A 56,884-nucleotide genomic window follows, 5' to 3' on the forward strand; every position below is an offset into this window, starting at 1 on the left:
AGACCGGGTGGTGCGCGAGACATTGGGGTCGATCAAGCGGGCGGGGGCGGATTTGATCTTTACCTACTTTGCGATGGATTTGGCGTTGGCGGGGATCTAAAGGAGCCGAGTACACCTGTGGTGAGTGAGCTTGCTTGCGTGGGGCTGCCTAGCAGCCCCGTATCTCGGCCAGAAAATTATTTAATGGCGTTCTTTAATGCTATGGCAACATGGTTTAACCACGTTTCCCCATCATTCCATTCATTAGGGTAATAGTAATAACAGCCGATATCAGAGAGTAAAAAGTCTTGAAGCTCTTTCTCTGTTTTTTTGGCTGATACCAGGTTTTCTAGCTCTAATAGCACTATTGCTATCGTATCTTCAGACGATTCCGAAATAAAAAAATCAATTACGTCGTTTGCGCTTTTGTGATCATCAACCCAATCTTGATTGAAGTACCCAGCAAGAAATTGCTGTAGCTCGGGGTAGTCTTTGTTCATGGGTTTGGAAAGCCTGTGTGAATTCGATATCCAGTATGCATTTTTTGGTCTCTGCGAATAATTAAGTAAATTTCTTTTCCGGGTACAGATGTCGTAGTGTTCTTTCTGAAACTTGTGCCTATTGGCTCTTGGGATGGTTGAGTGATGACTATCTGCTGGTTGTTTCCTTGTAGGAAGTCTTTGATTTTGTCTTGATTGTTATCCAATACCTTTGAAACGGCGAGTTCAGCTGTTGCGCGATCATGAAAAGTAGAGGCTGCCGGGATATGTGGTTCCCGCCTCAAGCGGTCAAGCAATTGTTGATCCGTTCTACCGATATGCTTTTCCATAAGATGTCCTCCTGCCGCCTCATGTGCGGCTAAACCTCCTCCTGGAACGATTACGCTATAAGGCCCTTCAGGGCAGCTTGTTTTTTTACAGCTTAGTCCCAGCGGATCCACCCACCCTGTGGGATTGGGCACGTACTGGTACGCGTTGATCCCGCCCGCCAACTTCACCGGGTCCGGCGTCAGATAACGACCGATATCCGGATTGTAGTAGCGATGGTGGTTGTAATGCAGGCCGCTTTCCGCGTCGAAATACTGACCTTGAAAACGCAGCGGATTGTCGATTTTGCTTACGTCGAACCGGGCGATCTGGCCGTAGGCGCGGTAGTGGGCGGACCAGACGATTTCGCCCTCGGGGCTGGTCAGTTCCTGCGGTGTGCCGAGGTGGTCGAGTTGGTAGTTGTAGGGCGTTGTGGCTTGTGGTCCGTAGCCTTCCAGCAGTGCCAGCGGGCGGAAGCTGTTGGGCTCGTAGATATAACTGTGATGACAGTCCGCATGGTGCTCGGCAATCAGCTTGTCGCCTTGCCAGAAAAACTCCGTGGTTATGTCATCCACGGTCTTGCTGACACGCCGGCCAAACGGGTCATAGCGATAACTAGCGGTTTCGCCGTTCGGTTTTGTGATGCTGATTAACCGATGCTGGCAGTCGTAGCGGTATTCGGTGACGAGTTGATGGCCTTTGCCGCGCCGTTCGCGGATCAGGTTGCCGAAGGCGTCGTAGTCGTAATGGCGGTCGCCCTGGATCATCAGGCGGTTGCCGGCAACGATGTCCGGGCCGGGGCGGTCTTGCATCAGCAGGTTGCCCGCTGGGTCGTGGGCGAAGCGTTCCTGGACGTCTTGGGAGTGATCGGCGCGGGTCAGACGATTCAGTGGGTCGTAGCGGTAAAGGTGTTCGCCTTTACGGGTGTCGAGCAGGCGGGTGAGGTTGCCGGATTTGTCGTAGTCGTACTGGCGCTGGTAAAGGTAATTTTCCTGCTGTGTGACGGCGTGGGCGTGCAGGCGGTTTTGGTCGTCGTAGTGGTAGTGGCTGAGCAGTTGACCTTGTTGGCGTTGGTGTTCGCGGCCGCTCTTGAATAAATGTGCAGTGAGCACCTCACCATTGAGCTCGACCGTAGCGAGATGGCCTCCCTTGTCATGGTTGAAGGTGAGGCGGTTGTTGTCGGGCAGGCGCAGTTTTTGTAGTTGGCCGCAGGCGTCGTAGCCGTAGCGCAAGGTGCCCCAGCCTTGGTGTTCGGCGGTCAGGCGGTTTTGGCGGTCGTATTCGTAGGCCAACGCCCAGTGACCGTCTTCGACGCTGAGGAGGTTGCCTTGGCGGTCGTAGGCATAGTCGACAACGCTGGCATCAGGCAGGGTTTTTCGTACGAGGCGACCGGCGTGGTCGCGCTCGTAACGGGTCACTAGCTGACTGCCGTCGTCGCCGTGTTCGGTCTTTTCCAGCAGGTTGCCGTTGAGGTCGTAGACGTAGGCGGTGCGTTGGCCGTCGAAGCCGGTTTCCTGTTGGATCAGGCCGTTGGGGTGGTAGTCGAGTTGATAGGTTTCGCCGACTTCGTTTTCGATTTCGGTCAGCAGTAACCGAACATTGTCGTAGCGATACTTGACCTGGGTGCCGTCGGCGTTGATGCGGCGGCTGATCAGGTGCAGGCCATTGGCATATTCGTAGCGGGTGACGTGGCCGAGCTCATCGCGTTCGGCGATGATTTTTCCGTAGGGGTTGTAGCTGAACTCTCGTGTGGCGCCGCCTGGCAAGGCGAGGCGAATCAACCTACCGACGCTGTCCCATTCATAGACTGTCTGGGCGCCGTGTTCATCCTCACAGCCAATCTGGCGTCCTAAATCGTCATAGCGATAACGCTTGATCCCGCCATTGGGCAATTGCTCTTCCAGCAACTGCCCACGCTCATTCCACACCAGCCGATGGCAACTGTGATCCGGGTACCAAACTCCCGTCAGTTGCCCGTATTTGTTGTAGCTGTAGTCAGTCGAATTATCATCCGGATCAGTTTTGCGGATGACATCGCCTTGCTCATTACGCTCGTATTTCCAGACCGCCTCCCCACGCCTCACAACCCGAACAAAACCGTTGTCATGCTCGTAAGACGTCGGCTCATCATCCCCCGGAAACAAAGCCACCAGGCGCCCAGCTTCGTCGTACTGATAGGCCGTCACCGCGCCCAGCGGATCCTGTTCGACGGTCAGCCGCCCCTTGGCATCGTAGGATTTGAAATGCTGCGCGCCGTCCGGATCGATGCGCTGCACCAACCGCGCCCGGTCGTCGTGGACATAGACTTCCTGGCTACCATCGGCGTTATGCACCGTGACACGGCCGTCATCCCCCCAGGCATAACGCGTGTCCATCTGCGAAAAACTCGCCCAATGCCGGACGCAACGTGCCGCCTTGCCGGAGCCTTCCCACGCCCAGAAGAAACTCGCCCCACCGGCCAACTGCCGCTCAACAATGACGTGCTGATCGTCGTACCGATAACGCTCGCTTTCACCGACGGCATTGGTCGCGCAAACCAGTCGTCCGTCTTCGTCATAGGCGTAGGAAACAACGTTCTGCTCGGTTTCCCAGACGTAGGGCTCACGCCCTTTGGCGCGATGCACCTGGTAGTCCACCGCCACGATTCGATCCAGCTCATAACGCAGCAGCAGCGAGCGACCAGCACCGTTATCCAGCCGCTCGATCCGCCCGGAAGGATCACGGCAAATGCGCAGGCGGTTGTCATACGCATCGCTGATCGCAGTCAGTACACCGTCGCGAAAGTGATAGAACCGCGACGCCTGGGCCAGCACTAACTCATCAGGAGCCGAGCCCAAGTAGATCGCCGCTTCCGCCAGGCTGTTGGTAATCGCAGGCCGAGCAGAAGTCGGCAAGGGCAGGGTAGTCGAGCGGTTCTCATGATCGGTCCACACCACCGAATCGCCCGACACACAAAGCCTGTGCGCCAGCGCATGACTCCAGCCAAACCCCAACCCGCAATCCAGTTCCACCGCACTGGTGCGATACAGCCGCGTCCACTCAAACGGCAAAATCCCGTCCAGCGCGCCATCGGTAAGGGTCAGCAATTCCTCGCCGGTGACCATCGACACCGGGCAACCATGAGTGACCGTCTTATCTGCTGGAGCCGCCGCATCTCCCTTCGGATTCGACGCCACGGCAGGCGCATCATCCACCGATTCCTGGCGGACCAACGTGGTGCGTTGGGTCTTGCTGCGCACCATCGACACCGGGTTCGAAACCAGCGTATCGCCTGCCTTCAACGGCACCACCGGCACGGCCTTGACCGGTGTCGCGGCACTGCTCAGTAACACCGGCTTGGCGACCTCGACATGCGGCCCCAACCCTGGCCCCACTACTTGCTTGGCCAGCAATTCCAACAACGCTCGTGCGCGCCCGGATTTGACGTGACTGAGCACACCAGCCCCCAATCGCACCACTACGCCCATCGCACCCAAGACGCGAATCAGCAGCAGATTGATCAGGACCTCACCGGTAATTTCGCCCCACAGTTCAGCCATCTCCGGCGGCGGGAGCATGCGCATCCAGCTGACCAGCGCCGATAGATAGATAAACAACAGCGGCTCATCACTGAGCACCAGCAAGCCCTGGGCGATCGCGTCACTGCTCAGTGTCAGCAGTTCATCGAGCTCAGTTTGAGAAAGGTATTGCAGCAGTTTTTCGCTGTTGGGCTTGAGGTCCGCCAGCAGCGCCGACAGCTCGCCAATGTTGTCCCACAGGCTGTAAAGCGCCTTGACCATGCCGCTGGCAAAGGCCGCCTCCAGCAGGCGGCGCCGCTCAAGCGGGCGAGCGTCTGCGTAACTTTTCCACTGGGCTTGGAAAGTGTCGGTCCACTCTTTGCGCAGCCGGGCTTCCAGCGCTGCGATCACCGACTGGTAGGAGGCATACAGCGCCTTGAGGTGATCCTGGGAAACGTTGGGGTAAAAGCTCACCCGATATTGCTGGTTGCGATCACACTCGGTGATCTCAAGGATGCCGCTCGGGCCGATGGTCTTGTGGATGGGCTCGCCCAGCGGACCGCCGTTTGGATCAACGCGTTGCAGCATCACCGCTGTGTCGCCGATCGGCACGAACCGCGTGCTCTGGAACATATGCACCAGGGTCAACGTACCGTTGGCCCGGCAGGTGGCGACGGTGCTGCTGGGAAACAGGGAGCGATTGATCGGGGCAACGAGCGTTACCTCATCGCCGACCTTGAACACCTGCTCAAGCTCCAGCGCCGAGAAGCTCCAGAAGCTATTGGCCCAATCGTCAAAGGTGTTCAAGCAATCGCGAAAGTCACGGAAGACGCCTTCAACGTCGACCGTTTTCACGTTCATTGGGGTCAGGGCCAGCCTGCCAATGACCGGGTTCAAGCGCCAACCCCATCAACCGGGGGCGTAACGAAAACAACCATCTGCAATCCCTCGCACTGTTCAATCAGGCGAGGGACTTTGCAGCGGTTCACAGGGCAGGGGAGTAGCGCTTATCCGGCAGTTATGTGGGATGTTTCAGCTAAGGCTAGGCATCCGCTTCGGCTCACCGACGAACCCCGGTTAGACTTACCTGTCGATATCAGCACTGCCCGGCCTGTCGTTAACCAAGGAAGCCTCATGTATCCAAGTCGTCTGTTCTTTTGCCTCATGCCTTTGCTGGTGCTGGCCGGCTGTTCCACCTCCCGTGGCCCGCAGCAACCCGAGCGCAGTGAGGCCGAGGTGAAGGCGCAGATCGTGCGCCTGCTGCCGGCCAAGGTGTCGGACCGCAACGGTTGGGCCCAGGACATCTACACCGCCTTCGACACCCAGAAAATCTACCCCAGCACCGAAAACATCTGCGCCGTGCTGGCGGTGACCGAGCAGGAGTCTACCTATCAGGTCGACCCGCCTGTGCCGGGCATGGGCAAGATCGCCCAGGATGAAATCCTGCGTCGCGCCGGCAAGGTGCATGTGCCCGCGTTCGTGGTACGCAGCGCCCTGCAATTGCGTTCGCCCACCGGCAAAACCTACGCCGACCGCTTGAATGCCGCACGCACGGAGAAGGACTTGAGCGCGATCTTCGATGACTTCATCAGCATGGTGCCCCTGGGTAATACCTTGTTTGGCGGCTTCAACCCGGTGCACACCGCAGGCCCGATGCAGGTCAGTATCGACTTTGCACAAAAACAGGCGCGGGGTTATCCCTACACGGTGGACGGTACGATTCGCCGTGAAGTGTTCACCCGTCGCGGCGGTATGTACTTCGGCATCGCCCATTTGCTCGGCTACCCGGTGAGCTACGACCAGCCGCTGTACCGCTTTGCCGATTTCAATGCCGGTTGGTACGCCAGCCGCAATGCTGCGTTCCAGGCCGCGGTCAGCCGCGTGACGGGCAAAGAGCTGGCGCTGGATGGGGACTTGATCCGCTATGGCTCCCTGCTGCCCGGCACCACCGAACTGGCAGTGCGCTCACTGGGGGCGAAGCTGGACATGCGCAACCCGAGCATCCGCAGCCAGTTGGAGCAGGGCGATCAGTTGGATTTCGAGGACACTACGTTATACAAGCGCGTCTTCAGCCTGGCCGACCAGGCGGCCGGCAAACCGCTGCCACGGGCGATCCTGCCGGGCATTGTGCTCAAGAGCCCGAAGATCACCCGCAACCTGACCACGGCCTGGTTTGCCAAGCGTGTGGATGAGCGCTATCAGCGCTGTATCAAGCGCTGATCAGCTGCGACGCTTGACGAACCGGCGCCACAACCCAACCCACAGCCACACCACCGGGAACGCCAGGATCACAAACGGCAGCACATAGCTGGCACGCTCCAGGGCGTCTGCCGTGCCGTTCACCAGGTTGTCTCCCAGGTGGCTGAACATCCGGCTGAAACGTGACGCTTGGTTCGCACCGTCAGAAGAGCGGAAATTCAGGGTCACGCGATTGGTATCGAGGCGGCGTTGCTGGCCGGCGGCAACCTGGGCCAATGCCTGCAACTCATTTTCAATACTTGCTTGCTCCTTGCTCAGAACGATCAAGTCACTGACGTTGATATCCTTGCGCTTGGCCAGTTCGTCGAGGCGTTGCTGCTGGGCTTGCAGGCGCTGCTGGCGGCGGCGCACATCGTCGACCGCATCGGCCAGGTCTTCGGCGGTAGTGATGCGCTGGCCGAGTTTGCCGCCTTCAGCCGCGAGGGCGACCATCGGTTCCACACCCGTGGGTGCGATCCGCAGGATGATCTGGCCGCCGTTGCTGTCTTCGGTAATGCCAAGGATATTGCAGGCACCAAAGCGTGCCGTTTCACACGCCTCGCGGGTGGCCTGCATACGCGGCGCGAGCAGGGCGCCGGGCAGGGCCAGGGTCAGTTCATGCTCATAGGCCAGTTGCGCCCCGGCCTTGCCCTGTTCGCCATTGATGACCGTGGCGCGAGAGTGGTCCTTGGGTGAGCAACCGGCCAAGGCCAGGCCAGCGAGCAAAATCAACAGCGGCGCGCGAAGCGGGTGGGAATTGCCGTCCAGGTGGCGCATTACGTTTCCTTGAAATGTGCAGGAGAAATTGATCGCGATTAAAGCCGGTCTGGTCCATTAACGCAAAGCATTGCCGGGGATTTGCCTGGCCGATATTGGAATGGGATACGCCATGGCGTTTTCCAGTGAGCCACCGCTGCCGTTGATTACTGCCAGCATGACCTTGGACTACCTGGGCGCCGTGCAGGTGGGGGAGTGGATGGTGGTACGTTTGGAAAGCCACAAGCGCGGGCGGCAGATGGCGTTTGCGACGCTGAGTTTGCAAGTGCAGGAGCGCATTTTGCTGCGTGCGAGTGCGGTGTTTGCGGTGCCACAGGGTGACAGGCAATGAGATCAAATGTGGGAGCTGGCTTGCCTGCGATAGCGGTGTATCAGTCAGCAATAATTTGACTGACACACCGCTATCGCAGGCAAGCCAGCTCCCACCGTCTGACCGAGTGCTTACAGGTAGGGAATCGATAAAAGAAAAGGCCTGGCTTTTCGTGGAACCGGGCCTTTTCTGTGTTGCTCTTATTGGCATGGGGCTACTACGCAGCCCAACGGGAGCAAGCTCCCTCGCCACAATAGCGATCCGATTCAGTTGCGTTCGAGTGCCAGGGCCACGCCTTGGCCGCCGCCGATGCACAGCGTCGCCAAACCTTTTTTGGCGTCGCGCTTGATCATTTCATGCAGCAGGGTCACCAGCACGCGGCAGCCTGAGGCGCCAATCGGGTGGCCGATGGCGATAGCGCCGCCGTTGACGTTGACTTTATCGGCGTCCCATTCCAGCTCTTTGCCCACTGCCAAAGATTGCGCAGCGAAGGCTTCGTTGGCTTCGATCAGGTCCAGGTCTGCCAACTGCCAGCCGGCTTTGTCCAGGCAGCGGCGAGTGGCCGATACCGGACCGATGCCCATGATGGCCGGGTCCACGCCCGCATTGGCGTAGCTGGCGATACGCGCAAGTACTGGCAAGCCGAGGGCGCGGGCTTTGTCGGCGCTCATCAGCAGCACGGCGGCGGCGCCGTCGTTGAGGCTGGAGGCGTTGCCGGCGGTGACGCTGCCGTCTTTCTTGAACGCCGGCTTGAGCTTGGCCAGGGACTCGGCCGTGGTACCGGCGCGGGGTTGTTCGTCCACCGCGAAAGCCACCGGGTCGCCTTTGCGCTGGGGAATCAGGATCGGGGTGATCTCGTCGGCAAAACGTCCGGCCTCAATGGCAGCGGCGGCTTTTTGCTGGGAGGCGGCGGCGAACGCATCCTGGGCTTCACGGCTGATGCCGTACTTGTCTACCAGGTTCTCGGCGGTGATGCCCATGTGGTAGTCGTTGAATGCGTCCCACAGGCCGTCGGTGATCATGCTGTCGATCATCTTCGCGTGGCCCATGCGCAAACCGGTGCGCGCGGCGGGTAGTACGTAGGGTGCCAGGCTCATGTTTTCCATGCCGCCGGCAATGATCACCTCGGCGTCGCCGCAACGAATGGCCTGTGCGCCCAGGTGCAGGGCCTTGAGGCCCGAGCCGCAAACCTTGTTCAGGGTCAGGCTCGGCACGGCGTGGGGCAGGCCGGCGAGGATCGAAGCCTGGCGCGCCGGGTTCTGGCCGCTGCCTGCAGTGAGCACCTGGCCGAGGATCACTTCATCGACTTGGGCCGGGTCCAGGCCGGTCTGCTCCAGCAGGCGACGGATCACGGCGGCACCCAGTTCCGGGGCCGGGATGTTCGCCAGCGAACCTTGGAAGCTGCCCACGGCGGTGCGGGTGGCAGCAACAATCACGACGTCTTGCATGGAATCTGTCCTCACTGGAAGTGCATTTCTGGAACGTGGTCCGGGACGATCAGTTTACCGGCGGTCTTGCTCACAATCTCTTCAACACTGACGCCAGGTGCGCGTTCCTTGAGGACAAAAGCGCCATTTTCGATTTCCAGGTACGCCAGGTCCGTGAGCACACGCTTGATGCAGTTGGCGCCGGTCAGCGGCAGGCTGCATTGGCTGAGCAACTTGGACTCACCGTCTTTGGACGCGTGGGTCATGATCACGATGATATTTTCCGCACCGGCCACCAGGTCCATCGCACCGCCCATGCCCTTGACCAGCTTGCCGGGGATCATCCACGAGGCAATGTTGCCTTGTACGTCCACTTCAAACGCGCCGAGTACCGTGAGGTCGACATGCCCGCCGCGAATCATCGCGAAGGATTCGGCGGAGGAGAAGATCGAAGCACCGATGCGCGCGGTCACGGTTTGCTTGCCGGCGTTGATCATGTCGGCATCAATGGTTTCTTCGGTAGGAAACGGTCCCATGCCGAGCAGGCCGTTTTCCGATTGCAGCATCACTTCCATGCCGTCGGGGATGTAATTGGCCACCAGGGTCGGAATGCCGATGCCCAGGTTCACGTAGTAACCGTCCTGCATTTCGCGGGCGACGCGTTGAGCCATTTGTTCGCGGGTAAGAGCCATGGTTGTTTCCTCTTATTGTTCTGGACGGGGATTATTTGCGGACGGTGCGCTGTTCGATGCGCTTCTCGAAGGTGCCGCAGATGATCCGGTCGACGTAGATGCCAGGGGTGTGGATCTGCGCCGGGTCCAGCTCGCCCGGTTCGACGATTTCCTCGACTTCGACCACGGTGATCTTGCCCGCGGTGGCCGCCAGCGGGTTGAAGTTCTGGGCGGTGTGGCGGTAGATGACGTTGCCGAAGTGGTCGGCTTTCCAGCCTTTGACGATGGCGAAATCGCCGGTGATGGACTCTTCCATCAAATACGGGCGGCCGTTGAATTCGCGGGTCTCCTTGCCTTCGGCAACTGGGGTGCCGACGCCGGTGGCGGTGAAGAAGGCCGGGATGCCGGCGCCGCCTGCGCGCATTTTTTCCGCCAGGGTGCCCTGGGGGGTGAGGACTACTTCGATTTCGCCGCTGAGCAGCTGCTTCTCGAACAAGGCGTTTTCACCCACATAAGAGGCGATCACCTTGCTGATCTGTTTTTCTTCGAGCAGCACGCCCAGGCCGAAGCCATCGACGCCGCAGTTGTTGGAAACCACCGTCAGGTCGCGGGTGCCTTTGCGCTTGATCTCGGCAATGAGGTTTTCCGGAATGCCACACAGGCCAAAACCGCCGGAGAGCACGGTCATGCCGTCTTCCAGGCCTGCCAGTGCTTCTTCATAGGACGCCACGCGTTTATCGAAACCTGCCATATGCACCTCTTTTATTGTTTGTGGTCCAGCCAGTGCGTTGAGTGTTGCGCCAGTGGATTGATTTGTTAAGTTGTTTTTTAAGGTTGATTGATTTAGAAAACAGCATAGTCCAACTGCTGTCTGGAGCTGCCTCATGACCGTCAAACAGATGCGTGCCTTTCTCGCCGTTGCTCAGAGTCTGAGTTTTGCTGCTGCCTGCGAGCGCCTGCACCTTTCTCAGTCGGCACTGAGCTTGACCATCAAGGGGTTGGAAGAAGGGTTGGGCGGGCGCCTGTTCAGCCGCAATACCCGTAACGTCGCGTTGACCCCGGAAGGCGAATCGCTGTTGCCCCTGGCGCGACGGTTGATTGCCGACTGGGACAACGCCGAGGACGAACTGCGCCAGCGTTTTACCCTGCAACGCGGGCGCGTGACGGTGGCGGCCATGCCGTCGTTTGCCGGTAACCTGTTGCCGCCGATCCTGAAGATATTCCGCGCACGTTACCCTCAGGTGAACGTGACGGTGCATGACCTGATCAACGAGCAAGTGCTGGAGATGGTGCGCGACCGCCAGGTGGAGTTGGGCGTGGCATTCGAGCCGTCCGAAGGGTCATCGTTGGCATTTACGCCGTTATATCTGGATCGCTTTATCGCCGTGGTGCCAGGGGATTCGCCGTTGGCTCAGCGTGCCGAGATCGATTGGAAAACCTTGCTGGAGCAACCGTTTATCACGTTGCAACGCCCCTCCACGGTACGGGTGATGTTGGAAGAGCACCTTGGCGCCTTGCAGATGAAATTGCCCGTAGCGTTGGAAAGCCATCAACTGGCGACCGTGGGGAAGATGGTCGCCAGCGGGCTGGGCGTCAGCGCCGTGCCAGCGTTATGTGCCCGGCAGATGGAGGAGGCGGGTGCTCATTGCATTACCTTGACCGGCCCGGTGATCGAGCGGCCAATTGGCGTGTTGACCAAACCGGGCCATGAGTTGTCGGCGGCGGCGCAAGTGTTGTTCGATATTTTTCGGGATGAGGCGGGGAAGGGCAGGTTTCCAACTTTCTAACGTTATAAAAAATGCGGGAGCTGGCAAGCCAGCTCCCGCATTGATTGAGTAATACTTAGTAGTAGCGGTCGATCACTTTAACTTGCGAGCTGTCTTTGAAAGATGCCCAGGCATTGTTGAGTGTATCGAACACCTGCTCGATAAAGTTTCGATCAGCCGCAGCCTTCTTTCCGACATAGCCCTGGCCACGGCGGTACATCTTCAGGCGCGCCGCCAGTTCACGGTTATTGCGGTCGAACTCGGCTTCTTCGGTATGGGGCGCCAGGCAGTCAATTTGCACTTCGCCCGATTTGCCAATCCACAGGATATGGTCGTCGAGTGTGTCTTTCTGCGCTGCGAACATCTCAGCCAATTCATCGATAGTTGGTTGGTTGTTCAGATTCATGTGTAAGCCCCTTGACCAGTTGGCGATCTATCAATTGATTCGTTAAAACTGCGTAGTTGTCTCCGGTTCCGAAAACCGGGCGTCAGTGACGGTCTGCCGAATACGGGCAGGGTCTTGAACCTGATGCATGTAGTCTTGCTGATGAACTGCTACGCAACGCTTTCATAACGAAGACAAGCAGCGTTTTAGCTCCTTGTACCGGACCCTTTCGGGGCTGGTCAGCTTCATCAATCTGCCTTGTGGGCAGTGCACATCCGGAAAAACAGCTCGGCGGTCAGACGAGCCTGTTCAAAACGCTTGTTACCAACGCTCCCGATCCGGGAGACGTCTAGATCATGCAAGGACAAAAAGGTTACGTCAACGATTATGTAGTGATTATTTTTGATCACTACATAATTTGTTGTGGGGGCGGGGGAATGCGGGAAAACGTGACTTGGGCGTCATTTTTTGGAGGTGCAGGTCGGGCGTTTCAACCCTCCTGTAGGAGCCGGTCGACGAGCAACGGCAGTAGCTGCTCGCAGGAGGCCTGGATTTTAACCTGCAGCAGCTCATCCCCGCGTGTCTTGCCCAGATTGATCGCAATCACCGGCTTACGCTGCTCGACCATGGCCTTGCACAATCGGAACGCCGAATAGGCCATCAGTGACGACCCCACCACCAGCAGGCCCTCAGCGTGTTCTACCGCCGCCATCGCCTTCAGCGCCGTCGCCGGTGCGACATTCTCGCCAAAGAACACCACGTCAGGTTTGAGCCGCTCGCCGTTGCAATGGGGGCAGTGGGGCACCTGGAAGTGTTGTTCAAATGCCGGATCGAGCAAGGTGTCGCCATCCGGCGCTTGCACGGCGTGAACCTGCGCCATATGCGGGTTATCAACTTCCATTTGCCGCTGGATCACATCGCGCTCGCTGCGCAGTTGGCAATCCAGGCACAGCACCCGATGCAAGCTGCCGTGCAACTCGATCACGTCATGGCTGCCGGCCTGGTCATGCAGGGTGTCGACGTTCTGCGTGATCAGCCCGCTGATATGGCCATGGTGTTGCAGTGTCGCCAGTGCCAGGTGAGCCTTGTTCGGCTGCGCAATGCGCACACGCGGCCAACCCAGCATCGCCCGCGCCCAGTAACGGCGTCGCGCATCCGGGGTGGCAAGAAATTCCTGGTACATCATCGGTGCTTTGCCCCGGCGTACACCTTCACTGTCGCGGTAATCCGGGATGCCCGACGAGGTGCTGATGCCTGCGCCGGTCAAGGCTAAAAAGCGTCGTTCAGCCATAGCCCGGTGCAGGATTTCGAGGTGGTCTGCCTGATGTTCCAGCGTGTCGAGCATGGGGTCTCCTATTCGCCGCGGATGTATTGCTCCAGCTGTTTGATCAGATCAGCCTGTTCGGCGATGGCTTCCTTCACCAAGTCACCGATGGACAGCAGGCCCAACAGTTTGCCGTCTTCGACCACCGGCAGGTGGCGCAGGTGACTGTCGGTCATGATGTTCATGCATTCCTCGACACTTTTATGGGTGTCGACGGTGATGACGGGAGAGCTCATAACATCGTCGACCCGAGTGGTCACCGACGACAGGCCTTTGAGAATGAGTTTACGTGCGTAATCACGCTCGCTGATGATCCCTACGACTACACCTTCCTTGACGACTGGCAAGGCTCCGACGTTTTTCTCCGACATCCGCACCAGCGCTTCGAACACCGTGTGGTCCCATTGAATGGTGTGGACGTCCTGGTTTTTCTGATCCTTGGCTTTGAGCAATTGTGCGACGGTTTTCATGGCGGCCACTCCGGTGTTGTTCTTAGGTAGTCAGGGTCCCCTAAAGAATCCTAGACGGCCTGCGGCAGGGCAAGACCCAAAGCGGCGTTAAACCTGTCGAAAAACGTCATTTGCCGGATTTTTACGCGTTCTAGCCCGCCGTTGTCGGTTTCTTTGTGCGCTTTGGACTGGTCGCAGCCTTGCGTGGAGCGCTCTTGCGTTTCTTCTTCCAGGGCGTGGCACCTCGACCTGCCGGGCTGGCGGGGCCGGTGATGGTCATGCGCATACCGTTACAGCGCGCCACCTGCTTGCTCATCCACGCCGCCTGCTTGGCAACGAATTCTTCCAGGCTCATTTCGCCGCTTTGCACCATGTCCAGCGCTTGTTCCCAGATGGCGGTGGTGCCTGGGTCGGCAATGGCGCGGGGCACCGCGTCAATCAGGCTGAACGCGGCTGGGGTTGCCGACAGGGCTTTGCCGTTTTTCACCAGGTAACCGCGGTCCAGCAAGCCCTGGATGATCCCGGCGCGAGTGGCTTCGGTGCCGATGCCGGTGGTGTCCTTGAGCTTTTGCTTGAGCAGCGGGTCTTGCACCAGTTTGGCGACGTTTTTCATCGCCTTGATCAGGTCGCCTTCGGTAAAGGGCTTGGGTGGTTGGGTCCACAGGTCCTTGAGGTTGACCTTGGCCACGGCGTAGTCCTGGCCCTGCACCAGCGTCGGAAAGGCCTGGGGCGCAGGCGCTTCACGGCCTTTGGCGGGCGCCAGTGCCTCGGGCAATGCGCGTTTCCAGCCGGCTTCGATGATGACCTTGCCCACCGCACGCAACGCCTGGCCGGCACAGTCGAAATCTGCCTGGGTGCGGTCGTATTCATGGTTGGGCAGGAACTGCGCCAGGTAGCGCGCGCGTATCAAGGTGTAGACCGCACGGTGCTTGCCGGTCAGTTGGCTTAAATCCTTGCCCGCCCCAGTGGGGATGATGCCGTGGTGGGCGCTGACCTTGGCGTCATTCCAGGCCCGCGAGCGGCGTTGAGGGTCGATGTGCGGCATCAATTCGTTGACCGCCGCATCCGCACGGCCCAGCGCCGAGAGGATCTTTGGCGCCTCACTGTGCTGGCTCAACGGCAGGTAGCCGCAATCGCTGCGCGGGTAGGTGATGACCTTATGAGTTTCGTAGAGGGATTGGGCAATATCCAGGGTTTCCTGGGCGCCCAGGCCGAGCTTTTTGGAACAGATTTCCTGCAGTGTGCCGAGGTCAAAGGGCAGGGGGGCGACTTCGCGCATGCGTTCGGTGCGCAGCTTTACCAGCCGCGCCGCGTTCGCGTTGCCCATGGCGTCGGCAGCGTCCCGCGCCAGTTGCGGGTTGAGGCAACGGCCCTGATCATCGCAGGCATCTTCATTGGCGCGCCACTGGGCGGTGAAGGTCATGCTTTCGTGACGCAGGTCGACATCAATGGCCCAATACGCCACCGGTACGAAATCGGCGATGCTGCGATCACGGTCCACCACCAGGCGCAGGGTCGGGGTTTGCACCCGGCCTACTGGCAATACGCCCTGATAGCCGGATTGGCGCCCCAGTAGGGTAAACAGGCGGCTCATGTTCATACCGATCAGCCAGTCGGCGCGGGAGCGGCCCAGGGCCGAGTGATACAGGCTGAAGGTTTCGGCGCCCGGCTTGAGCGCCGCCAGGGCCTTGCGAATGGAGGCCTCGTCCAGTGCCGACAGCCATAGCCGCTGGATCGGCCCACGGTAGCGGCAATGCTCCACCAGTTCACGGGCGATCATCTCGCCCTCACGGTCAGCATCGGTGGCGATCACCAGCTCCTGGGCTTCCCCCAGCAAGCGCTTGACCGCCTTGTACTGGCTGGCGGTCTTGGGCTTGACCAGCATCTTCCATTTTTCCGGAACGATCGGCAGGTCTGCCAGCACCCAGCGTTTGTATTTGGCGTCGTAGGCGTCGGGCGGGGCGGTTTCCAACAGGTGCCCGATGCACCAGGTGACAGTAACCCCATTGCCCAGCCAGCAGCCGTCGCCGCGGCGTGTGGCGCCGAGCACGGCCGCGATATCCTTGGCCTGGGAGGGTTTTTCACAGAGGTACAGCCGCATGGTCATCACATCAGATCGGGTTGATGCCTTGCAGGATGCTTAGTCAGAAGGATTTGAGCAACCATTATCTGTATGGATGTACAGCAATTTGTGTGAGCAACAACAACCAAAATGTGGGAGGGGGGGCTTGCTCCCTCCCACAAGGGATCTTCGGTGTTCAAACGAACTCAGTTGTTATCGATATCCACATGCCGGGTTTCTTTGAGGCAGAACAAACCGACGATCAAGCTCACCCCAGTCACCACCACCGGGTACCACAGGCCATAGAAGATATCGCCGGTGTACACCACCAGGGCAAAGGATACGGTCGGCAGGAACCCGCCAAACCAGCCGTTGCCGATATGGTAGGGCAGGGACATCGACGTGTAGCGGATACGCGTCGGAAACAGCTCCACCATCAGCGCCGCCAATGGCCCGTAGCACATGGCCGCGATCAGGATCAGCACGACGATCAGCACCACCACCATCACCTTGTTGACCTGGGCCACGTCCGCCGAAGACGGGTAGCCGGCCAGGGTCACGGCGCCACGCAGTGCCGCCTCGTCAAAGCCGTCGATGCGCACATCGCCCACGCTCACCTGCACCGGGCTGCCTGCCGGAGCGGCGGCACTGCTGTAGGGCAGGCCCTGCTTGACCAGGAAGGTCTTGACCTTGTCGCATGGGCTGTCAAAACGCGCCTTGCCCACCGGGTCGAACTGGAAAGTACAGGTGGCCGGGTCGGCCAGCACGGTAATCGGCGCCTGTCGGCTGGCCTGGTCCATCGCTGGGTTGGTGTAGTGCGCCAGGCCCTTGAAGATCGGGAAGTACAGCGCGGTCGCCAGCAGCAGGCCGAGCATCAGCACCGGCTTGCGCCCGACCTTGTCCGACAGCCAGCCAAACAGGATAAAGAACGGCGCGCCAATCACCACGCTGATGATCAGCAACATATTGGCCAGGGCCGGGTCCATGCGCAGGAACTGGGTCAGGAAGAACAGCACATAGAACTGCGCCGCGTAAAAGGTCACGGCCTGCCCGCCGTTGATACTGAACAGCGCGATCAATACGACCTTGAGGTTTTCCCATTTACCGAACGATTCGCGGATCGGCGCCTTGCTGGCCTTGCCTTCTTCTTTCATTTTCAGGAAGGCCGGCGACTCGTGCAGGCTCATGCGGATCCAGGTCGAGATGCCCAGCAGCACGATGGAAAACAGGAACGGAATGCGCCAGCCCCACACTTCGAACTGATCGCCAGTGAAGTAACGGCAGGCCAGCACCACCAGCAACGACAGCAGCAGGCCGAGGGTGGCGGTGGATTGAATCCAGCTGGTATGCAGGCCGCGCTTGCCGGGTGGCGCATGTTCGGCCACATAGGTGGCCGCGCCGCCGTACTCGCCGCCCAGCGCCAGGCCCTGCAACATACGCAGTACGATCAGGATGATCGGTGCGGCGATGCCGATGCTGGCGTAGGTCGGCAGCAGCCCGACGCAGAAGGTTGCCACGCCCATCAAAATGATGGTGACCAGGAAGGTGTACTTGCGCCCGATCATGTCGCCCAGGCGGCCGAACACCAATGCTCCGAACGGGCGCACCACGAAGCCTGCGGCGAAGGCCATCAAGGCAAAGATAAACGCAGTGGTGTCGTTGACCCCGGCAAAGAACTGCTTGCTGATCACCGCCGCCAGGGCGCCGTAGAGGAAAAAGTCATACCACTCGAACACCGTCCCCAGGGACGAGGCGAAGATGACTTTTCTTGATTCGCTGGCAGTGCCTGCACTGGCCGCCGAGCCCAGGGGTTGAGCATGTTCTGACATTGGGTGTCCCTCACAGTGATTATTTATTGTTGTCCCACTGTCGGCGCCAACTTCGGCGCCGCTGTTTTTCTTCATATATCGTCAACGATTACGCGGGGTGCCCTGCGGTGCGCGGTGCGGGTGGGTTTTTCGCGAGCAAGCTCGCGCCTACAGTGTTCGGTGAAAGGATCAACTGCGCAGCCTTCTCTGCGATCATCAGCGTCGGTGAGCAGGTATTGCCGGAGGTGATGCGCGGCATGATCGACGCATCGGCAATGCGCAGCCCGGGAATGCCATGCACACGCAGTTGGCTGTCGACCACGGCGTCCTTGTCATCGCCCATGCGGCAGGTGCCCACCGGGTGGAAAATGGTGGTGCCGATGCGTGCCGCGGCTTCGTGCAGTTGTGCTTCGGTTTGCAGCGCATCGCCAGGCAGGTATTCCACCGGTTTGAACTGGCTCAAGGCGGGCGCGGCGACGATGCGCCGGGTCAGGCGGATGGCGTCGGCGGCCACGCGCAAGTCCTCGGGGTGGCTGAGGTAGTTGGGTTGTATGAGCGGGGCATCCGCCGGGTTGGCCGAGCGAATATCCACGCGGCCGCGGCTTTGCGGGCGCAGGTCGCAGACCGACGCGGTAAACGCCGGGAAGCCGTGCAACGGTTCGCCAAAGCGCTCCAGGGACAGCGGCTGCACATGGTATTCAAGGTTGGCCGACGTCTGCTCCGGCCCGGAGCGGGCAAATGCGCCAAGCTGGCTGGGCGCCATCGACAGCGGACCGCTGCGGTCGTACAGGTAGCGCAGGCCCATGCCCATCTTGCCCCACAGCGTGCCGGCGATCTGGTTCAGGGTACGTGCATTTTCCAGTTTGTAGATCAGGCGCAGTTGCAGGTGATCTTGCAGGTTGCCGCCCACGCCCGGCAGTTCATGCACCACATCAATGCCCAACGGTTTGAGCACGTTGGTGGGGCCGATCCCGGAACGCTGCAGAATGCCCGGCGAGCCCACGGCACCGGCGCACAATATGATCTCCTTGCGCGCTTTCCAGCTGAGCTGTCGGCCGTGTTGGCGCCCGCCAACCTGGGAGGCTCGGCCGTTTTCCAGCAGCACACGGTCGACCTCCACCTCCGTCAACACAGTCAGGTTGGGGCGTTGGCGGATCGGCTTGAGAAACGCCTTCGCCGCATTCCAGCGCACCCCGGCCTTCTGGTTGACCTGGAAGTAGCCGCAGCCTTCGTTGTCGCCCTGGTTGAAATCATTGATGTTGGCGATGCCGCTCTGGGCTGCCGCCTCACGAAACGCATCGAGGATTGGCCACGACAGGCGCTGCTGCTCGACGCGCCACTCGCCACCATCGCTGTGGAATTCCGAGCCACCGGCAAAGTGGTTTTCGCTGTGTTTGAACAGCGGCAACACATCGTTCCAGGCCCAGCCCGGGTTGCCTGCTGCCGCCCAGCCGTCGTAGTCCTGGGCTTGGCCGCGCATGTAGATCATGCCGTTGATGGACGAGCAGCCGCCGAGCACTTTGCCCCGTGGGTAGCTCAGGGCGCGACCTTGCAGGCCGGCTTGCGCCTCGGTTTTGAAGCACCAGTCGGTGCGCGGGTTGCCGATGCAGAACAGGTAGCCGACGGGGATATGGATCCAGGGGTAATTGTCGCGGCCACCGGCTTCGAGCAGCAGGACGCGGTGGGCCGGGTTGGCGGACAAACGATTGGCCAGCAGGCAACCGGCGGGGCCGGCGCCGACCACGATGTAATCGTATTCAGCAGTTGCAATGGGCATCTGGGGGCTCGCTTGTTTTTCTTGTTGGCCCCATCCTAGTTGTTAGTTTTCGTCTTAAAAATGTTAGTTTTTACCCAGCTGCTGTGCGTTTTTAAACAGCGCGGTCCGGGCTCAGGCAATGGAGGCGATATGTTCGACTGGAATGACCTGCGGTTTTTTCTCGAGTTGCAGCGCAGTGGCCGCCTGCTCACCGCCGCGCAACGCTTGAAAACCACGCATGCCACCGTGGCCCGGCATATCGAGGCCATCGAGAAAAGCCTCGGCACCGCGCTGTTTGTGCAACACGCCCAAGGCTACGAATTGACACCCGCGGGCGAGGCGCTGCTCAAACATGCCGAAGTCATGGAGAACGTGGCGCTGCTGGCCGAAGACGAACTCACCCACTCAGCCGCGCCCTTGGGCAAGATACGTCTGGGGGTGGCCGAAGGTCTGGGCGTGATGTTCCTCGCCGGGCGCATGGGCGGGTTGTTCGAGCGTTACCCAGGTCTGGAAGTGGAGCTGGTGGCCGTACCGCGTTTTGTCAGCATCCTCAATCGCGAAGCGGAGATCAGCATCCACCTGGAACGCCCCAGCGTCGATCAATTGGTGACACGCAAACTCACCGACTACCGTCTGGCGCTGTATGCCAGCCGCGCTTATCTTGCGCGCAACCCGCCGATCGAAAAGCGCGAAGACCTCGCCGCCCATGCCTGGATCGATTACGTCGATGACCTGCTGTTCAGCCAGGAACTGAAGTTCCTCAACAGCTTCTGTCGCAACCCCAAGGTGGTGTTCCACAGCACCAGCGTGATCGCCCAGCACCAGGCGGCGCGTTCGGGGTTGGGCATTGCCGTGTTGCCATGCTTTATGGCGGCGGGCGACAAGGATTTGGTGCCGTTGCTGCCGGCAGAGAGCATCCAGCGCAGCTACTGGATCAGCTCGCGCCGAGAGCTGCACAAGTCTGTGCGGTTGCGGGTGTTGTGGGATTATGTGGTGGAGTTGTGCGCGCGCGAGCAGAGTTTGCTACTCGGCGAATCCCGCTGACACACACGGACTAAAAGGTGGGAGCAGGCAAGCCAGCTCCCACATTTGGGCTGTGGTGTGTCAGGGACGGTCTAGAACTTTACTACCTGATGCACCTGCTCGGCACACGCCCGAGCCTCGTCAATCATCTTGCCGAACGCATCACTGGCCACTTCAGCATGGGTCAGCCAGCGTTTCTTCTGGCTCAGGCGATAGTGGTAGCGCAGCGAGCCATCCTGCAGTTTTCCGTCCAGGTCCAGGTCGTACCAGGGCGAGCGCACTGTGCAGCCGGGGATGGCTTTTTCCATCTTCCCGCCTGTCAGGGTGTAGGTGTAGTCGTAGGTTTCCGGGTTGCCCAGGTAAAGGTCGGCCTGTTGCCCCTGGCGGCGATAGTTGATGTAGCCCTCCCACCGGTCTTTCAACGACGGGTCGGTGTAGACATAGTCATTGGCCAGTTTTTCCAGGGCGCGCTGATCATTCATGCGCGCGGTGACGCTATAACCGTCATGCACCACAAAGCCGGTAGGTTCACGGGTGATCTGGCAGTCGCTGATGTCGTTGCCGAAGTTGGCGCAGATATTCTGGTCGGTGGCGGTGGTGCCTTGCTGGCGGTCGGCGACGCTCATTTGCATCAGCGGCAGGCGGCTGAAGGTGATAGTAGCTTTCACCGCGCCATCTCCTTCTTTGCCGTACTGCACCTGTTTGTCCAGGCGGATCGAGACTTCGGGCCGTTCCAATGGAATGTGTTCTTCGCGCACGTGGCCCAGGGCGTCGTTGACCAGCACCCAGCGGTCCTGAATGTCGGGCATGATCTGGCCCGGGGCGAAGACCGGATTGGTCGGGTCAAGCCACCACACCTGGTCATTCACTTCGGCACGCACGATGGCGTGGTTAGGCGCCTGGGTACCCGGAATCAGCAAGGAGTCGACCACATCGCCACGGCTCACCCACGCGGTCTCGGCCTTGATGCCACTGGCCTTGAGCATGGCCGTCAGCAGCGTCGCCAGGTCCTTGCAGTCGCCGTAGCCATGCTGCTCGATTTCCGCCAGGCTGAATGGCACATAACCACGCTCGCTGGCCCGCCAGTCACCCAGGTAGCGGTAGTGATCATTGATGTGCTGCATCAGCGCAGCCACTTGCTCGGCCGGTGCCAGGCTGCGTGCGGCGGCCACGGCGGCGGAGGCTTGCGCCGGCAGGTTGGCGCCGAGAATCTGGTTGTAACGCTGGGCGAAATCACCGAAGTAAGCCTGGCGTTCCACGGCGCTACCGACTTCCAGGCGTGGGATGCGCAGCAGGGCGGCAGCGGAGGATTCATTGATGTAGTTGAGGTAGATCGGGGCTTTAAGCGCCACGTCCAGGGTCTTGCCGTTGCTCGAAGGGGTCACGTTGAACGCGTCGAACATTTCACTGCGCCACTGGATCGGGCGTTCGGCGGTAAAGCGCGCCTTGAAGCGATCACGGCGGGCCGCGCCGGGGCCGAACTTGAGCACGTAATGGAACTGGGTCATCAGCGGTTTGGCCGGGTAGTGCTGGCGTACGGTGTAGCGGATCTTTGTGCCCACGCGCAAGTTGGGGAAGGCCAGGGAGGTTTGTTTGTCGCGGCTGAAGCCCTGGTCCGGGTTGGGCGCGCTGCGCGTGTCGATTTGAGTGGCCGCCAGGGGGACCGGCTTGGCGCCAGGCTGGGTGGACTGTGCGCTGATCACCTCAAAGGTATCGCCTTCGGAGTAATCGAAGTCGATGCGCGAAAGCATTTCGCGGCCGTTGGGCTTGAGGATCGTGTAGCGGTAAGTGGTGGTGCAGTCGGTACTGGCGTCGCGGTTGAAGTGGCAGTGCAATTCGGTGTCGTTGGCCAGCGGCGCTTCGGCTATAGGTTGCAGGGCAGCGCTGACGGAATGGGAAACAAGCCCCAGACTGATGGCAATCAAAGGGCGGTGAAACGAAAAACGGTACATGGGCGCCTCGGGTGACACATTGAAACAGCTACCCGGCGGGTAGCGAGAAGGCGCCGGATGATAATGGGTCTCAACGGCAAAAGCCAGGATTGTTCGACAATTTATCCGTCTGAAAGGCCCGTGCTAGAGCCTTTCTTTGATTTAAGTCAGGTTTTGGGCAAGTCAGTTTCGGTAGATTTTAAAGAAACCAGCGATATTCCCGCGCATGAATCTCTTGCTGAAAAGCCAAGTGATCCTGGCGCTTATTCTCGCAATATACATCGACAAATTCCGCGCCCAGCTTGTCGCGCACTACCGGTTGCTGCTGCATGGCGCGCACGGCGTCGAGCATCTCCACCGGGAAATCGGTACCGCTGTTACGGTCTTCGTTCAGCGATGTGATCGGCTCGCGCTTGGCCTCAAGCCCATGCTCCAGGCCCATCAGGATCGCCGCCAGCACCAGGTAGGGGTTGGCGTCGGCGCTGGCCAGGCGGTGCTCGATCCGCAGGTTGCGCGGGTCGGACTCGGGGATGCGCACGCACGCGTCACGGTCTTCAAAGCCCCAACTGGCGCGGGTGGCGGCGTTGACGGTGCCACCCAGGCGGCGCAAGGCATTGTGGTTGGGCGCGAAGATCGGCATGCAATGCGGCAGCAGCTCCAGGCAACCGGCCACGGCGTGGCGCAGCGGTTGCTGTTGATGAGCGGCAAGCAGGTTATTGCCCGCCGCGTCGTAGAGGCTGACATGCACATGCATGCCGCTGCCGGGAAATTGCAGGTAGGGCTTGGCCATGAAACTGGCGCGGTAACCGTGCTTGAGTGCCACGCCCCGGGTGCTGCGGCAGAACAGTGCGGCCCAGTCGGCGGCGCGCAAGCCGTCGTCGCAGTGGCCAAAGTTGATCTCGAACTGGCCGGGACCAATCTCGGCCGTGATCACGGTGATGTCGATACCCTGTTCCTGGGCGGTTTGCGCCATGTCGTCGAGCACTTCGCTGAAGCGCGAGAGCCGCTCGATATGCAGGTTGGGCTGGTCGTCGGCGTCACCACTGAGCGGGTCTCGGGCAAATTGCGGCAGGCCGTTGTCGAGCTTTTTATCGAACAGGTAGAACTCCAGCTCAAACGCAACCACCGGGTGGATGCCCTTGTGCTGCAAGCGTTCCAGCACCTTGGTCAATACTTCGCGGGGCTCGAACTCGATCGGCGCTGCGGTGCCGTCCGAGGTGATGAGCATTTGCCCCAAGGGCTGCGATTCCCAGCTAACCGGCTTCAATGTGCCCGGCACCAGGCGGCGATTGGCATCCGGGTCACCGTCGTTGAAGCAGTAGTCGCCAATCTTGAACAACCCGCCCTGAGCCCCCAGCAATACCGCGTTCTGCGGCAACTTCAACGGGCTGCCGGCGGCGACTTTTTCAAGCATCTCCACCGGGTAGCGCTTGCCGTAGAAATGCCCGGGAATGTCCAGGGCGATCAGGTCGACATAACGCACGTCGGGGTGGTTCTGGCGAAAGGTCCGTACTTCGGCCAGCAACGTTGCAGATGGGCTTTTCACGGGTGCAGCTCCTAGTTGTAAACCCACAGGACGCGGGCGGGCAGGTCGGTCAGGTTGGCGTAGCGGCAGTGGGCGAAACTGGCCAAGTGGAAACTGTCGCCTTCGTAGAGGGTGACTGCATCGGGCTCACCCTCAACCCACAGGGTCAGCTCGCCCTCCAGCACAAAGCCAGCCTGCTCGGCGCGATCGCTCATGCTCTGCTCGCCGCTGTTGGCACCGGGGGCCAACAAGCTGTCGAGCATCGAGAAAGCACCGTTCATGCTCGGCGACACCAGGATGTCGGTGATGCCATTGGCGTAATACACCGTGCGCCGCTCGTTGGGGCGTGTCACCCAGTCCACCGCCTTGGGTTTGGGCAGGCTGTAGAAATAGGTGGTGGGCACATCGAGGGCGTGGCTGATGGCGGTCAGGTCGGCGACGGTGGGTTGCGACAACCCGCGTTCCACTTGGGACACAAACCCCACCGAGCGCTCGATCTTTTGCGCCAATTGCGCCAGGGTGAGTTTCTTGTGCTTGCGCAGGTCGTGGATCAGGGTCGCGAGAGTGGCGAGTTCTTGTTGCTGGTTCATGAAATTTAGTTCGAATAATTTCATGAAAAATTACATGATTAATTTCATGGAGGCAATCGGGAGGGAGTTTGAAGCGTATTTATTCTTGCTGGAACAGGAGCTGCAGGGGTGTAGCACGCGATCGGATGCGGATCGATTGGGACAATTGTTGGCCGGACTGTATGGGTAAGCAAGGCCGAGCTGGCCACAGGGGAAACTGAGCGGGCTGAATGATTCTGCGCCGCCGCGGTCGGAACCTGGGTACGCACCATTAATTGAAGGAGCACCCATGAAGTCGAAAACCTTAGCCGCTTGCCTGCTGGTCGCTGCCAGCTTTTCCACCGCCAGCGCTGTAGTGCAAGCCGGCGATACCCCTCAGGAAACCGTGCAACCTTCAAACATCAACGCCCGTGATTTGAAAGAAGGTGATCGCGCCCCGGACATGTTGATGCGCGAGGAATCAGCGATTAAAGACTGGAAAAAGCGCGGCCTCAAACAGCCTGAGGATGAGAGCCAATGGGCGCGTGTAGGCGACAAGTACGTCCTGCTCAAAACCACCAACGGCACCATCCTTGAGATTACGCCGGTCAAGAAATAATTCTGCCGGGCCACCTGCTCGTTTCGTGGTTCATGCGTTAAGGTAACCGACCGCAATGGTCGCGTTACCTTCACAGGAAAGAAGCAGGATGCTTGCCACAATAAGAACCTACCCCCGCACGGTGAACCTGCTGCTGTGCGCCACCTTGCTGCTGACGTTGGCCAAGGCCATCACCTTTCCCTACCTGGTGATCTACCTCACCAGCCACTTCGCCCTGGACATTACCCAGGTTGGCCTGGTGATCGGCAGTTCGCTGATCGTCGGCTCGCTGCTCAGCGTATACGGCGGCTTCCTGGTCGACCGCATCAACAGCTATCGGCTGTTGCTCGCATTGAGCCTGGTGTTTGTACTGGGGTTTATCGGCACGCTGTTGGCGCAGGATATCTGGGCGTTCTATGGCTGCCTGATCCTGATCAACCTGGCCTACGCGGTCATCGACATTGCGGTGAAAGCCGGCTTCGCCAGCCTGCTGCCCGAAGACGCACGCAGTGAAGTGTTTTCCATCAAATACACCCTCACCAATATCGGTTATGCCGTGGGGCCGGCCTTCGGGGCGATGGTGGCCAAGCTGGATATCAGCCTGCCGTTTATCCTGTCGGCACTGCTGGGGCTCGGTTTTTTCCTGCTGTATTGGCGGTGGGGCGACCGCACCTTGGCCACTGTGGATGCCACGCAAAAACCGGTGCCGTTTCTGGCCGTCGCCCGTGTGCTGCTGCAAGATCGTCGCCTGGTGTGTTTCACCCTCGGCGGTTTGCTCAGTGCGGTGGTGTTCGGCCAGTTCACGGCCTACCTGTCTCAATACCTGGTAACCACCACCACCGCCGAATACACCTACACCGTGATCAGCGCAGTGCTGACCACCAACGCCGTGCTGGTGATTGCCTTGCAGTACCTGATTGGTCGGCGCATTTCGCATCGCTATCTCAGCCAATGGCTGATCGCGGGCTTGAGCATGTTCATGCTGGGGTTGATCGGTTTCGCGCTGTCCACCAGCGTGTTGTGGTGGGTATTGGCAATGGCGGTGTTTACCGTAGGGGAAATCATCGTGTTCCCGGCCGAGTACATGTTTATCGACCGAATCGCCCCGGACCACCTGCGGGGCATGTATTACGGGGCGCAGAACCTGTCCAATCTCGGTGCCGCGCTGGGGCCGGTGCTTTGTGGGCTGGTGCTGGCCAGCCTGCCGGCCCACTACATGTTCTATATGCTGGGGGCGTTTATCATTGGCGGCGGGGTGTTCTATTTCATGGGGGCGGCGATGAAGGCAAATCATCCAGCGTGAGCTTGCCGACGTTGTTGCTTTGCAGTTCGTAGCGCAACTCATCCACCATCTTCGCCACTTCCTGCGGGGTTTGCAGGCGATTGGTGCTGATGCCGGTAACCACCATGTCGACACGGCCGGTTTCTGCGTCGTAGACCTTGAGGGTCAAGGACGCATCCCGGCACAGGGTGAATTCGCACGTCAGCGGTGACAGGCCTTCTTCGATGCAGTTGCGCAGTTGAGAGAGGGTAAACATGCAGATTCCTTCAAGGCATAAATACGATCCCTTGAAGGTTATGGCGTGCACCCGCGCGCCATAAGGCGAATTCGCACTAGGTGGACTAGTGCATTTGCAAGGGTCAGGGTTTGTTTTTAAGGCGCAATTCACCGGCGAACAGCCCGCGTTCACGGGCCCAAACGATGGCCGCGCTGCGGCTGTGCACCCCCAGCTTGGAATACACCGTGGCCACGTGGTTGCGTACGGTATTGGGCGCCAGTTTCAGGCGCGAGGCGATTTCCTTGTCTGCCAGGCCCTCGCAGATCAGGCCCAGCACATCACGCTCACGGGCGGTCAGGTCGGTGAATGAGACGTTCGGCAGGTTGGGGCTGTTGACGCTCTTGGCGTTGGCCAGTTTCTCGATCAGGGTCTGGCTGAACCAGGACGCGTCCTGCATGACTTCCTCGATGGCCGCCACCAGTTCCAGCTCCGAACGTTTGCGTTCGGTGATGTTCATCAGCACCATCAGGTAGCAGGGCACGTCCTGGATGATCACCGTGTCGGCTGACACCACGCAGTCGATCACCTCGTTGCCTTTCTTGCGCACCTTGAGGTCCTGGCCGTCCAGGTTGCCGGCTTTTTCCAGGGTGGCGAACAACTGCGCGCCGGCCTGGGGGCTGTCGATAAAGTTGATGTCTTCGATGGATTTGCCGATCAACTCCTCGCTGATGTAGCCGGTGATGGTCATGAAGGCTTCGTTGACATCCACCACCTGGCGGTTGTCGGCGCTGCACACCAGGGTCGGCACCGGCGTCAGGCGGAAGGATTTGGCGAAGCGCTCTTCACTCTGGCGCAGGGCAATTTCCGCTTTGCGTCGCGGCTCAAGGTCAGTGAAGGAAAACAACATGCAGTCTTCCTCGTTCATGTCCAACGGTTGGCCGGCGACGATCACCAGTTTGCTGCCACCTTCGGGCAATCTCAGTTCGGCCTGCATCTGCGGAATAGTTGCGCCTTCGCCCAGGCGCTGGATCGCCAGGTCCTTGCGCTCGGCCTGTTCCAGCACGTCCAGTTCATACACGGATTTGCCGATGACCTGGTCACGGTTGTAGCCGGTCATCTCCAGAAAACCCTGGTTGACCTTGATGTAGCGCAGGTCGCTGAGGCGGCAGATCACGGCGGGTGCGGGGTTGGCGTTGAAGGTTTTTTCAAAGCGTTGCTCGGCGCTCGCCCATTCGGTGGCGTCGCTGAGGATCAGCACCAGCAACTCCGGCTCACCCTGCGCGTCGGACAGTATCAGGCTGCGCAAGCGGTGCACCCAGTAGCGACTCTCGTCGGCGGCAGGGGTGACTTCCACCACCACATCGCTGAACTCTTCACCAGCGGCCACGCGGCTTAACGGGTAGCTGTCCAGCTGTAAAGGATGGTTATTGCGATAGCGCAAGGCGAAACGCTCGGCGTAGGCCTCGGTATTGGCGCCCAGGTCCTCGACGGCGCTGACCCCGTGCATGGTCAAGGCAGCGTCATTGGCCCAGAGGATGGTCTGGTCGACCTCGGCCAGAATCACACCGTCGGACAACCCGGAAATGATCTGCTGCAACTGGCGGCGATTGGTTTCTTTGGCGAGAACATCGTGGGTCATAACGTCTCCGAAGGGGCGAGGCTTGAGTGCATTCGAGTACGACATCCCGGCTTCAGGATAGTGCAGAGAATTTGCCTTGGGAGGAGTGCGAATGCACCACCCGGCCTGGTGCATATGAGCCAGGACTGAACGTATGTCGTTTCGCCACACTCACACTCAACAAGGCGCATTGCCTTGCTTCTAAATTTGAAAAGGACCTTTGTATGACCACTGTCTATGAAACCAATCGATCGCTATTTCGTGTGTCATGGAGCTCGGTATTGGCCGGTAGTGCAATCGCACTGGTGACCTACCTGGTGTTGAGTGTGTTGGGTACGGCTATCGGCGCCAGCGCCGTTGACCCGATGGAAGCAGGTAACCCGTTGAGCGGCTTCGGCACGGGTGCGGGTATCTGGTTGTTTGTCTCGACCTTGGTCGCCATTGCGTTGGGTGCGTTTGTGGCTGGACGCACGGCGCCGGATCGCGGCGGCCTGCACGGGGTGCTGACCTGGACCCTGACCACCTTGCTGACCACCTGGCTGTTGGCAGGCTTGGCTTCCAGCGTCGTCGGCACCGCCGGCAACGTCGTGGGTAAAGGCTTGTCTGCTGCCGGAAGTGGCATTGCGGCCGCAGCGCCGGGGATCGGCAGCAGCATCAAGCAGCAGTTGAACGAGCAGGGGATCGAGCTGGACTGGAACAGCCTGCAAGGCCAACTCGATACCTTGCTCAAGCAAAGCGGCAAGGCGGAATTGGACCCGGCCAACGTTGAGCAAAAAGCCGACCAGGCGGCTGCCGATGGCAAACAATCGGCCACCGATGCAGCGACCAACCCTGCCCAGGCCGGTGACGAGCTCAAGCAGTGGTTTGAACGCGTGAAAGCGTCCGGCGAGCCAGCCTTGAATGCAGCGGATAAAGAAGCCCTGGTCAACATCGTCGCGGCCCGTACCGGCAAGAGCAAAGAAGAAGCCACCCAGATTGTCGACAACTATGCCCAGGCTTATCAGCAAGCCATGCAGAAGGTCGATGAGCTGAAAAAACAGGCTGAACAAAAAGCCCGTGAAGCCGGTGAAGTGGCCGCCAAGCAATTGTCCCGCGCTGCATGGAGCACCTTGGCCATGCTGCTGTTGGGCGCGGCTTTGAGCTTCTTTATTGGTCGTATCGCGTTGACTACCCGTCGCGTGCCTTTGGCGTAAAACTGTCTGCGGCAAGGACGCCGCCTGTGGGAACGGGTAAAATGCTGGCCTTTTACCCGTATCCCGCAAAGGTGTCCCTTGAGCGCAGGCAAAGCCGTTGGACTGTTATTACTCACTTCTCTGTTGGCGGCGTGTGGCACCTCGCCGCCACGCACGCCCAATGACCTGTGCGGCATCTTTCGCGAAAAAGATGACTGGTACGACGCCGCCAAGGTCACGCAAAAGCGCTGGGGCGTGCCGATCCAGGTGCCGTTTGCGATCATGTATCAGGAGTCGGGCTTTCGCTACGACGCCAAGACCCCGCGTAAATACCTGTTGTGGATCATCCCCTGGGGCCGAGTGTCCACCGCTGCGGGCTACGCCCAAGCCAAGGATGAAGTGTGGAACGACTACCGCAAAGCCACCGGCCGCAGCGGCGCTGATCGCGAAGACTTCGACGACGCCATCGATTTTATCGGCTGGTACATGGACAAGACTTACACCATCAATGGCGTCTACAAATACGACGCCTATGGTCAATACCTGAACTACCACGAAGGTTGGGGCGGCTACCGCCAGCGCACCTACGCCAGCAAAGCCTGGTTGCTACCGGTGGCGAGCAAGGTGCAGGCGCGTTCGCAGATGTATGCGCGGCAATATGCCGGGTGCAAGGATGAGTTGGGGCGAGGCTTCTGGAGCCGGTTCTGGCATTGGTTGTAGAAACCGGGGCTGCACGCAAATCAATATGTGGGAGGGGGCTTGCTCCCGATAGCAGGGTGTCAGTCAATGATGCAGGGGCTGATGCACCGCCATCGGGGGCAAGCCCCCTCCCACAGTAGATTGGGGTACGGCGCTGGTTCTGTGGCGAGGCTGTTGGCAGCCTGACAGCGGACGGCTATCTAATTGGCAGTGACCAACGAAGACTAGCCACGTGATTCGAACGGCGCAAGCGGTTGGGATTCTCTCGGAAGCGTCCTTCAAGTTAAAGGGAAATGTCATTGTTCCGACTGTTCCTACACTTGCCAAACCCAGCCGAATCTGGGAAAAGCCCAGCCTTTCACCCCTCAATGAGACCCCCATGAGCAACGACAAACTGCAGGTCACCGACATCCGCCTGGGCACCGGCAAAACCGTGGTCAAGGGCGCGCTGATCACCACCCAATACACCGGTACCCTGGAAGATGGCACGGTGTTCGATTCGTCTTGGGAGCGGGGCAAACCGTTCCAGTGTGTTATCGGTACCGGTCGCGTGATCAAGGGTTGGGACCAGGGCTTGATGGGCATGCAGGTTGGCGGCCTGCGCACCTTGTACGTACCGGCGCACCTGGCCTATGGCGAACGCTCGATGGGCGTGCATATCAAGCCAAACAGCAACCTGCGTTTCGAGATTGAATTGCTGGAAGTGCTGACGCGGGATGATTGAAGAGATTGAACATGGACGTTGACCCACAGGTGTTGCCTGGCTGCTCCCTCAAAAACATTCGGGTGGTTGAACTGCTTGGCTGCGATGAGGCTGAGCTGCAGCAGTTTTTTGAACAGGCACCGGATTACTTCATCGCGGTGAATGGCGAGCCGGCTACCCCGAGCGAAGCACGGGAAGAATTACACGGTCAGTTACCCGCTGGCTGGCAGTGCAGCCGCATGTACTGGCTGGGCTACCGCGATACGCAGGACCAACTGGTCGCCGTGGTGAATATCGCCGCAGATTTGCTCGCCGCGGGGGTGTGGCATATCGGCTTGCTGCTGGTGCATTCGCGCTGGCACGGCAGCGGGCTGGCGCAGCGCTTGCACTCGGACCTTGAGGCATGGGCGGCGGCGAAGGGTGCCCAATGGCTGCGGCTGACGGTGGTGATGGGCAATACCAGGGCCGAGCATTTTTGGCCCAGGCTTGGGTATGTACAGGTGCGAACTCGCGAGGGCATCACCATGGGGCGCCAGGTGAATAGGGTGTCGATCCAGGTCAAGCCTCTCGGCAAGTCGACCATTGACGGCTACTTGGCGTTGGTCGAGCGGGACCGGCCCAGTACGCCGTAGCCTGTACCTGTCTTAAGTGGGAGCGGTGCCTGATTTCTCCAGCTCCTTGCTTTCAACCGTGATTCCAAATCTGCCGTACAGCTCCTTTCGCCCCTTGGGCGTCAAGGCCAATGCTCGACTATCAAGGTCCTGGATCACCCATTTGCGGCTTATAACGGCTTGTAGAACAGCGGCCCCCAGTGCGCCGGCGAGGTGAGGGCGGCGCATGCTCCAATCCAGGCATGAGCAAGCGAAACGACGTCGCTGCGCCCTTACGGTTTCTATCTCGACACCGAGCCCCGTCATCGCTTTTTCGCCCTCCACGCTAAGCTGATAAGTACCGTCACCAGCGACCGGCATGCTCAACCAGCCGGCGTCGATGAAATAGTCGTGCAGTTGTACAGCCAGGGATCCTGCCATGTGGTCATAACAGGTCCGCGCCAACTGCAATCGACTGGGGGCCGTCGAAACGAACTGGGTCTGCGCGTTTCGGCTGATCACCATGAGGGCTTCAATAGCTTGGGCCACGTGCGCGTCTGCCAGGCTGAAGTAGCGGTGCCTGCCCTGCGTGTGCAGTTTTATCAAACCGTCCTCTTTGAGCCTTGCCAAGTGCGCGCTCGCCGTGGATGCACTGACGTCGGCAATGACAGCCATTTCGGTGCTGGTACGGGCGTGGCCGTCCATCAGCGAACAAAGCATTTTCGTCCTCGCGGGCTCCGCGATGGCGCCTGCGACACGGGAAATAGCAGTGTCATTGCTTTGGGAATCCATATTTCGTTCCTGAGCGAATTGTGGGGGGGACGATTGCTCGATAGTAGCCGTTCTTTGTGAAAAGGACTGCCAAAATGACGCCGTTTGAAGCCGCTACTCATGTCGATCCCTACGTTTATTACTCATGCCTCAGGCAGCAAAGGGAACTGTTGTTCGATGCAGATCTTGGTGTATGGATTGCCAGTGGCGCCGGCGTTGTCGAGGCCATTCTGGAACATCCCGACTGCCTTGTACGTCCACTGCACGAGCCGATTCCAACTGCCCTTGCGCAAGGCGCCGCAGGCCATGTTTTCGGTCGTTTGATGCGCATGAACGAGGGGACGCAACATCAGTGCCCGCGCAGGGTTATCGAGCCCATCCTGGCCTCGATGGGCACGCAAAACATCGCAGGCCTCGTGGCGCAGGTCGTCGAGACATTTGATATCTCGGGCGATAACCCGAATGAGTGGATGTTCACGTTGCCGGTTTCGGTCATTGCATCCTTGATAGGTTTCACATCCAGCCAGCTAAAGGAAGTCGTGCAGCTGACACGGGATTTTGTTGCCTGTCTGTCGCCGTTAAGTGACGAGGCTCAACTCGGTAAAGCCCATTGCGCGGCGGCACGGCTGAGCCAAATGTTCCAAACGCTGCTGAGTAACGATGATAAAGGTAGTGGTGTGTTGGGCCGTCTTTATAGCGATTACGACGCTTCAGCCTGGGAAGACGATGATGCATTGATCGCGAATCTGATCGGGCTATTGTCACAGACCTGCGAAGCCACCGCCGGGCTGATCGGCAACACCCTTATAGCGCTCCAACGTAAGCCTGAGCTGTTTGAAGGCATGCAAGCCACACCGACGCTTGTCGCTGAGTGGGTGGCAGAGGTCGCGCGCCACGATTCACCGGTACAAAACACTCGGCGGTTTGTTGCCAGGCGATGCAAGATTGGCGACAGCGTTTTAGAGGCGGGCGATACCATTTTATTATTGCTCGCTGCTGCCAACCGAGACCCCTGCGCCAACCCAGACCCCGACAGCTTCTTGCTCAAGCGGGCGCGACGACGAACCTTCAGCTTCGGCTCAGGCAGACATCAATGTCCAGGCCAACCCTTGGCATTGGCTATTGCCTCAGAAGTGATTTCGGCATTCTTGCATCGACAGCCCAACGCTTCTGCCCGTGATTATCGCTGGCGTTATTTGCCTTCCCTGAATGGCCGTATCCCACAGTTCTGCCGTGATGAGGAGACTCAACAATGATCGCTGTTATTTTTGAAGCCTGGCCGCACGAGGAGCACTACCAGCGTTATCTCGACCTCGCTGCCGAACTCAAGCCCCTGCTGGCTCAAATCGATGGTTTCATTTCAGTTGAGCGTTTCCAGAGCCTGAGTGAACCTGGAAAACTGCTGTCGCTATCATTCTGGCGTGACGAGGAAGCAATCCAGCAGTGGCGCAGCCTTGAGCTACATCGAGCAGCTCAATCAGCAGGCCGTCGGCAGGTTTTTGCTGACTACCACCTGCGTATTGCTCAGGTAGTGCGCGATTACAGTCTCGAAGATCGTGTCCAAGCGCCGGCCGATAGCAGGCAAGCTCATGAATGAAAGCACAGCACCTGGCCCATAGCTGGGGCGTATCTGCGAATTCAGTGTGTCAGGCAGTGAATGCGTAGCTGACACACCTCTTCGGGAGCAAGCCCCCTCCCACATTTGCTGGCAGATGGGGTTGAGAAAGGCATTCCTGAACCCATCCTGAAGAATTTTCGTGTTCTCCATGTGGGCACCTTCCTACGGTTTACTCGGCCACCATCGGGGCGTAAGCTTCGCGCGTTTTCATTAATAGCGGAGACCCTCAGTGGGTACTTGTTCGAGTGACAGTCGTCGGCCGGTTTCGGTAACCGGCATCTACTTGGCAAGGTAACGCGCATTTTCCAGATGCCGTTGTCTCGCCTCACAAAGCGAGAAGCGGTATCCCGGCAGTGGCCCGTCCTGGCGCCTGCCTGAATCCCTCTCATCGACGCTGACCAGCACCGGGGTAACGCCTGGATGCTACGGACGCGCCTGCCTTTTACGGCCGGCGGGCCATTTTCTCCGCCTGGAGATGCTTGAGACTGTGACTGACGCCAGTGTCAGCCGCGAAGTACCGCCCAGCCTGGCGCACATGGGGCCGCTGGCACACTACTTCAAATTGCAGGCGCTGGCGTCGCTGTACTTCGTATTTTTGCCAGTGATTTCGCTGGCGTACATGGCGCTGATCCAAGCGGTGAAGGGCTACTACATCCGCAAGTTTGGCTGGCAGTAATACGTTTTATGCAACACCGCAAAAACTGTGGGAGCCGGGCTTGCCCGCGATGACGGTGTATCAGTCGCCTGATTCATTGGCTGACGCGCCGCTATCGCAGGCAAGCCAGCTCCCACAGGGACCTGCGGTGCTTCCAATTTGCCACTGCATTCATGGAGATTTTTTTATGCAGGCAATCAACAACATCAACCTCAACTCCCTGATCGATACCGTGGTCAGCCTCAGCGCGGCGTTTATTCTGGGTGGTTTGATCGGCTTCGAGCGCCAGTACCGCCAGCGCACCGCGGGCTTGCGTACCAATGTGCTGGTGGCGGTGGGCGCGGCGATTTTTGTCGACATGGCCAACCGCCTCGGTGGTGCGGAAGGCGCTGTGCGTGTAGTCGCTTACGTGGTGTCGGGCATCGGCTTCCTGGGGGCCGGTGTGATCATGCGTGAAGAAGGCAACGTGCGCGGCCTCAATACGGCGGCCACCCTGTGGGCTTCGGCGGCGGTGGGCGCCTGTGCCGGTGCCGACCTGATCCTTGAGGCATTGCTGGGCACGCTGTTTGTGCTGGCGGCCAATACCTTGCTGCGACCGATCGTCAACAACATCAACCGTCAGCCACTGGACGTGGTATCGGCAGAGGTCACCAACATCCTTTACGTGATTGCGCGGCGCAGCCAGCAACAGGCAGTGATGGTCCTGTTGGAAGCCGAGCTGGCACGCTGTAACTACCCGGCCAGCGATGTCGACGTGCGACCATTCGGCAGTGAAGAAGTGGAAATCGAGGCCACTCTGGCCGCAACGTCGGTCGATGGCGATGAGCTGGATGCACTGGTGACGCGCATCTCCACGTCAACCCTGGTGGTACAGGCCTTCTGGAGCCCGAGTACCACCGACTGATCCCTCTGGGCACGCCAGGATTGGCTAAGCTTAGTTGTGGAAAAATCCTACATATAGTCAGGAATATCCCTTCAATTGAAACATCTTGGCGTTGGTAAGGTTGGGCACTTGCGGCTGTTGGGTCGTTGTGGTCCGGCGTCCGTGGTTATGCTGAGTTAATTGAAGGGGCCAGACATCGCCTGGTTATCGCCATGAGGGTATGCAGTGCCGCTCGTCGGAACTGTCATTTCTCACAGGTATCCAGTCCCGGTGTTATGTGTAAGGGTATTTTGTCCACATAGGGAAGTTTTATGAGCAAAGCATTAATTGTGGATGACCATCCATTTATCTGCGCGACGGTCAAACACCTTCTGAAATCGGAAGGGTTTACTGAAATCTACCAAGCAGGGGATGGGGCAGATGCAATGCAGTTGGCCAGGGAGCAACGTCCCGAGCTGATCATTCTCGACCTTGCGCTGCCGAAACTGGGTGGGTTGGAGGTTATCAGCCGGGTCAAGGCACTGGCCCTGCCGTGCAAGATTCTGGTGCTCACCTCTTACATGGCGGTGTTCTTTTCTACCCGCTGTATGCGTGCCGGAGCGATGGGGTTCGTGGCCAAGACCGGGGAGTTGGACGAGTTGATCAAAGCCATCAGGGCGATCAGGTCGGGCTACAGCTGCTTCCCCAGTTTGCCGACCAGTTCGGTACGCCGTGATGACCTGCAGGAAACGGAACGACAAATGATCGAGTCATTGTCGGACCGTGAATTGACCGTATTGCAGATGCTGGCCCTGGGGCTGGGCAATAAGGAAGTGGCCGCGAAAATGCTGCTGAGCCACAAGACCATCAGCACCTACAAGACTCGACTCAAGGAGAAGTTACGTATGTCCTCGGTGGTGCATTTGTCCAAGTTTGCCCAGCGCAACCATCTGATCTGAGCTGCAAATGATCACCACCGCGTTGACCAGGTTCGTCGCGATCCTTTGGATGAGCCTATTACCCCTGATCGCGGTGGCCTTTGAAGAGCCCCAGGCTTTGCAACTGTTGGGGCACTCCCACCTCGAAATCCCCAAAGTAGAGATGACCGAGGCTGATTGGCGCTGGCTACGCGAGCGGCGCACATTGGTCATGGGGATTTCTGCCCCCGATTACGTGCCTTTTGACCTGACCAATAACAACGACGAACTCGAAGGTATCACGGCCGACTTTGCCGCGCTGATTGGCCAGGCCCTGCATATCTCCATCGAGGTTCGGCGTTACGAAACCCGTGATGATGTGGTCCAGGCCCTGAAGCAGGGTGACGTGGATTTTCTCGGTTCCGCCAATGGCTATGAGGCTGCCGACAAGCAATTGCAGTTGTCTCGTTCCTACGCCAACGATCAACCGACCCTGGTGACTCGCAGCGGTGACAGCCAAGCGTTGAGTGACGACCTGGCAGGCAAGCGGGTGGCAATGCTGTATCACTATATGCAGCCCGACGCTGTCCGGGCATTTTACCCCCGTGCACAGTTGGAGCTTTTTGCCTCGACCTTCGAGGCCATTGGCGCCGTGGCGTTTGGTCGCGCCGATGTATACCTGGGCGATGCCATCAGCAGCAATTACCTGATCAATCGCAACCACCTGAACAATGTACGCATGGCTGATTTTTCCACCCTGGAGGTCAACCCGTTTGCGTTTGCCGTCACCCGGGACAATACGCGGCTGCTGCAGATCATCAATGCGGCGCTGGAGGCCATTCCCGCCAGTGAGCACATGGAAATCCTGCGCCGCTGGAGCGGTGGCAACCTGGGCATCGTGGGCATCGACCGGCTGCACTTGAGTGCCAATGAACAACGCTGGGTGCAGAAAAATCCACGGGTCAGAGTCGCGGTGCTAAACGACTTTCTGCCATTGTCTTTTATCGGTGAAAAGGGGCAATTCGAAGGGCTGAGTGCGGAGGTGCTGTCGCGCATCAGCTTGCGCACCGGTTTGAAGTTCGATGTGGTCCCGGGCAGTTCGTTGCCGCGCCAGGTCAATATTGTCAGTGCGGGCACGGCGGATATGCTGGCGGTGGTTACCCCCAGTACGGAACGTGCCGACAAAGTGCGCTTTACCCGGCCCTACCTGACCAGCCCGTTTGTGCTGGTGACCCGCGACAGCCCTGATAGCCCGCTCACGCTGGAGGATATGGTTGGCAAACGCCTGGCCATGGTGACCGGCAATGGCCTGCATGATGAGATAGCGCAAAACTTTCCAGGGGTTGCGTTTATCGACGTTGAAAACCCGCTGCAAGCCATGGCGCTGGTGGCCAATGGCGACGCCGAGGGCGCCGTGAACTCGCTGATCAGTGCGCGCTATCTGATCACCCGGCATTACCGTGACCGCTTGCGTATCACCAGTACGGTCGGCACTGAACCGGCGCGCGTGACCTTCGGGGTCAACCGCAGTCATTTGGAGCTGTATTCGATCCTGGACAAGGCACTGCTGAGCATCACACCGCAGGAAATGGATGAATTGATTGGCCAATGGCGCAGCGAAGTCATCATCGAGGACAGCTACTGGCTGCGTTATCGCAACGTGATCATTCAGGGCTTCGGGTTGGCCGCACTGTTGTTGGTGGTCACGCTGGGTTGGATCATCTACTTGCGCAGCCTGATTCGTAAGCGCGTGCAGGCCGAGCGGGCGCTCAGCGATCAGATGCGGTTCATGAGCGTATTGATCGACGGCACCCCGCATCCGATTTATGTACGCGACCGCCAGGGTCGGTTGATGGCCTGTAACAATGCGTACCTCGATGTGTTTGGTTACAAGCTTGAAGACGTGATCGGCAAGACGGTGATGGAAACCGACGTCAACAATCCTCCACAGGCCCAGTCGTTTCATGAGGATTACCTGCGCTTGATGGCCGCCGGTGAACCGCAGATTCATGACCGGATACTCAAGGTGCCCAACGGCGACGTGCTGACCATTTACCAATGGATGCTGCCGTATCGCGACGGCGACGAGAAGGTGGTGGGCATGATTGCCGGTTGGGTGGATGTCAGCGAGCGTCATCGCTTGCTGGGCCAATTGCAGGAAGCCAAGGACGATGCCGACGCCGCTAACCGCGCCAAGACTACCTTCCTGGCGACCATGAGCCACGAAATCCGCACGCCAATGAACGCCGTGATCGGCATGATCGAGTTGGCCTTGAAAAATGCCGAACAGGGGCGGGCCGACCGTGATGCCTTGGAAGTGGCATCCGTGGCATCGCGCGGCATGCTGGAGTTGATTGGCGACATTCTCGATATCGCGCGGATCGAGTCCGGGCATTTGTCGCTGACCCTGGAGCCGGCCAATCTGCGTGAGCTGCTGGCATCGGTGGCGCGCGTGTTCGAGGGATTGGCGCGAGCCAAGGGGGTGGCGCTGCAAGTCCAGCTGGAGTCCTTGGTTGAGCGGACGGTGCTGGTCGACCCGCTACGCTTCAAACAGGTGGTGTCGAACCTGTTGAGCAATGCCATCAAGTTTACCGCCAGCGGCCAGGTAAGCCTCGGGGCGCGGGCGGTAGTCGAGGGCGACCGGTTGAATGTGCAGCTATGGGTGCAAGACACCGGCATTGGGATCAGCGTCAAAGATCAGCAGCGATTGTTCAGCCTGTTTATCCAGGGCAGCAATAACCAGCAGTCGGCCCGCAGCGGTTCTGGCCTGGGGTTGGTGATCAGCCGCAGCTTGTGCGAAATGATGGGCGGCCAGTTGCACTTGAGCAGCGTGTTGGGGCAGGGCACCCGGGTGGATGTGACACTGGCGCTGGCCCTGACGGACAGCTTGCCGACCCATGCCGCACACACTGCTGATGCCGTGCCAGAGGGCCGCGCACTGCGCATCCTGGTGGTGGATGACTACCCGGCCAACCGCTTGCTGCTGGCGCGCCAGTTGACCTTCCTGGGCCACCAGATCACTACGGCCGAAGATGGCGTCCAAGGGTTTGAGCAGTGGCGGGCGGGACAATTCGACGGTGTGATCACCGATTGCAATATGCCGTTCAAGAATGGCTACCAGTTGGCGTGCGAGATTCGTGCGCAAGAACGTGAACGGGGTCAGGCACCTTGCCTGCTGTTGGGGTTCACCGCCAACGCCCAGCCGGAGGAAACCGAGCGCTGTCGGCAAGCCGGCATGGACGGCTGCCTGTTCAAACCCACCGGGCTGGACGACTTGCGCTCGGCATTGGCTTCGCGTTCAGCCGAGTTGGGCCCGCCACAAATGCAGGCGTTTGACTTGAGCACCCTGGTCGCATTGACGGGGGACGATCGCCCCGCGCTTATCGAGTTGCTGGTGCCGTTGCTCGACAGCCTGGAAACGGACCGTGCCTTGCTCTCACAGCTGTCAAGCCAGGCCGACTTTGCCAAGCTGCACGACCTGGCCCATCGCGCCAAGGGTGGCGCACGGATGGTCAAGGCGCAGGGGTTGGTCGCGTGTTGTGAAACATTGGAGGCGGTGTGTGAACAGCGGGACCGCCTGGCATTGGGCCCTGCGGTTGATGGCGTCAGTGAAGCGATTGGTATTTTGCAGCAAGGCTTGAACGCGTATTGCAATCGGCCTTGACCGCGGTTGATCACCATTCAGGCGATTTGGGAAAACTCTTACGTGAACGGGGAAAATGCCTGATTTTGTCGTCGGCATATGTCTGGAAAATGGGCGACGCTCACTGCCGAGCACTGCCTGCCCCAGGGGTTTGCCATGCCAAACAAAGCACTGACTGTCCTGATTGCCGATGAACAGCATCTGCGACGCCTGTACATCGAGAAAATGCTCAACCAGTTGGGGTATTACCGGATCGTGCCGGTGCAAACGCTCGAAGAAGTCCAGATTCTGACCTCCATTCCAGCCGAACCCTTCGATGCGCTCATCATCAATGCCGGGTTGCTGGACCATGCCATTGGGCTCCAGCAGTCAGTGCACCACGTGTTGGTATACGAGCACATCGACCTGGGCGAGCCTGCCGGTGCAGCGTCAGCGGTGCGGGTGCGTCTGCCGGGCGTGCCGGACAACGTCAGCCTCGAACACTTCATGGACATCGTCGACCCATCCGAGGCTGCCCATGGCCTGCGGGTACTGCCGTGGCTACGGGAGTTGTCCCGGGCGCGGGTGGCCCGGGCCTAGCTTCGCTTCAACGCTGCTGCCGCATGTTGATCCACACCCGTCAGTTGGTTTTGTGAGAGGCGCGCAGACGTTCGGCCGCACTGCGCAGCAACTGCTCGGTTCCGTCCCAACCCAGGCAACCATCGGTTACCGACACGCCGTATTGCATTGACGCGCTCAGCGGCTGACAGCCTTCGAACAAGTGGCTCTCAAGCATCATGCCGATCAGCGACGTATCACCCTGCAAGCGCTGCTCCAGTACGTCATTGAACACTGCCGGTTGGCGCAGTGGGTCCTTGCCGCTGTTGGCGTGGCTGCAATCGACCATGATCCGCGCCGCCACTTTGGCCTTGGCCAGGTCATGTTTCACCTGGGCCACGCTCTGTGCATCGTAGTTTGGCCCACGGTGACCGCCGCGCAGTACCAGGTGTGTGTCGGGGTTGCCTGGCGTCTGGATGATGGCGGGATGGCCTTGGCTGTCGACACCGAAATGGCGATGCGGGTGGGACGCTGAGCGCATTGCATCACAGGCAATCGCGACGCCGCCGTCGGTGCCGTTCTTGAAACCTACGGGCATGCCCAGGCCGCTGGCCATCTCGCGGTGGATCTGCGACTCGGTGGTGCGTGCGCCGATGGCGACCCAACTGAGCAGGTCATCGAAGTAGCCGGCAGCCATGGGTTGCAACAGCTCGGTGGCGACCGGCAGGCCCAGGCGCAGCATTTCACGCATCAGTTCGCGGGACAGGGTCAAGCCGGCGGCCATGTCATCGCTGCCGTCCAGGTGCGGGTCGTAGGCCAGGCCTTTCCAGCCGATGGTGGTACGCGGTTTTTCGACGTAGGCGCGGATCACCAGCAGCATCTGGTCGCTGACTTCAAGCGCGAGTTTCTTCAGGTTGCGTGCGTATTCCATGGCCGATTGCGGATCGTGGATCGAACACGGGCCGACAATCACCAGTAAGCGCGAGTCTTCGCCATTGAGGATGGCACGCACGGCCTGGCGATGGGCGTGGATCTGTTCATGGAGGAACGGGCTGAGGGGCAGCTGGTGTTTCAGCTCAAGGGAGCTGGGCAGGCGCTGGGTCAGGGCTTCATTGGCGCTGTTGAGGGTGCAGACGGGCAAAGCGGCGACGGAGGAGTTCATATTCAAGGCTTCCTGGGCAAGCGGCGGGTTGTTCCCGCGCGCTTGGCCTACTGGGGTGTTCGACAATTGGCCGTACTGGCGACGTGTGTTGGTTTGCCACCAATAGGTGACCGATCGGAGGCGGCAGGCTGTCCCGAACGGAGCTGGCTAAATCGCCATGCAGTGCAAGTGTCGAAGCGGTAATAAGTGGCGTAGTTCATGGCGTGATTCCTTTAAGTGTTCTTGAACAAACAAAATGGTTAGCGGCTGAAAAACAAAACCCCCGGTCGGGGAGCCGACCGGGGGTTTAGATTTCTCTGGTAGGCGACCCCTTGAGTAGTGGGCGCCGATTTCAGGTATCAGGTGCGCCAGTGGCTAAACCAATACCCAAAATAAAAGCCGGCCAGTGCGCTCGAACCGTTCACGCGGGTAGCCGACACCGAGCGCAAGGCGCTGGCAGCAGGGCAAACCTGAGTGTGGGTGAGTTGCAACATGATGGCTCTCCAAATGATGGGGGGAGCTTACTAGAGGCGCACGGGTGGATTCAATCAGTAATTTCTATTGCTTGAGGGTACTTACGGCTATGGGGTGAGTGTCGCTATGCTGGTGGCTCATAAACGACGATTGCCAGGACGCGACCATGACTGCCTTGACCCTTGCTGCGGCGCAAACCCTTTCCATTGCCGGCGACGTTGAAGCCAATATCGCACGGCACCGGGTGTTCATGCAGGCTGCGGCAGAGCAGGGTGTGCAATTGCTGGTGTTTCCGGAGCTGTCTTTGACCGGTTATGAACCCACGCTGGCCGCTGACTTGGCCATCGCTCCCGATGCGCCAGTGTTGGCGCCCCTGCGCGAGATGGCGCGCGAGTTGCAGCTGACGGCAGTGGTGGGTATGCCGATCCGACTGGCCCCGCAAGCGGATGTTTTGATTGGCGCCCTGGTGCTGGGGGCCGACGGCTCACTGGCGGTGTACACCAAGCAGCATCTGCATCCAGGCGAAGACGTGGCGTTTGCGGCCGGGCAGGGTGGTGAGGCACTCCAATGGGGCAATGACCGTATTGCCCTAGCGGTTTGCGCCGACTTCTCCCACGCCAGTCATCCACGTCATGCGGCGCAAGCGGGCGCCAATGTCTACGCAGCAGGCGTACTGATCAGCGAAGGCGGCTACGCAAAAGACAGCGCGCTGCTGCAGGGCTATGCCGCGGAGCATCGTCTGCTGGTGCTGATGGCTAACCACGGTGGCCCATCGGGTGGCTGGACCTGTGCAGGTCGCAGCGCGATCTGGGCCGCGGACGGCCGTTTGCTTGCAGCGGTACCCGGTGTCGGCGAAGCGCTGGTGATTGCCCGTCGCGACGGCGAGCATTGGGTGGGCCAAGTGGTGGCCGTGTAAATGGCTTTTCACCTGCGTGCTGCCACAGAACAGGATCTGCCGTTTGCGCGGGCCCTGACCCACGAGGCGATGAACCGCTACTACGTGCAAAACCAGCTGATTTGGTCCAATGCCGGCTTCGACACGGCCTGGGCCGGTCGGGAAAACTGGCTGATTTGCCGAGATGACCATACGTTGGGATTTATCAGCCTCAGTCGCGACGGTGGCGCTCTATACATCCGTGAGTTGCATTTGATCCAGGCGTATCGCGGGCAGGGCGCAGGCACTTGGGTGCTGGAGCAAATAGCGCTGAAGGCGCAGGCGCTTGGGCTGTTGCGGTTGACCGTTTTCAAGACCAATCCGGCCAGAAGGCTCTATCAACGCATGGGGTTCAGCATTGTTGGCGAGGAGGATGGTTTCTGGCGGATGGAGCGTGTCTGTCGCGTACGCTAAACCCTGTACAAAATCCTAATAAGCGCATACTGATTCAGGAACCGACTTCCCTTGATGCTCCAGCCAGGCCTTGGCTTGTGCAGCGGTGCGGATTCCGGGCATGGTTCAAAACCGTTCAAGTTCGTTCGACGAAGAGATGAGGGCGTCACCTCTTGATGTGTGCAAAATGGGATCATGCATCCAAATGAGTGGAATCGGTTCGCGTTTAAGGCAAGAAAGAGAGCGACTCGGCCTGTCGCAGAAAGTTTTTGGTGAAATCGGAGGCGTTGAAGCCAACGCTCAAGGCAAATATGAAAGCGGCGGGTGTGCGCCCCAGGATTTCTGACCTTTTGCCCAATAAATTCGGTCGTCCACCACCCGTTGGACGACTACCGGGCAGGCAAACTCCATATATATGACGCTTGCGGCTAGGTCTGTGCCCAGCTTTTTTGCTAAGGTGTTCAGCAATCTATAAGACCATATCGCGAGGTGTCTGCTTGATTAGGGTGCTAGTAGTCGATGATCATGATCTCGTTCGTACAGGCATTACACGAATGCTGGCTGACATCGACGGCCTGCAAGTAGTCGGCCAGGCTGAGTCAGGGGAGGAGTCTCTGATCAAGGCTCGGGAATTGAAACCCGATGTGGTGTTGATGGACGTCAAGATGCCTGGGATCGGCGGTCTTGGTGCCACGACCAAGCTGTTGCGCAGCCACCCGGACATCAAGGTCGTGGTGGTGACGGTGTGCGAGGAAGACCCGTTTCCGACGCGGCTCCTGCAGGCCGGTGCTGCGGGCTACCTGACCAAAGGCGCGGGCCTGGCGGAGATGGTGCAGGCCATTCGCCTGGTCTTTGCCGGCCAGCGTTACATCAGCCCGCAGATCGCCCAACAGTTGGCGATCAAATCCTTCCAGCCCACCAGCGATTCGCCGTTTGATACGCTGTCGGAGCGGGAAATCCAGATCGCCTTGATGATCGTCGGTTGCCAGAAAGTGCAGTCGATCTCCGACAAGCTGTGCCTGTCGCCCAAGACCGTCAATACCTACCGCTATCGCATCTTCGAGAAGCTCGCCATCAGCAGTGATGTTGAATTGACCCTGCTCGCGGTGCGCCACGGCATGGTGGACGCCAGCGCCTGACATGACTACGCCGTTTGATCCAAGTGCCTTTCTCTCGACCTGCAGTGGCCGCCCCGGCGTGTACCGCATGTTCGACAGCGAGGCACGCCTGCTGTATGTGGGCAAAGCCAAGAACCTCAAGAACCGGCTGGCGAGTTATTTTCGCAAGTCCGGCCTTGCGCCGAAAACCGCTGCCCTGGTGGCACGTATCGCCCAGGTCGAAACCACCATCACCGCCAATGAAACCGAGGCGCTGCTGCTTGAGCAGACGCTGATCAAGGAATGGCGGCCGCCGTACAACATCCTGCTGCGTGACGATAAATCCTACCCTTACGTGTTTTTATCGGATGGCAACTTCCCGCGCCTGAGCATTCATCGCGGGGCTAAAAAACAAAAGGGCAAGTACTTCGGGCCTTATCCCAGCGCAGGTGCGATCCGTGAAAGCCTGAGCCTGCTGCAAAAAACCTTTTTTGTACGCCAGTGCGAAGACAGCTTCTACAAGAACCGCACGCGGCCGTGCCTGCAATACCAGATCAAGCGCTGCAAGGCGCCCTGTGTGGGCCTGGTTGAGCCGGCAGAGTACGCTGAGGATGTGCGCCACTCGGTGATGTTCCTCGAAGGGCGCAGCAATGCGCTCACCGATGAGCTGTCCGGGGCCATGGAGCAGGCGGCCAGCACCCTGGATTTCGAAAAGGCTGCCGAACTGCGTGACCAGATCTCCCTGCTGCGCCGCGTCCAGGACCAGCAAAGCATGGAAGGCGGCACCGGTGACGTCGACGTGATCGCCGCGTTCGTCAACCCGGGCGGCGCCTGTGTGCACCTGATCAGCGTGCGCGCTGGCCGAGTGCTGGGCAGCAAGAACTTTTTCCCGCAGACCGGTATCGACGAAGAGGTTGCCGAGGTGATGGCCGCATTCCTTGGCCAGTACTACGTGAGCAGCCCTGAGCGCGACCTGCCGTCGGAGCTGATCGTCAATGTGGTGCACGAAGACTTCCCCACTTTGATCGAAGCGATCCACGCCTTGCGCGGCCGCGAGCTGGACATCAGCCACCGCGTACGCGGCACCCGTGCCCGCTGGCAGCAACTGGCCGTGACCAACGCCGAACAGGCCCTGAGCGCGCGCCTGGCCAATCGACAGCACGTTGCCGCACGCTTCGACGCCCTGGCCGAAGTCCTCAACCTGGACGAGCCGCCCCAGCGCCTGGAGTGCTACGACATCAGCCACTCCAGCGGTGAGGCCACGGTGGCCTCCTGCGTGGTGTTCGGGCCGGAAGGGCCGATCAAGTCCGACTACCGGCGCTACAACATTGAAGGTGTTACCGCAGGCGATGACTACGCCGCGATGCACCAGGCGCTCACGCGGCGTTTCAGCAAGTTGAAGGACGGGGAGGGCAAGTTGCCCGATATCCTGCTGGTAGACGGCGGCAAGGGCCAGTTGTCCATGGCGCGAGACGTGCTCAACGAACTGGCGGTGCCCGACCTGATCCTGCTCGGCGTCGCCAAGGGCACCACGCGAAAGGCCGGTTTCGAGACGTTGTACTTGAATGATGCCGCCCATGAGTTCACGTTGAAGGGCGACTCGCCTGCGCTGCACCTGATTCAACAAATCCGTGACGAAGCCCACCGTTTCGCCATTACCGGCCACCGCGCGCGCCGTGGCAAAACCCGGCGAACCTCAACCCTGGAAGGGGTGGCAGGGGTTGGCCCGACGCGGCGTCGCGACTTGCTTAAACATTTTGGTGGCTTGCAGGAGCTCTCCCGTGCCAGCATTGACGAAATAGCCAAAGCACCCGGTATCAGTAAAAAGCTCGCTGAATTGATTTATGCCAATCTGCACAGCGAATAGAATGCCTTCTCACCTCGTAGCCAGTTGTGCCGATGAATATCCCTAATCTGATCACCGTACTACGCGTCCTGCTTATCCCGATTTTCATTTTGTTGTTCTATTTGCCGTATGAATGGAGCTACGTCGCGTCCAGTTCGGTATTTGCATTCGCAGCCGCCACCGACTGGCTCGACGGCTACCTGGCCCGCCGCCTGGAACAGAGCACGCCGTTCGGCGCGTTCCTCGACCCCGTGGCCGACAAACTCATGGTTGCCGTCGCCCTGGTCCTGCTGGTGCAGGAGCACGGCAACCTATGGCTGACCCTGCCGGCCGCCGTCATCATCGGCCGCGAGATCGTCGTCTCGGCCCTACGCGAATGGATGGCCGAAATCGGCGCCCGCGCCCACGTCGCCGTATCGAACATGGGCAAATGGAAAACTGCCGCGCAGATGCTCGCGCTGGTCATCCTGCTGGCCAACCCGTCGGACTTCACATTCTGGGTGCTTACCGGCTACGCCTTGCTGCTCGTCGCCGCAGGCTTGACCCTGTGGTCCATGCTGCAATATCTGCGTGCGGCCTGGCCCCATCTGCGAACCACCGTTGAAAAGAAATAAAACTTTTTTGAATCAAGGGGTTGACGGGTGCTGAGGATTCTATAGAATGCGCATCACCAAGCGGGAATAGCTCAGTTGGTAGAGCACGACCTTGCCAAGGTCGGGGTCGCGAGTTCGAGTCTCGTTTCCCGCTCCAAGCATTAATGAAAAAGCCACTCTAACGAGTGGCTTTTTTTTGCCTGCGATTTGTGGAATAGACGCTTTGGCGTCGTTTTTCGTTTCTTGAGAAAACCACTGAAATCCAGGGTGATCGGTAAATCTAGGTACCGTTCCAGGTGCTGTCTCATGGCCAGGCTCGAACCCGCATTGTTGCTGGATACTCTCAGGTCGTGAGACGAGCTGTTCACCCCATCATTGGTTCGGTCTGGCCTTAAATGACACTGAAATCAATTAAAATTCGATGTGTCCGGGGTGAGTAAAATTCGGTGACTCAATTTTCTGAACCCTCTGCCAACCCCGATAGTTGATCCAGTTCTGTGTAGTCAGATGATGTTTCTACAGCCGTAAAGTCGTGATCATTTGTTTTATGAGCGTGCTCCTGAATCGTTGTGAAATCTTCGTTGTCAGGGTTATGGACAGGTACCATTTCTATTTGAAGGGCAGGGCCGAACGGAGCGCAGCTTGAACTCTTCTTCAGAACCATCGCCCAGGATTTGGGTGAGCTTAAAGCGCTGAGCGTGGGGCAGAGCAGTGATGAGGTGGTCCGTTTACTGCATCGGATTCGGGGCGCGCTGGCGGTCGGCAAAGCCAAGAGCCTGATCCAGTTGTGTCGCGAGCTGGAGATCGCTGTCGCACGGGATGGGCTGGCCCACACCCATGCAGATGTTGCAGCGTTTATCCAGCGCGTCGAATGCGCTATTGAGATTTATAAGCTTGGAATGCCGCCCCGTTCAGGCAGATCCCCACCGCATAAGGCTACAAAGCCGACCCCGAGTCGTTTCTTGGAGAAAGATGCTGCAGATAGCTATAACGTCGGCGATACGTCTGCCTCCTCATGGTCAGTTTCAACTTCTCCTTGACTGATCACTATGACCGTCTGCCATCTGGACGATCACAAAGCTTTTCTGGAGCACTGGCTATTAACCGGTTCCCGCCATCCTCTTAAGCTGGCTTGACTGATTTTCAGCCAGCAACAAGTAGGAAGTGAACATGAAAAGGTTGCATAAGAAAGTCGCGCTGGTGACTGGTGCCTCCAAGGGCATCGGCGCAGCGATTGCCAAGCAATTGGCCCAGGATGGCGCCACTGTGATCGTCAACTATGCCAGCAGTCGCTTAGACGCCGAGCGAGTGGTTGAGCAGATTTTGCAAACCGGCGCCAGGGCCTACGCGGTGCAGGCGGACGTGTCCAACAGCACTGACCTCAAGGCGTTGTTCAAGACCATCGTGCATGAGCATGGCCATCTCGACATTCTGGTCAACAATGCCGGTGTCTATTCGACCAGTCCCCTGGCCGATATCACCGAACAGGAGTTTCACCGTCAATTCAACCTCAACGTTCTAGGGCTGATCCAATGCACACAAGCTGCCGTTGAAGTGTTCAACGTGCTGGGGGCCAGCATCGTCAATGTCAGCTCAAGCGTGACTTCGTTCACGCCGGCCAACTCAACGGTGTACACCGCGTCCAAGGCTGCGGTTGACGCGATCACCCGCACGCTGGCCAATGAACTGGGGCCGAGAAATATCCGGGTCAACTCGGTCAACCCAGGGTTGGTCGTCACCGAGGGCGTGCACGCCAGTGGCTTCTTCGAAGATGCGTTCCGTCAGAAAATCGAAGCGATCACGCCGCTGGGCCGCATCGGTCAGCCCGAAGACATCGCACCCGCCGTCGCCTTCCTGGCGTCGTCCGATGCAAGCTGGATCACCGGTGAAACCCTGATAATCGGCGGTGGCCTGCACTAAGCCTGGGTGGCGTGCTCGCGCACATAGTGGCGGGGCGACTGTGACATCACGCGCTTGAATGCGGTACTGAATGCGCTTTCGGACTCATAACCCAATGAGAACGCGATGGTGGAGACCGAGTCATCGGAGTTTTTCAGTCGGTCGCTTGCCAGCAACATCCGCCAGTACGTCAGGTATTCCATCGGTGCTGCGCCCACCACTTGCTTGAAGCGCAACGCGAACGCCGAGCGCGACATGGTAGCCCGTTGCGCCAACTCCTGGACGCTCCAGCGATGGGAAGGGTCAGCGTGCATGGCACTCAGAGCGACACTGAGGTGACGGTCAGCCAAGCCGTAAAACCAACCAGTGCCGTTGTTCTCCAGCGTTGCCAGGTGGGTGCGTAGTACTTCGACCAGCATCAGGTGCGCCAAGTGCTCATTCATCAGCGAGCGGCCGGGGCGCTTCTGCTGTAGCTCCGACGTGAACCGTTCCAGCGCCCAGCGCAGGAGCGATGCCTGCGGTTCATTGGCCTGCACGTGAACCATTGAGGGCAGGCTGCTGAGTAATAACTGGGTAGGAACACCGCTGAAGTCAAACCGGCCACCGACCAATTGCGTGTCGTTGCCGCCGTAATGCAGGGCCAGTTCGTCCGTTGCGAGGGTTTGAAAGTGACCATCGGAATTCATCAGCGGCTGGGACATATCGCTGTAGAGCGAAAAAGGCATGCCCCGAGTCATCAGAAAGCAATCGCCTTGGTGCAGGCGCTGCGGCTGCTGTTCGCCCTCTACGTGCAGCCAGCAACTGCCCTTGATCACCGCCGTGAACTTGATGCCTTCGCGCTCGGGAAAGGTGAAAGCCCAATCACCGCCCAGGGAAAGCGTGGCGGAGTGGTAATTACGGATTCTCAACAGTGAAAGAACGTCGGACAGAGGATCCATGCATCACCTGGTTGGACGAATAATAAAGTAATCGCGATTTTATATCAGAGCTAATCCAGATTTCATCTTTAAATGTGAGGTTCTCCATGCAAATCAATTTCGATAAGTCTTATGGCCCGCTGATCGATGGCGTGTTTGAAACTGAGGATAAGTCGCGCTCGTTTGCTGCGGTCGACCCTGCCACGGGCAGACACCTAGCTTACATTCATTATTGTGACGCCAAAGATGTTGATCGCGCTGTGAAGGCCGCGCATGCAGCGTTTCCAGCCTGGCGTACCCTGGGTCAGCAGATGCGCGCACGCCTGGTGAACCTCTTGGCGGACGAGATCGAAGAGCACAGCGAACGTCTGGCCATGATCGATGCCCATGACGTGGGGCGCTGCATCAGCGAAGTACGCAAGGACTACCTGACTGCTGTCCGGCACTACCGCTATTTCGCCTCGGTGATCATGGCCCATGAAGACACCGGCCGTGAAATTGAAGGCGGTTATGCCATTGCCAAGCGTGAACCACTTGGCGTTTGCGGGCAGATCATTCCCTGGAACGCGCCGGCGATCATGGCCGCGTTCAAGCTCGCCCCCGCGCTGGTAGCCGGCAATACCGTCGTGCTCAAACCTGATGAAAATGCTTCGGTGTCGACGCTGGAACTGGGCAAGTTGATCAACAAGATCTTTCCCGCCGGGGTGGTGAACATGGTCACTGGGTTGGGAGAGATAGTCGGTGCAGCATTGAGCGAGCATCCTCTGGTCAGGAAACTGTCATTTACCGGCAGTACCGAAGTCGGCCGCACAGTAGCCGGTGTTGCAGCCCGGCGCCTCATGCCTTCAACACTGGAGCTGGGCGGCAAGAGTGCCAATATCGTATTCCCTGACATCGATGACATCGATGCGGTGGTCGACAACGCCACTTTCGCGGCCATTCATAACAATGGGCAGTCGTGCCTGGCTGGCACTCGTTTGTTTGTGCATGCCTCGATCGCAGAGGCGTTTCAGGAAAAGCTGATAGCCGCGTTCAAGCGTGTGAGAGTAGGAGCACCCTTGGCAGAGGATTCACGGGTCAGTTGTGTGGTCAACGCCCAACAAGGTGAGCGCGTGTTGAGTTACATCACCATGGGCCTGGAAGAGGGCGCCGAGTTGCTCGCAGGTGGCGGCCGGGCTGCAGTCCCAGGTTGTGAAAATGGCTACTTCATTCAGCCAACGTTGTTACTTGCACGTAACGACATGAGCATCTGCCAGGAAGAGATTTTTGGCCCGGTGCTATCGCTGATCGTGTGGGACGACTATGAAACGATGATCGCCCAAGCCAATGACACTGAATATGGGTTGGCCTCCGGGATCTACACCAGCAATTTGCAGCACGCTATGGAGACTGCAGCACGGCTGGAGGCAGGTTCGGTGTGGATCAATCGTTACTCGAACATTACCGATGGCACTGCGTTTGGAGGGTATAAGAACAGTGGGATTGGGCGTGAGTTTTGTCGGGAGACGCTCAATGCTTATACACAGATAAAGACGATCACAATGCAGGCGCGTGCACCACTGCCCTGGTTTGCAGGCGTGTAATTCAACGGGGATCTGCGCGCAGCCGTAGGGTGCGCGCATGACTTGCCCCTTCATGATTTCAACGATTGTACGTGGTTAAATTCGCCGCAAACTACCCCTTCACTTGTCCGACCTGCACTGGCATGTACTCGGCGCCGCCTCGGCAGCCATGTTCCAGTTCCTTGCTGCGTCCAGGCACCTATTCATTGCGCATCAATGCCGTGCTGGCCGGCTCAGGATCGGCCACGGGCGTGGCCGATTACCTTGGGAGTTAGGCTTACCCGCGAGGGCCTTGTCCGGTAACCGCATACGAACTGAGCGGCTCCGGCGCACGCCAGCCACCACCCAACGCTTTATAGAGTTGCACCACATTGAGATACGACGCGGTCTCTGCCTGCGTCAGCGCGTCCTGAGCATTCAGTTGCGTACGCTGCGCGTCCAGCTCTACCAGATACGCCGCACTACCTGCTTCATAACGCGCATGTGCCAGTCGAGCCGCACGCTCACTTTGCGCTGCTGCTTCAGCCAGGCTACGTACCCGTTGCTGCGACAAGCTATAGGTCGTCAGCGCGCCCTCGGTTTCCTCAATCGCATTCAGTACCACTTGCTCATAACGCGCCTGACTACCCACCTCTCGCGCCTGCGCCTCGCGCTGCCTTGCCTTGACACTGGCCAGGTGCAGCGCCGGCCAACTGACCGAAGGCATCACGCTGAACGCGCGGCTGCCGCTGTCGCCCAAATCCCCACCGCGCAAGGCCACAAAGCCGAGAAAGCCGCCCAGGTCGATCCGTGGGTAAAGCTCGGCCGTCACCGCGCCAATGTCCGCATTCGACGCCGCCAAAGCGCGTTCGGCGCTGGCGACATCGGGACGCTGGCGCAGCAAGTCACTTATCTGGCCAATCGGCAAGCGTGTGACCAGTGCCGGCAAGGGTTTCAGGTCGGTCAGCGCTTGCAGCTCATTGGGCCGCGAGCCCGTGAGTACGGCGAGCCGATAACGGCTGAGCGCTTGACGGGTTTCCAAACTCGGCAGTGTGGCTTGCACCCGTGCGCGCTCGGCCAGGGCGCTGGCCAGCTCGTCGGCGGTGCCGCGTCCGGCATCCACGCGGCCCTGGACCAGCGCCACGGTTTTTTCCTGATTACTCAGGTTGGCCTGGGCCACCGCTAATTGCCGTTGCGCGCCGCGCAGTTCAAAGTAGTGACGCGCCACGTCAGCGGTCACTACGATACGGGTTTGCGCAAGGTCCGCCGCGACGGCCTCAGCGCGTGCCGAAGACGCCTGCGACAGGCGCTGCAGCCGGCCGAACAGGTCCAGCTCCCACTGCGCATCCAAGCCGGCCTGATAGGTCTTGGCCAGGTTGCGCTCACCGCTCGGGCCGGGGTTGGCCTGGGACAGGCTACGGGAATAAGCCCCGCTGGCGGTCACCGTTGGCAGCTGGTCCAACTGACGCTGATCCAGCACCGCACGAGCCTCCAGCAACCTGGCCTGGGCGATGCGCAGGTCATGGTTACGCGCCAGCGCTTGATCGATCAGCGCATCCAGTTGTGGGTCCTGGAATTGTCGCCACCAATCCTGTTGCACGCGGGTGCTGCTATACAGCGCGGTATCGGGGCTTTGAGTCAGCTCTACTGCGGGCTCGTTACTGGCCCGGTAGTCCGGGCCGACGGTACAGCCCGTCATCCAGGCCGAGCAGACCAGCAGCGCGAGCGGGCGAATCACGAAGGTATTAAAGGGGTGCATATATGTCTCCTTACACCGTCTGGGTCGTGGCGGCGTCGGCTGCATCGGCAGCGGCCAGCGCACGGGCGCGGGGTGTGGTGGCCGCGATACGATGGTCGACGGCAATGAACGAATACATGGTCGGCAAAACCAGCAAAGTGAACAGCGTACCCACCAACATGCCCACCACGATCACCAGGCCAAGGTCATAACGGCTATGGGCACCGGCACCGGAGGCGAACAGCAGGGGAATCAAGCCCGCCACCATCGCCGCCGTGGTCATCAGGATCGGCCGCAGGCGCATCTTCGCCGAGTGCAGAATCGCCTCACGACGATCCAGGCCCTGCTTGACCTGCATCTCATTGGCGAACTCCACCATCAGGATGCCGTGTTTGCTGATCAGGCCGATCAGGGTCACCAGGCCGATCTGTGTGTAGATATTGATGGTCGCCATGCCCAAGGCCAGTGGAATCAATGCACCGCATATCGACATCGGCACGCTGATCAGAATGATCAACGGGTCACGCAGGCTTTCATACTGCGCAGCGAGTACCAGGTAGATCACGATGATTGCGAACAGGAACGCCATGACCAGCGCGCCGCTTTCCTGATGATATTGGCGTGCATCCGAAAGCCAGTCGTAGGTGAAACCCGGCGGCAGCAGTTTGGCTCGCGCCTCGAGGAACTTCACTGCATCGCCCATGGCCACGCCTGGGTTGGGGATCGCCTGGAAGATCGCCGAATTGAGCTGGTCGAACTGGGTCAATTGATTGGGCTCGACCCCGGTCGAGACGCTGACCAGATTAGACAGCGGCACTTGCCCACCGCTGGCGCTGGTCACATAAAAGCGCGACAGTGCTTCGGGCGTCAGCCGTTCACCACGCAGGCTCTGCGGGATCACATCATAGGAGCGACCGTCCATGGCGAAGCGGTTGACGTAGTTTTCGCCCACCAGCACCGCCAGGGTGTCACCCAGGTCCTTCATGGTTACGCCCAGGCTGTTGGCCTTGGTGCGGTCAACTTTGATCTTGATCACCGAGTTGTTGTAGTCCAGGTCGCTGTCCACGACCATGAACAAACCGCTTTCACGTGCGGCGTGTTTGAGCGCTTCCATCGCCTCATAGACCACGCTGTAGTCACCGGCGCTCTTGATCACCATCTGCACCGGCAGGCCACCGGTCGAGCCCGGCAGTGAAGGCAGCTGGAAGGCAAAGACGTTGCTGCCCTCGATGGTGTTGGCGCGGTTCTGCATATCGCCCTGAATCTGGTCGGCGTTGCGCTCGCGTTTTTCCCAATCGACGAAGTTGACCCCGCCGATGCTGTTGGATACGCCGTTGCTGCCGTTGACCAGCCACAGGTTGCTCTGCTCCGGCAATGTCCCCATGGCTTCGTTCCACTGTTTGCCGAACTTCTCGACGTAGTCGATGTTGGCGTTTTGTGGAGACTTGATGGCCGTTAACACCGTGGACTGGTCCTCGGTGGGCGCCAGTTCGGTCTGGGCACGGCTGTATAGCCAGGGCACGCTGATCAGCACGATGACCGCAATCGTAAACGTGACCCAACGGTGGTGCAGCGACAGATCCAGCACCCGGCCATACGCGCTGCCGAGACGGTGAAAGAATCTCTCGGCCTTGCGCGCCATCCAGCCTTCGTTCATCTGGCTGTTGAGCAGCAGTGAGCTCATGACCGGCGACAGCGTAAGCGCGATAATGCCTGAGACCACCACCGAGCCGGCCAAGGTGAAGGCGAACTCCTTGAACAGCGAGCCGGTCAGCCCGCCCATGAGGCCTATGGGCGCATACACGGCCGCCAGCGTCAGGGTCATCGCAATCACCGGCGCTGCCACCTCACGTGCGCCCAGCAGGGCTGCATATGTGGGAGACTTGCCTTCTTCGATATGACGGTGAACGTTCTCCACCACAATGATCGCGTCATCCACCACCAGGCCGATGGCCAATACCATCGCCAGCAAGGTCAGCAAGTTAATGCTGAACCCGAACATCGACATGAATGCGGCCGCACCCAACATCGACAAGGGAATGGTGACCACCGGGATGATCACTGCCCGCGCCGAACCCAGGCTCAAGAAAATCACCAGTACCACGATGGCAATGGCTTCGCCCAGCGTACCGAGTACTTCATCAATCGATGCGCTGATAAAACGTGCCAGCTCAAACGGCACAGCGACTTTCACGTCCGGCGGCAGGTTGGCGCGGATCCCCGGCAGCAATTCATTTACCTTCTTGACGATCACCAGCGGGTTGGCATTGGGCGCGGCATTCAGGCCGAAAAACACTGCTTGAACTCCGTCCATGGTGGCGCTGGTGTCGGTGGACGCGGCGCCCAGTTCCACGGTAGCGATATCATTCAGGTGCACCACACCGGCAGCGCTGGACTTGACCACCAACTGTCGAAACTCGGCGACATCGACCAGGTCGGTGTTGATCTGGATATCCGACACCACATACAAACCCTTGGCCTGGCCGGGCGCAGCCTGCACGTTGTTATTCAACAGGGCCTGGGCCACATCGCTGCCGGAAATGCCATGGGCGGCCATGCGATTGGCATCCAGCCAGATACGCATGGCCATTGTCTGCCCGCCGCTGAGGTTGATGCTGCCGACCCCTTCGATGGAAGACAGTTGCGGTTGCACCACGCGCTGCAAGTAGTCCGAGAGTGCGGCGGTGGACAGGGTCGGGCTGGAAAAACCCACATAGGCCACGGCTGTGGCCTCACCGGAGGACTTCACAATCACCGGATCGTAAGCCTGCTCCGGCAAGCGGTATTTGACCTCGTTGACCTTGGCCATCACCTGGGTCATGGCCTTGTTGGAGTCGGCGTTGAGCTTCATGCGCACGGTGATCACGCTTTTGCCCTGGGTCGACGTCGAGCTCATGTAGTCCACGTCTTCCACGGTGGCGACCGATTGCGCGATGGCCTGGGTGACGAAACCCTGCATCAATTGCGGTGAAGCACCGGGGTACTGGGTGGTGATCGTCAGCGTGGAGCTTTCCGTCAGGGGGTACTGACGAATCGGCAGGTTATTTATGGCCAGCAGCCCCATCAATAAAATCAGGGTGCTGACCACCAGCGCCAACACCGGGCGCCGCACGAACAAGTCGGTGAATTTCATTTTCAGATCCTTGGTGTATCAGCGGCTTGCGGCTTGGTCGAGCCCTACGGTGTCCTTGAGCGCAATGCGTACCAGGGCGTCGCTGCTCAAGCGCAACTGACCGGAGGTGACCACGCGATCACCGGCCTTTACGCCGTCAAGCAGCACGACCCGGCCATCCGAGCGTTCGCCGGTCTTCACGTAGACTTGGCGTACCGTGTTGGTCAGTTGGGTATCAGCGCCCTCGACGACGTAGACAAAGTCACCGTAGGCGCTGTAGCTCACGGCTGTTTCAGGCACGCTGATCACGTCTTTTTTGGCTGGCAGATGGACTTCGCCATTGGCGTACATGCCGGGTGACAGCAGGTTGTCCGGATTCGGAACCGTGGCCTGGACCAGCACCGTGCGGGTGCCGGGGTCGATACGTGGTTCGAGGGTACTGACGTGGCCCATGAACAAGCGCTGGGGGTACGCGTCTACGCTGACGCTCATCTCCTGGCCCGTTTTGAGCTGTGCCAGGGCACGTTCGGGCAGGGTGATGTTGGCGTACAGCGTCTGTGCGTCGGTCAGCGACACCATGGCATCTCCGGCCTGCACGAACTGGCCCAGGTTGACCTTGCGTACACCCAGCACGCCGGTGAAAGGGGCCTTGATGCGTTTCTGATCGATCAGCGCCTTGATCCGCACGATATCGGCCAGCGCCTGGGAGTAGGCGGACTGCACCTGATCCAGTTCCTCTTGCGTCGCCGCCTGTTGGGGCAGCAAGCGTTGGGTTCGTTGCAACTTGGCCTTGGCGTTGGCGGCCTGGGCCTGAAGCCTGGCCAGTTCGCCTTGCTCCGGCGCATCGTTGAGTCGCACCAGAGTTTGCCCGGCTTTCACCCGCTCGCCGGGTTGGAATGCAATGGCACGTACCAGGCCACCGCTTTCGGCGGTGACCATGACTTGGTGGGTGGCTTCCAGTTCACCGATACCCGCCAACGTGTTAGGCATATCGGCTTGCGTGGCGGTGGCGACGGCTACCTGGATGGCCGGCGC

Annotated in this window: 49 protein-coding genes, 1 tRNA gene and 3 pseudogenes (2 of these 53 only partly in view); 28 read left to right on the forward strand and 25 right to left on the reverse strand. The window is 59.4% G+C overall.

Translation table 11 applies throughout. The features are described 5' to 3' along the window. Positions 1-100, forward strand: partial view of a porphobilinogen synthase gene (gene hemB, locus LJX92_RS10000; RefSeq protein ID WP_005786915.1) — the 3' portion only. 875 nt of this gene lie to the left of the window's left edge; 100 of the gene's 975 nt are visible here — the last part of the coding sequence; its start codon lies beyond the left edge, outside the window; it ends in the stop codon at positions 98-100. 76 nt (positions 101-176) lie between these two features. Here hemB and LJX92_RS10005 read toward each other — a convergent pair whose 3' ends face one another. Together LJX92_RS10005 and LJX92_RS10010 are read right to left on the reverse strand one after the other, a co-directional pair. Next, positions 177-479 carry a contact-dependent growth inhibition system immunity protein gene (locus LJX92_RS10005; protein ID WP_032876776.1) on the reverse strand — a complete coding sequence of 101 codons (303 nt, stop codon included), beginning with the start codon at positions 477-479 and terminating at the stop codon, positions 177-179. Further along, positions 476-5,143, reverse strand: a complete 4,668-nt coding sequence (locus tag LJX92_RS10010) for an RNase A-like domain-containing protein (protein ID WP_228309686.1) — start codon at positions 5,141-5,143, stop codon at positions 476-478. Before LJX92_RS10010 ends, LJX92_RS10005 begins: the two co-directional genes overlap by 4 nt. 273 nt (positions 5,144-5,416) lie before the next feature. On the opposite strand from LJX92_RS10010, the gene LJX92_RS10015 reads away from it, so the two are divergent. Then, a complete protein-coding gene (locus LJX92_RS10015) occupies positions 5,417-6,502 on the forward strand; it encodes a DUF1615 domain-containing protein (RefSeq protein WP_078820862.1) in 1,086 nt (361 codons plus the stop codon). Here LJX92_RS10015 and LJX92_RS10020 read toward each other — a convergent pair whose 3' ends face one another. After that, positions 6,503-7,297 (reverse strand): DUF4349 domain-containing protein, encoded by a 795-nt coding sequence (locus tag LJX92_RS10020; RefSeq protein WP_032876770.1) that lies wholly within the window; start codon positions 7,295-7,297, stop codon positions 6,503-6,505. A gap of 85 nt (positions 7,298-7,382) precedes the next feature. On the opposite strand from LJX92_RS10020, the pseudogene LJX92_RS10025 reads away from it, so the two are divergent. Then, positions 7,383-7,628: pseudogene (locus tag LJX92_RS10025) on the forward strand (PaaI family thioesterase); the annotation flags it as partial. Positions 7,629-7,873: 245 nt separating this feature from the next. On the opposite strand, the gene LJX92_RS10030 reads toward LJX92_RS10025, so the two are convergent. From LJX92_RS10030 to LJX92_RS10040, 3 genes are read right to left on the reverse strand one after another with little or no spacing between them, the layout of a single operon-like run. Then, a complete protein-coding gene (locus tag LJX92_RS10030) occupies positions 7,874-9,055 on the reverse strand; it encodes an acetyl-CoA C-acetyltransferase (RefSeq protein WP_148854150.1) in 1,182 nt (393 codons plus the stop codon). 11 nt (positions 9,056-9,066) lie between these two features. Next, positions 9,067-9,726, reverse strand: coding sequence for a CoA transferase subunit B (locus LJX92_RS10035; protein ID WP_005786928.1), 660 nt, complete (start codon positions 9,724-9,726; stop codon positions 9,067-9,069). Positions 9,727-9,757: 31 nt separating this feature from the next. After that, positions 9,758-10,456 (reverse strand): CoA transferase subunit A, encoded by a 699-nt coding sequence (locus LJX92_RS10040; protein WP_010211319.1) that lies wholly within the window; start codon positions 10,454-10,456, stop codon positions 9,758-9,760. A gap of 133 nt (positions 10,457-10,589) precedes the next feature. Here LJX92_RS10040 and LJX92_RS10045 point away from each other — a divergent pair, with 133 nt between their 5' ends. Further along, the gene (locus tag LJX92_RS10045) at positions 10,590-11,492 is read left to right on the forward strand and encodes a LysR family transcriptional regulator (protein WP_032876764.1); all 903 of its coding nucleotides are present in this window, start codon (positions 10,590-10,592) and stop codon (positions 11,490-11,492) included. A 55-nt stretch (positions 11,493-11,547) separates the two neighbouring features. Here LJX92_RS10045 and LJX92_RS10050 read toward each other — a convergent pair whose 3' ends face one another. From LJX92_RS10050 to LJX92_RS10075, 6 genes are all read right to left on the reverse strand, one after another. Then, positions 11,548-11,877: a hypothetical protein gene (locus LJX92_RS10050; RefSeq protein ID WP_003190335.1), complete on the reverse strand. Its 330-nt coding sequence runs from the start codon at positions 11,875-11,877 to the stop codon at positions 11,548-11,550. A 469-nt stretch (positions 11,878-12,346) separates the two neighbouring features. Then, positions 12,347-13,201, reverse strand: a complete 855-nt coding sequence (locus tag LJX92_RS10055; RefSeq protein WP_216091029.1) for an NAD-dependent protein deacetylase — start codon at positions 13,199-13,201, stop codon at positions 12,347-12,349. A gap of 8 nt (positions 13,202-13,209) precedes the next feature. Further along, on the reverse strand, positions 13,210-13,650 hold the full coding sequence (locus tag LJX92_RS10060) for a CBS domain-containing protein (RefSeq protein WP_228309687.1): 441 nt from the start codon (positions 13,648-13,650) through the stop codon (positions 13,210-13,212). Between the two features lie 130 nt (positions 13,651-13,780). After that, entirely contained in the window at positions 13,781-15,730 is a 1,950-nt protein-coding gene (locus LJX92_RS10065) for a DNA topoisomerase III (RefSeq protein WP_228309688.1), read from the reverse strand. A gap of 167 nt (positions 15,731-15,897) precedes the next feature. Then, the gene (locus tag LJX92_RS10070) at positions 15,898-17,520 is read right to left on the reverse strand and encodes an MFS transporter (protein WP_148854146.1); all 1,623 of its coding nucleotides are present in this window, start codon (positions 17,518-17,520) and stop codon (positions 15,898-15,900) included. Between the two features lie 88 nt (positions 17,521-17,608). Further along, a complete protein-coding gene (locus LJX92_RS10075) occupies positions 17,609-19,276 on the reverse strand; it encodes a GMC family oxidoreductase (protein WP_228309689.1) in 1,668 nt (555 codons plus the stop codon). Positions 19,277-19,405: 129 nt separating this feature from the next. Between LJX92_RS10075 and LJX92_RS10080 the strand changes: the two genes are divergently transcribed. After that, positions 19,406-20,299 carry a LysR family transcriptional regulator gene (locus LJX92_RS10080; protein WP_148854144.1) on the forward strand — a complete coding sequence of 298 codons (894 nt, stop codon included), beginning with the start codon at positions 19,406-19,408 and terminating at the stop codon, positions 20,297-20,299. A gap of 71 nt (positions 20,300-20,370) precedes the next feature. On the opposite strand, the gene LJX92_RS10085 is transcribed toward LJX92_RS10080, so the two are convergent. The 3 genes from LJX92_RS10085 to LJX92_RS10095 all read right to left on the reverse strand — a co-directional run bounded on the left by LJX92_RS10085 (position 20,371) and on the right by LJX92_RS10095 (position 24,324). Next, a complete protein-coding gene (locus tag LJX92_RS10085; RefSeq protein ID WP_223018804.1) occupies positions 20,371-22,230 on the reverse strand; it encodes a DUF3857 domain-containing transglutaminase family protein in 1,860 nt (619 codons plus the stop codon). Between the two features lie 178 nt (positions 22,231-22,408). Then, the gene (locus LJX92_RS10090) at positions 22,409-23,755 is read right to left on the reverse strand and encodes a glutamine synthetase family protein (protein WP_103735347.1); all 1,347 of its coding nucleotides are present in this window, start codon (positions 23,753-23,755) and stop codon (positions 22,409-22,411) included. Positions 23,756-23,766: 11 nt separating this feature from the next. Then, on the reverse strand, positions 23,767-24,324 hold the full coding sequence (locus LJX92_RS10095) for a helix-turn-helix domain-containing protein (RefSeq protein ID WP_216091035.1): 558 nt from the start codon (positions 24,322-24,324) through the stop codon (positions 23,767-23,769). Positions 24,325-24,592: 268 nt separating this feature from the next. Here LJX92_RS10095 and LJX92_RS10100 point away from each other — a divergent pair, with 268 nt between their 5' ends. Continuing rightward, on the forward strand, positions 24,593-24,901 hold the full coding sequence (locus LJX92_RS10100) for an RcnB family protein (RefSeq protein ID WP_005786954.1): 309 nt from the start codon (positions 24,593-24,595) through the stop codon (positions 24,899-24,901). A gap of 88 nt (positions 24,902-24,989) precedes the next feature. After that, positions 24,990-26,183 (forward strand): MFS transporter, encoded by a 1,194-nt coding sequence (locus LJX92_RS10105; protein ID WP_032876744.1) that lies wholly within the window; start codon positions 24,990-24,992, stop codon positions 26,181-26,183. On the opposite strand, the gene LJX92_RS10110 is transcribed toward LJX92_RS10105, so the two are convergent. After that, entirely contained in the window at positions 26,146-26,418 is a 273-nt protein-coding gene (locus LJX92_RS10110) for a DUF1652 domain-containing protein (protein ID WP_228309690.1), read from the reverse strand. The two genes, LJX92_RS10105 and LJX92_RS10110, sit on opposite strands and share 38 nt — an antisense overlap. 103 nt (positions 26,419-26,521) lie before the next feature. After that, positions 26,522-28,018, reverse strand: a complete 1,497-nt coding sequence (locus tag LJX92_RS10115) for a PAS domain S-box protein (protein WP_078820868.1) — start codon at positions 28,016-28,018, stop codon at positions 26,522-26,524. 203 nt (positions 28,019-28,221) lie between these two features. On the opposite strand from LJX92_RS10115, the gene LJX92_RS10120 reads away from it, so the two are divergent. From LJX92_RS10120 to LJX92_RS10135, 4 genes are all read left to right on the forward strand, one after another. Beyond that, positions 28,222-29,190: a hypothetical protein gene (locus LJX92_RS10120; RefSeq protein ID WP_032876740.1), complete on the forward strand. Its 969-nt coding sequence runs from the start codon at positions 28,222-28,224 to the stop codon at positions 29,188-29,190. Positions 29,191-29,268: 78 nt separating this feature from the next. Beyond that, the gene (locus LJX92_RS10125) at positions 29,269-29,889 is read left to right on the forward strand and encodes a lipoprotein (protein ID WP_032876738.1); all 621 of its coding nucleotides are present in this window, start codon (positions 29,269-29,271) and stop codon (positions 29,887-29,889) included. A gap of 358 nt (positions 29,890-30,247) precedes the next feature. Beyond that, positions 30,248-30,592, forward strand: a complete 345-nt coding sequence (locus LJX92_RS10130) for an FKBP-type peptidyl-prolyl cis-trans isomerase (RefSeq protein ID WP_223018803.1) — start codon at positions 30,248-30,250, stop codon at positions 30,590-30,592. A gap of 11 nt (positions 30,593-30,603) precedes the next feature. Continuing rightward, positions 30,604-31,203: a GNAT family N-acetyltransferase gene (locus tag LJX92_RS10135; protein WP_223018802.1), complete on the forward strand. Its 600-nt coding sequence runs from the start codon at positions 30,604-30,606 to the stop codon at positions 31,201-31,203. 12 nt (positions 31,204-31,215) lie between these two features. On the opposite strand, the gene LJX92_RS10140 is transcribed toward LJX92_RS10135, so the two are convergent. Next, the gene (locus tag LJX92_RS10140) at positions 31,216-31,953 is read right to left on the reverse strand and encodes an ArsR/SmtB family transcription factor (protein WP_223018801.1); all 738 of its coding nucleotides are present in this window, start codon (positions 31,951-31,953) and stop codon (positions 31,216-31,218) included. Positions 31,954-32,027: 74 nt separating this feature from the next. On the opposite strand from LJX92_RS10140, the gene LJX92_RS10145 reads away from it, so the two are divergent. From LJX92_RS10145 to LJX92_RS10175, 7 genes are all read left to right on the forward strand, one after another. Next, the gene (locus LJX92_RS10145; RefSeq protein WP_228309691.1) at positions 32,028-33,188 is read left to right on the forward strand and encodes a cytochrome P450; all 1,161 of its coding nucleotides are present in this window, start codon (positions 32,028-32,030) and stop codon (positions 33,186-33,188) included. After that, on the forward strand, positions 33,185-33,529 hold the full coding sequence (locus tag LJX92_RS10150; protein ID WP_032876723.1) for an antibiotic biosynthesis monooxygenase family protein: 345 nt from the start codon (positions 33,185-33,187) through the stop codon (positions 33,527-33,529). The genes LJX92_RS10145 and LJX92_RS10150 overlap by 4 nt, the downstream gene beginning before the upstream one ends. Positions 33,530-34,037: 508 nt before the next feature. Beyond that, entirely contained in the window at positions 34,038-34,226 is a 189-nt protein-coding gene (locus LJX92_RS10155) for a hypothetical protein (RefSeq protein ID WP_228309936.1), read from the forward strand. A gap of 166 nt (positions 34,227-34,392) precedes the next feature. Continuing rightward, positions 34,393-35,109, forward strand: coding sequence for an MgtC/SapB family protein (locus LJX92_RS10160; RefSeq protein ID WP_005786976.1), 717 nt, complete (start codon positions 34,393-34,395; stop codon positions 35,107-35,109). 290 nt (positions 35,110-35,399) lie between these two features. Next, complete coding sequence (locus LJX92_RS10165) at positions 35,400-36,026, forward strand: response regulator transcription factor (RefSeq protein ID WP_032876719.1); 627 nt, start codon at positions 35,400-35,402, stop codon at positions 36,024-36,026. A 7-nt stretch (positions 36,027-36,033) separates the two neighbouring features. Continuing rightward, on the forward strand, positions 36,034-39,648 hold the full coding sequence (locus tag LJX92_RS10170) for a transporter substrate-binding domain-containing protein (protein WP_416309136.1): 3,615 nt from the start codon (positions 36,034-36,036) through the stop codon (positions 39,646-39,648). Between the two features lie 135 nt (positions 39,649-39,783). After that, positions 39,784-40,206, forward strand: a complete 423-nt coding sequence (locus LJX92_RS10175) for a hypothetical protein (protein ID WP_032876716.1) — start codon at positions 39,784-39,786, stop codon at positions 40,204-40,206. 40 nt (positions 40,207-40,246) lie between these two features. Here the strand turns inward: LJX92_RS10175 and LJX92_RS10180 are convergent, their stop codons facing one another. Both LJX92_RS10180 and LJX92_RS26985 read right to left on the reverse strand, forming a co-directional pair. Beyond that, positions 40,247-41,326, reverse strand: coding sequence for a 3-deoxy-7-phosphoheptulonate synthase (locus LJX92_RS10180; RefSeq protein ID WP_228309693.1), 1,080 nt, complete (start codon positions 41,324-41,326; stop codon positions 40,247-40,249). A 338-nt stretch (positions 41,327-41,664) separates the two neighbouring features. Then, positions 41,665-41,799 carry a hypothetical protein gene (locus LJX92_RS26985; RefSeq protein ID WP_266105155.1) on the reverse strand — a complete coding sequence of 45 codons (135 nt, stop codon included), beginning with the start codon at positions 41,797-41,799 and terminating at the stop codon, positions 41,665-41,667. A 146-nt stretch (positions 41,800-41,945) separates the two neighbouring features. Here LJX92_RS26985 and LJX92_RS10185 point away from each other — a divergent pair, with 146 nt between their 5' ends. Further along, positions 41,946-42,695: a carbon-nitrogen hydrolase family protein gene (locus LJX92_RS10185; RefSeq protein WP_228309694.1), complete on the forward strand. Its 750-nt coding sequence runs from the start codon at positions 41,946-41,948 to the stop codon at positions 42,693-42,695. Then, positions 42,696-43,127 (forward strand): GNAT family N-acetyltransferase, encoded by a 432-nt coding sequence (locus LJX92_RS10190; RefSeq protein ID WP_103735338.1) that lies wholly within the window; start codon positions 42,696-42,698, stop codon positions 43,125-43,127. It abuts the gene before it with no gap. Between the two features lie 39 nt (positions 43,128-43,166). On the opposite strand, the pseudogene LJX92_RS10195 reads toward LJX92_RS10190, so the two are convergent. Then, a pseudogene (locus LJX92_RS10195) lies at positions 43,167-43,229 on the reverse strand (DNA-binding protein); the annotation flags it as partial. Between the two features lie 82 nt (positions 43,230-43,311). Between LJX92_RS10195 and LJX92_RS10200 the strand changes: the two are divergent. The 7 genes and pseudogenes from LJX92_RS10200 to LJX92_RS10225 all read left to right on the forward strand — a co-directional run. Further along, positions 43,312-43,443, forward strand: a pseudogene (locus LJX92_RS10200) (helix-turn-helix domain-containing protein); the annotation flags it as partial. Positions 43,444-43,603: 160 nt separating this feature from the next. Then, positions 43,604-44,245: a UvrY/SirA/GacA family response regulator transcription factor gene (gene uvrY / locus LJX92_RS10205; RefSeq protein ID WP_005786991.1), complete on the forward strand. Its 642-nt coding sequence runs from the start codon at positions 43,604-43,606 to the stop codon at positions 44,243-44,245. 1 nt (position 44,246) lies between these two features. Further along, on the forward strand, positions 44,247-46,070 hold the full coding sequence (gene uvrC / locus LJX92_RS10210) for an excinuclease ABC subunit UvrC (protein ID WP_228309695.1): 1,824 nt from the start codon (positions 44,247-44,249) through the stop codon (positions 46,068-46,070). A gap of 32 nt (positions 46,071-46,102) precedes the next feature. Next, positions 46,103-46,663, forward strand: coding sequence for a CDP-diacylglycerol--glycerol-3-phosphate 3-phosphatidyltransferase (gene pgsA, locus LJX92_RS10215; protein ID WP_034135291.1), 561 nt, complete (start codon positions 46,103-46,105; stop codon positions 46,661-46,663). A 60-nt stretch (positions 46,664-46,723) separates the two neighbouring features. Next, positions 46,724-46,799, forward strand: a tRNA-Gly gene (locus tag LJX92_RS10220). A gap of 541 nt (positions 46,800-47,340) precedes the next feature. Further along, on the forward strand, positions 47,341-47,682 hold the full coding sequence (locus LJX92_RS27110) for a hypothetical protein (RefSeq protein WP_416309143.1): 342 nt from the start codon (positions 47,341-47,343) through the stop codon (positions 47,680-47,682). Positions 47,683-47,812: 130 nt separating this feature from the next. Next, positions 47,813-48,562: an SDR family NAD(P)-dependent oxidoreductase gene (locus LJX92_RS10225; RefSeq protein WP_228309696.1), complete on the forward strand. Its 750-nt coding sequence runs from the start codon at positions 47,813-47,815 to the stop codon at positions 48,560-48,562. Here LJX92_RS10225 and LJX92_RS10230 read toward each other — a convergent pair. Then, complete coding sequence (locus LJX92_RS10230; protein WP_103735334.1) at positions 48,559-49,479, reverse strand: AraC family transcriptional regulator; 921 nt, start codon at positions 49,477-49,479, stop codon at positions 48,559-48,561. The two genes, LJX92_RS10225 and LJX92_RS10230, sit on opposite strands and share 4 nt — an antisense overlap. An 86-nt stretch (positions 49,480-49,565) precedes the next feature. Here LJX92_RS10230 and LJX92_RS10235 point away from each other — a divergent pair, with 86 nt between their 5' ends. Next, positions 49,566-51,041 (forward strand): aldehyde dehydrogenase family protein, encoded by a 1,476-nt coding sequence (locus tag LJX92_RS10235; protein WP_228309697.1) that lies wholly within the window; start codon positions 49,566-49,568, stop codon positions 51,039-51,041. 256 nt (positions 51,042-51,297) lie between these two features. Here the strand turns inward: LJX92_RS10235 and LJX92_RS10240 are convergent, their stop codons facing one another. The 3 genes in view from LJX92_RS10240 to LJX92_RS10250 are tightly spaced (at most 18 nt apart) and all read right to left on the reverse strand, a layout consistent with a single transcriptional unit that may run on beyond the window. Further along, positions 51,298-52,758 (reverse strand): efflux transporter outer membrane subunit, encoded by a 1,461-nt coding sequence (locus LJX92_RS10240; RefSeq protein ID WP_228309698.1) that lies wholly within the window; start codon positions 52,756-52,758, stop codon positions 51,298-51,300. A 10-nt stretch (positions 52,759-52,768) separates the two neighbouring features. Next, positions 52,769-55,870 (reverse strand): MexW/MexI family multidrug efflux RND transporter permease subunit, encoded by a 3,102-nt coding sequence (locus tag LJX92_RS10245; protein WP_103735331.1) that lies wholly within the window; start codon positions 55,868-55,870, stop codon positions 52,769-52,771. An 18-nt stretch (positions 55,871-55,888) separates the two neighbouring features. Then, on the reverse strand, positions 55,889-56,884 hold the 3' portion of the coding sequence (locus LJX92_RS10250) for an efflux RND transporter periplasmic adaptor subunit (protein WP_228309699.1). The gene runs 120 nt beyond the window's last position; only the last 996 of its 1,116 coding nucleotides appear in the window; the start codon falls outside the window, past its right edge; its stop codon occupies positions 55,889-55,891.

This window comes from Pseudomonas sp. HN8-3 (genome assembly GCF_020790195.1).
Lineage (GTDB): Bacteria > Pseudomonadota > Gammaproteobacteria > Pseudomonadales > Pseudomonadaceae > Aquipseudomonas > Aquipseudomonas synxantha_A.

What these genes read in the sequence shown, in the direction of transcription:
- LJX92_RS10005 (WP_032876776.1), bottom strand. Translation starts at nt 479, where the DNA reads ATGAACAAAGACTACCCCGAGCTACAGCAATTTCTTGCTGGGTACTTC.
- LJX92_RS10010 (WP_228309686.1), bottom strand. Translation starts at nt 5,143, where the DNA reads ATGAACGTGAAAACGGTCGACGTTGAAGGCGTCTTCCGTGACTTTCGC.
- LJX92_RS10015 (WP_078820862.1), top strand. Translation starts at nt 5,417, where the DNA reads ATGTATCCAAGTCGTCTGTTCTTTTGCCTCATGCCTTTGCTGGTGCTG.
- LJX92_RS10020 (WP_032876770.1), bottom strand. Translation starts at nt 7,297, where the DNA reads ATGCGCCACCTGGACGGCAATTCCCACCCGCTTCGCGCGCCGCTGTTG.
- LJX92_RS10030 (WP_148854150.1), bottom strand. Translation starts at nt 9,055, where the DNA reads ATGCAAGACGTCGTGATTGTTGCTGCCACCCGCACCGCCGTGGGCAGC.
- LJX92_RS10035 (WP_005786928.1), bottom strand. Translation starts at nt 9,726, where the DNA reads ATGGCTCTTACCCGCGAACAAATGGCTCAACGCGTCGCCCGCGAAATG.
- LJX92_RS10040 (WP_010211319.1), bottom strand. Translation starts at nt 10,456, where the DNA reads ATGGCAGGTTTCGATAAACGCGTGGCGTCCTATGAAGAAGCACTGGCA.
- LJX92_RS10045 (WP_032876764.1), top strand. Translation starts at nt 10,590, where the DNA reads ATGACCGTCAAACAGATGCGTGCCTTTCTCGCCGTTGCTCAGAGTCTG.
- LJX92_RS10050 (WP_003190335.1), bottom strand. Translation starts at nt 11,877, where the DNA reads ATGAATCTGAACAACCAACCAACTATCGATGAATTGGCTGAGATGTTC.
- LJX92_RS10055 (WP_216091029.1), bottom strand. Translation starts at nt 13,201, where the DNA reads ATGCTCGACACGCTGGAACATCAGGCAGACCACCTCGAAATCCTGCAC.
- LJX92_RS10060 (WP_228309687.1), bottom strand. Translation starts at nt 13,650, where the DNA reads ATGAAAACCGTCGCACAATTGCTCAAAGCCAAGGATCAGAAAAACCAG.
- LJX92_RS10065 (WP_228309688.1), bottom strand. Translation starts at nt 15,730, where the DNA reads ATGCGGCTGTACCTCTGTGAAAAACCCTCCCAGGCCAAGGATATCGCG.
- LJX92_RS10070 (WP_148854146.1), bottom strand. Translation starts at nt 17,520, where the DNA reads ATGTCAGAACATGCTCAACCCCTGGGCTCGGCGGCCAGTGCAGGCACT.
- LJX92_RS10075 (WP_228309689.1), bottom strand. Translation starts at nt 19,276, where the DNA reads ATGCCCATTGCAACTGCTGAATACGATTACATCGTGGTCGGCGCCGGC.
- LJX92_RS10080 (WP_148854144.1), top strand. Translation starts at nt 19,406, where the DNA reads ATGTTCGACTGGAATGACCTGCGGTTTTTTCTCGAGTTGCAGCGCAGT.
- LJX92_RS10085 (WP_223018804.1), bottom strand. Translation starts at nt 22,230, where the DNA reads ATGTACCGTTTTTCGTTTCACCGCCCTTTGATTGCCATCAGTCTGGGG.
- LJX92_RS10095 (WP_216091035.1), bottom strand. Translation starts at nt 24,324, where the DNA reads ATGAACCAGCAACAAGAACTCGCCACTCTCGCGACCCTGATCCACGAC.
- LJX92_RS10100 (WP_005786954.1), top strand. Translation starts at nt 24,593, where the DNA reads ATGAAGTCGAAAACCTTAGCCGCTTGCCTGCTGGTCGCTGCCAGCTTT.
- LJX92_RS10105 (WP_032876744.1), top strand. Translation starts at nt 24,990, where the DNA reads ATGCTTGCCACAATAAGAACCTACCCCCGCACGGTGAACCTGCTGCTG.
- LJX92_RS10110 (WP_228309690.1), bottom strand. Translation starts at nt 26,418, where the DNA reads ATGTTTACCCTCTCTCAACTGCGCAACTGCATCGAAGAAGGCCTGTCA.
- LJX92_RS10115 (WP_078820868.1), bottom strand. Translation starts at nt 28,018, where the DNA reads ATGACCCACGATGTTCTCGCCAAAGAAACCAATCGCCGCCAGTTGCAG.
- LJX92_RS10120 (WP_032876740.1), top strand. Translation starts at nt 28,222, where the DNA reads ATGACCACTGTCTATGAAACCAATCGATCGCTATTTCGTGTGTCATGG.
- LJX92_RS10130 (WP_223018803.1), top strand. Translation starts at nt 30,248, where the DNA reads ATGAGCAACGACAAACTGCAGGTCACCGACATCCGCCTGGGCACCGGC.
- LJX92_RS10135 (WP_223018802.1), top strand. Translation starts at nt 30,604, where the DNA reads ATGGACGTTGACCCACAGGTGTTGCCTGGCTGCTCCCTCAAAAACATT.
- LJX92_RS10140 (WP_223018801.1), bottom strand. Translation starts at nt 31,953, where the DNA reads ATGGATTCCCAAAGCAATGACACTGCTATTTCCCGTGTCGCAGGCGCC.
- LJX92_RS10145 (WP_228309691.1), top strand. Translation starts at nt 32,028, where the DNA reads ATGACGCCGTTTGAAGCCGCTACTCATGTCGATCCCTACGTTTATTAC.
- LJX92_RS10150 (WP_032876723.1), top strand. Translation starts at nt 33,185, where the DNA reads ATGATCGCTGTTATTTTTGAAGCCTGGCCGCACGAGGAGCACTACCAG.
- LJX92_RS10160 (WP_005786976.1), top strand. Translation starts at nt 34,393, where the DNA reads ATGCAGGCAATCAACAACATCAACCTCAACTCCCTGATCGATACCGTG.
- LJX92_RS10165 (WP_032876719.1), top strand. Translation starts at nt 35,400, where the DNA reads ATGAGCAAAGCATTAATTGTGGATGACCATCCATTTATCTGCGCGACG.
- LJX92_RS10170 (WP_416309136.1), top strand. Translation starts at nt 36,034, where the DNA reads ATGATCACCACCGCGTTGACCAGGTTCGTCGCGATCCTTTGGATGAGC.
- LJX92_RS10175 (WP_032876716.1), top strand. Translation starts at nt 39,784, where the DNA reads ATGCCAAACAAAGCACTGACTGTCCTGATTGCCGATGAACAGCATCTG.
- LJX92_RS10180 (WP_228309693.1), bottom strand. Translation starts at nt 41,326, where the DNA reads ATGAACTCCTCCGTCGCCGCTTTGCCCGTCTGCACCCTCAACAGCGCC.
- LJX92_RS26985 (WP_266105155.1), bottom strand. Translation starts at nt 41,799, where the DNA reads ATGTTGCAACTCACCCACACTCAGGTTTGCCCTGCTGCCAGCGCCTTG.
- LJX92_RS10185 (WP_228309694.1), top strand. Translation starts at nt 41,946, where the DNA reads ATGACTGCCTTGACCCTTGCTGCGGCGCAAACCCTTTCCATTGCCGGC.
- LJX92_RS10190 (WP_103735338.1), top strand. Translation starts at nt 42,696, where the DNA reads ATGGCTTTTCACCTGCGTGCTGCCACAGAACAGGATCTGCCGTTTGCG.
- uvrC (WP_228309695.1), top strand. Translation starts at nt 44,247, where the DNA reads ATGACTACGCCGTTTGATCCAAGTGCCTTTCTCTCGACCTGCAGTGGC.
- pgsA (WP_034135291.1), top strand. Translation starts at nt 46,103, where the DNA reads ATGAATATCCCTAATCTGATCACCGTACTACGCGTCCTGCTTATCCCG.
- LJX92_RS10225 (WP_228309696.1), top strand. Translation starts at nt 47,813, where the DNA reads ATGAAAAGGTTGCATAAGAAAGTCGCGCTGGTGACTGGTGCCTCCAAG.
- LJX92_RS10230 (WP_103735334.1), bottom strand. Translation starts at nt 49,479, where the DNA reads ATGGATCCTCTGTCCGACGTTCTTTCACTGTTGAGAATCCGTAATTAC.
- LJX92_RS10235 (WP_228309697.1), top strand. Translation starts at nt 49,566, where the DNA reads ATGCAAATCAATTTCGATAAGTCTTATGGCCCGCTGATCGATGGCGTG.
- LJX92_RS10240 (WP_228309698.1), bottom strand. Translation starts at nt 52,758, where the DNA reads ATGCACCCCTTTAATACCTTCGTGATTCGCCCGCTCGCGCTGCTGGTC.
- LJX92_RS10245 (WP_103735331.1), bottom strand. Translation starts at nt 55,870, where the DNA reads ATGAAATTCACCGACTTGTTCGTGCGGCGCCCGGTGTTGGCGCTGGTG.